Annotated in this window: 51 protein-coding genes and 1 pseudogene (2 of these 52 cut by a window edge); 36 read left to right on the plus strand and 16 right to left on the minus strand. The window is 60.8% G+C overall.

From position 1 onward, the window contains the following. The 6 genes from adk to FHK92_RS17475 form a co-directional block, all read left to right on the plus strand. On the plus strand, positions 1-159 hold the end of the coding sequence (gene adk / locus FHK92_RS17450) for an adenylate kinase (protein ID WP_030139520.1). Its footprint begins 489 nt before the window's first position; only the last 159 of its 648 coding nucleotides appear in the window; its start codon lies beyond the left edge, outside the window; the stop codon is at positions 157-159. 94 nt (positions 160-253) lie between these two features. Next, positions 254-931: a tRNA (adenosine(37)-N6)-threonylcarbamoyltransferase complex dimerization subunit type 1 TsaB gene (gene tsaB, locus FHK92_RS17455; RefSeq protein WP_181289148.1), complete on the plus strand. Its 678-nt coding sequence runs from the start codon at positions 254-256 to the stop codon at positions 929-931. A gap of 339 nt (positions 932-1,270) precedes the next feature. Then, positions 1,271-1,579, plus strand: a complete 309-nt coding sequence (locus FHK92_RS17460) for a hypothetical protein (RefSeq protein WP_181289149.1) — start codon at positions 1,271-1,273, stop codon at positions 1,577-1,579. Continuing rightward, the gene (locus FHK92_RS17465; protein ID WP_181289150.1) at positions 1,579-2,439 is read left to right on the plus strand and encodes a DUF72 domain-containing protein; all 861 of its coding nucleotides are present in this window, start codon (positions 1,579-1,581) and stop codon (positions 2,437-2,439) included. Before FHK92_RS17460 ends, FHK92_RS17465 begins: the two co-directional genes overlap by 1 nt. 33 nt (positions 2,440-2,472) lie before the next feature. Further along, positions 2,473-3,294 (plus strand): isocitrate lyase/PEP mutase family protein, encoded by an 822-nt coding sequence (locus FHK92_RS17470; RefSeq protein ID WP_181289151.1) that lies wholly within the window; start codon positions 2,473-2,475, stop codon positions 3,292-3,294. A 16-nt stretch (positions 3,295-3,310) separates the two neighbouring features. Next, entirely contained in the window at positions 3,311-4,009 is a 699-nt protein-coding gene (locus tag FHK92_RS17475) for an extensin-like domain-containing protein (protein ID WP_181289152.1), read from the plus strand. A 3-nt stretch (positions 4,010-4,012) separates the two neighbouring features. On the opposite strand, the gene FHK92_RS17480 is transcribed toward FHK92_RS17475, so the two are convergent. Beyond that, positions 4,013-4,633: an energy transducer TonB gene (locus FHK92_RS17480; RefSeq protein WP_181289153.1), complete on the minus strand. Its 621-nt coding sequence runs from the start codon at positions 4,631-4,633 to the stop codon at positions 4,013-4,015. 91 nt (positions 4,634-4,724) lie between these two features. Here FHK92_RS17480 and FHK92_RS17485 point away from each other — a divergent pair, with 91 nt between their 5' ends. Beyond that, positions 4,725-5,507: a class I SAM-dependent methyltransferase gene (locus FHK92_RS17485; protein ID WP_219916088.1), complete on the plus strand. Its 783-nt coding sequence runs from the start codon at positions 4,725-4,727 to the stop codon at positions 5,505-5,507. 144 nt (positions 5,508-5,651) lie between these two features. On the opposite strand, the gene FHK92_RS17490 is transcribed toward FHK92_RS17485, so the two are convergent. Continuing rightward, the gene (locus FHK92_RS17490; protein ID WP_181289154.1) at positions 5,652-6,287 is read right to left on the minus strand and encodes a TetR/AcrR family transcriptional regulator; all 636 of its coding nucleotides are present in this window, start codon (positions 6,285-6,287) and stop codon (positions 5,652-5,654) included. A 93-nt stretch (positions 6,288-6,380) separates the two neighbouring features. Between FHK92_RS17490 and FHK92_RS17495 the strand changes: the two genes are divergently transcribed. Together FHK92_RS17495 and FHK92_RS17500 are read left to right on the plus strand one after the other, a co-directional pair. Beyond that, positions 6,381-7,481, plus strand: coding sequence for an efflux RND transporter periplasmic adaptor subunit (locus tag FHK92_RS17495; protein WP_181289155.1), 1,101 nt, complete (start codon positions 6,381-6,383; stop codon positions 7,479-7,481). 6 nt (positions 7,482-7,487) lie between these two features. Then, positions 7,488-10,553, plus strand: a complete 3,066-nt coding sequence (locus tag FHK92_RS17500; protein ID WP_181289156.1) for an efflux RND transporter permease subunit — start codon at positions 7,488-7,490, stop codon at positions 10,551-10,553. Between the two features lie 131 nt (positions 10,554-10,684). On the opposite strand, the gene FHK92_RS17505 is transcribed toward FHK92_RS17500, so the two are convergent. The 3 genes from FHK92_RS17505 to plsB are packed head-to-tail and all read right to left on the minus strand — an operon-like array spanning position 10,685 to position 14,355. Next, a complete protein-coding gene (locus FHK92_RS17505; RefSeq protein WP_181289157.1) occupies positions 10,685-11,374 on the minus strand; it encodes a DUF4197 domain-containing protein in 690 nt (229 codons plus the stop codon). 28 nt (positions 11,375-11,402) lie between these two features. After that, complete coding sequence (locus FHK92_RS17510; protein WP_181289158.1) at positions 11,403-11,801, minus strand: YbaY family lipoprotein; 399 nt, start codon at positions 11,799-11,801, stop codon at positions 11,403-11,405. 52 nt (positions 11,802-11,853) lie between these two features. Continuing rightward, on the minus strand, positions 11,854-14,355 hold the full coding sequence (gene plsB, locus FHK92_RS17515; RefSeq protein WP_181289159.1) for a glycerol-3-phosphate 1-O-acyltransferase PlsB: 2,502 nt from the start codon (positions 14,353-14,355) through the stop codon (positions 11,854-11,856). Positions 14,356-14,595: 240 nt separating this feature from the next. On the opposite strand from plsB, the gene FHK92_RS17520 reads away from it, so the two are divergent. After that, positions 14,596-14,805 (plus strand): cold-shock protein, encoded by a 210-nt coding sequence (locus tag FHK92_RS17520; protein ID WP_003184959.1) that lies wholly within the window; start codon positions 14,596-14,598, stop codon positions 14,803-14,805. Positions 14,806-14,951: 146 nt separating this feature from the next. Here FHK92_RS17520 and FHK92_RS17525 read toward each other — a convergent pair whose 3' ends face one another. From FHK92_RS17525 to dapE, 3 genes are all read right to left on the minus strand, one after another. Beyond that, the gene (locus tag FHK92_RS17525) at positions 14,952-15,329 is read right to left on the minus strand and encodes a hypothetical protein (RefSeq protein ID WP_181289160.1); all 378 of its coding nucleotides are present in this window, start codon (positions 15,327-15,329) and stop codon (positions 14,952-14,954) included. 78 nt (positions 15,330-15,407) lie between these two features. Then, the gene (locus FHK92_RS17530) at positions 15,408-16,217 is read right to left on the minus strand and encodes a putative RNA methyltransferase (protein WP_181289161.1); all 810 of its coding nucleotides are present in this window, start codon (positions 16,215-16,217) and stop codon (positions 15,408-15,410) included. Further along, positions 16,217-17,368 carry a succinyl-diaminopimelate desuccinylase gene (gene dapE / locus FHK92_RS17535; protein WP_181289162.1) on the minus strand — a complete coding sequence of 384 codons (1,152 nt, stop codon included), beginning with the start codon at positions 17,366-17,368 and terminating at the stop codon, positions 16,217-16,219. Before dapE ends, FHK92_RS17530 begins: the two co-directional genes overlap by 1 nt. Positions 17,369-17,698: 330 nt before the next feature. Here dapE and tcdA point away from each other — a divergent pair, with 330 nt between their 5' ends. Next, positions 17,699-18,517, plus strand: coding sequence for a tRNA cyclic N6-threonylcarbamoyladenosine(37) synthase TcdA (tcdA, locus tag FHK92_RS17540; protein ID WP_181289163.1), 819 nt, complete (start codon positions 17,699-17,701; stop codon positions 18,515-18,517). Between the two features lie 115 nt (positions 18,518-18,632). On the opposite strand, the gene FHK92_RS17545 is transcribed toward tcdA, so the two are convergent. The 4 genes from FHK92_RS17545 to FHK92_RS17560 form a co-directional block, all read right to left on the minus strand. Next, complete coding sequence (locus FHK92_RS17545) at positions 18,633-19,037, minus strand: SufE family protein (protein ID WP_181289164.1); 405 nt, start codon at positions 19,035-19,037, stop codon at positions 18,633-18,635. After that, positions 19,034-20,239, minus strand: a complete 1,206-nt coding sequence (locus FHK92_RS17550; protein ID WP_181289165.1) for an aminotransferase class V-fold PLP-dependent enzyme — start codon at positions 20,237-20,239, stop codon at positions 19,034-19,036. Before FHK92_RS17550 ends, FHK92_RS17545 begins: the two co-directional genes overlap by 4 nt. A 176-nt stretch (positions 20,240-20,415) precedes the next feature. Further along, the gene (gene dapD / locus FHK92_RS17555) at positions 20,416-21,450 is read right to left on the minus strand and encodes a 2,3,4,5-tetrahydropyridine-2,6-dicarboxylate N-succinyltransferase (RefSeq protein ID WP_181289166.1); all 1,035 of its coding nucleotides are present in this window, start codon (positions 21,448-21,450) and stop codon (positions 20,416-20,418) included. A gap of 32 nt (positions 21,451-21,482) precedes the next feature. Then, a complete protein-coding gene (locus FHK92_RS17560) occupies positions 21,483-21,845 on the minus strand; it encodes an ArsC family reductase (protein WP_123342552.1) in 363 nt (120 codons plus the stop codon). A 293-nt stretch (positions 21,846-22,138) separates the two neighbouring features. Between FHK92_RS17560 and FHK92_RS17565 the strand changes: the two genes are divergently transcribed. Both FHK92_RS17565 and FHK92_RS17570 read left to right on the plus strand, forming a co-directional pair. After that, positions 22,139-23,785 (plus strand): Na+/H+ antiporter, encoded by a 1,647-nt coding sequence (locus FHK92_RS17565; protein ID WP_181289167.1) that lies wholly within the window; start codon positions 22,139-22,141, stop codon positions 23,783-23,785. A gap of 125 nt (positions 23,786-23,910) precedes the next feature. Further along, positions 23,911-24,345 (plus strand): GNAT family N-acetyltransferase, encoded by a 435-nt coding sequence (locus tag FHK92_RS17570; RefSeq protein ID WP_258232679.1) that lies wholly within the window; start codon positions 23,911-23,913, stop codon positions 24,343-24,345. Between the two features lie 167 nt (positions 24,346-24,512). Here FHK92_RS17570 and FHK92_RS17575 read toward each other — a convergent pair whose 3' ends face one another. Then, positions 24,513-24,908, minus strand: a complete 396-nt coding sequence (locus FHK92_RS17575) for a type II toxin-antitoxin system PemK/MazF family toxin (protein ID WP_181289169.1) — start codon at positions 24,906-24,908, stop codon at positions 24,513-24,515. 484 nt (positions 24,909-25,392) lie between these two features. Between FHK92_RS17575 and FHK92_RS17580 the strand changes: the two genes are divergently transcribed. Further along, positions 25,393-25,755, plus strand: coding sequence for a DUF6124 family protein (locus tag FHK92_RS17580; protein ID WP_181289170.1), 363 nt, complete (start codon positions 25,393-25,395; stop codon positions 25,753-25,755). A 214-nt stretch (positions 25,756-25,969) separates the two neighbouring features. Here FHK92_RS17580 and dapC read toward each other — a convergent pair whose 3' ends face one another. From dapC to map, 3 genes are all read right to left on the minus strand, one after another. Next, positions 25,970-27,169 (minus strand): succinyldiaminopimelate transaminase, encoded by a 1,200-nt coding sequence (dapC, locus tag FHK92_RS17585; protein ID WP_181289171.1) that lies wholly within the window; start codon positions 27,167-27,169, stop codon positions 25,970-25,972. A gap of 135 nt (positions 27,170-27,304) precedes the next feature. After that, a complete protein-coding gene (locus FHK92_RS17590; RefSeq protein ID WP_181289172.1) occupies positions 27,305-30,007 on the minus strand; it encodes a [protein-PII] uridylyltransferase in 2,703 nt (900 codons plus the stop codon). Between the two features lie 48 nt (positions 30,008-30,055). After that, positions 30,056-30,838, minus strand: coding sequence for a type I methionyl aminopeptidase (gene map, locus FHK92_RS17595; protein WP_030139491.1), 783 nt, complete (start codon positions 30,836-30,838; stop codon positions 30,056-30,058). A 375-nt stretch (positions 30,839-31,213) separates the two neighbouring features. On the opposite strand from map, the gene rpsB reads away from it, so the two are divergent. The 22 genes and pseudogenes from rpsB to ftsB form a co-directional block, all read left to right on the plus strand. Continuing rightward, the gene (gene rpsB, locus FHK92_RS17600; protein ID WP_003198231.1) at positions 31,214-31,951 is read left to right on the plus strand and encodes a 30S ribosomal protein S2; all 738 of its coding nucleotides are present in this window, start codon (positions 31,214-31,216) and stop codon (positions 31,949-31,951) included. 194 nt (positions 31,952-32,145) lie between these two features. Next, positions 32,146-33,012 carry a translation elongation factor Ts gene (gene tsf / locus FHK92_RS17605; RefSeq protein WP_030139490.1) on the plus strand — a complete coding sequence of 289 codons (867 nt, stop codon included), beginning with the start codon at positions 32,146-32,148 and terminating at the stop codon, positions 33,010-33,012. A 215-nt stretch (positions 33,013-33,227) separates the two neighbouring features. Further along, positions 33,228-33,971: a UMP kinase gene (pyrH, locus tag FHK92_RS17610; RefSeq protein WP_003198235.1), complete on the plus strand. Its 744-nt coding sequence runs from the start codon at positions 33,228-33,230 to the stop codon at positions 33,969-33,971. Then, positions 33,968-34,525, plus strand: a complete 558-nt coding sequence (gene frr / locus FHK92_RS17615; protein ID WP_181289173.1) for a ribosome recycling factor — start codon at positions 33,968-33,970, stop codon at positions 34,523-34,525. The genes pyrH and frr overlap by 4 nt, the downstream gene beginning before the upstream one ends. A 13-nt stretch (positions 34,526-34,538) precedes the next feature. Next, positions 34,539-35,294: a polyprenyl diphosphate synthase gene (uppS, locus tag FHK92_RS17620; RefSeq protein WP_181289174.1), complete on the plus strand. Its 756-nt coding sequence runs from the start codon at positions 34,539-34,541 to the stop codon at positions 35,292-35,294. Beyond that, positions 35,294-36,100, plus strand: coding sequence for a phosphatidate cytidylyltransferase (locus tag FHK92_RS17625; RefSeq protein WP_181289175.1), 807 nt, complete (start codon positions 35,294-35,296; stop codon positions 36,098-36,100). The genes uppS and FHK92_RS17625 overlap by 1 nt, the downstream gene beginning before the upstream one ends. After that, on the plus strand, positions 36,097-37,287 hold the full coding sequence (gene ispC, locus FHK92_RS17630; RefSeq protein WP_181289176.1) for a 1-deoxy-D-xylulose-5-phosphate reductoisomerase: 1,191 nt from the start codon (positions 36,097-36,099) through the stop codon (positions 37,285-37,287). The genes FHK92_RS17625 and ispC overlap by 4 nt, the downstream gene beginning before the upstream one ends. A gap of 52 nt (positions 37,288-37,339) precedes the next feature. Next, a complete protein-coding gene (rseP, locus tag FHK92_RS17635; RefSeq protein ID WP_181289177.1) occupies positions 37,340-38,692 on the plus strand; it encodes an RIP metalloprotease RseP in 1,353 nt (450 codons plus the stop codon). A gap of 74 nt (positions 38,693-38,766) precedes the next feature. Then, positions 38,767-41,142, plus strand: a complete 2,376-nt coding sequence (bamA, locus tag FHK92_RS17640; protein ID WP_181289178.1) for an outer membrane protein assembly factor BamA — start codon at positions 38,767-38,769, stop codon at positions 41,140-41,142. Between the two features lie 45 nt (positions 41,143-41,187). After that, a complete protein-coding gene (locus FHK92_RS17645) occupies positions 41,188-41,685 on the plus strand; it encodes an OmpH family outer membrane protein (protein WP_181289179.1) in 498 nt (165 codons plus the stop codon). Between the two features lie 8 nt (positions 41,686-41,693). Continuing rightward, the gene (gene lpxD, locus FHK92_RS17650; protein ID WP_181289180.1) at positions 41,694-42,749 is read left to right on the plus strand and encodes a UDP-3-O-(3-hydroxymyristoyl)glucosamine N-acyltransferase; all 1,056 of its coding nucleotides are present in this window, start codon (positions 41,694-41,696) and stop codon (positions 42,747-42,749) included. 105 nt (positions 42,750-42,854) lie between these two features. Then, positions 42,855-43,295 (plus strand): 3-hydroxyacyl-ACP dehydratase FabZ, encoded by a 441-nt coding sequence (gene fabZ / locus FHK92_RS17655; RefSeq protein WP_003184897.1) that lies wholly within the window; start codon positions 42,855-42,857, stop codon positions 43,293-43,295. Further along, entirely contained in the window at positions 43,292-44,068 is a 777-nt protein-coding gene (gene lpxA, locus FHK92_RS17660) for an acyl-ACP--UDP-N-acetylglucosamine O-acyltransferase (RefSeq protein WP_181289181.1), read from the plus strand. The genes fabZ and lpxA overlap by 4 nt, the downstream gene beginning before the upstream one ends. A 2-nt stretch (positions 44,069-44,070) precedes the next feature. Then, positions 44,071-45,201: a lipid-A-disaccharide synthase gene (gene lpxB / locus FHK92_RS17665; protein ID WP_181289182.1), complete on the plus strand. Its 1,131-nt coding sequence runs from the start codon at positions 44,071-44,073 to the stop codon at positions 45,199-45,201. Beyond that, positions 45,198-45,857, plus strand: coding sequence for a ribonuclease HII (gene rnhB, locus FHK92_RS17670; RefSeq protein WP_181289183.1), 660 nt, complete (start codon positions 45,198-45,200; stop codon positions 45,855-45,857). The genes lpxB and rnhB overlap by 4 nt, the downstream gene beginning before the upstream one ends. Before the next feature lie 236 nt (positions 45,858-46,093). Continuing rightward, positions 46,094-49,615, plus strand: a complete 3,522-nt coding sequence (gene dnaE / locus FHK92_RS17675; RefSeq protein ID WP_181289184.1) for a DNA polymerase III subunit alpha — start codon at positions 46,094-46,096, stop codon at positions 49,613-49,615. A 150-nt stretch (positions 49,616-49,765) separates the two neighbouring features. Then, positions 49,766-50,713 carry an acetyl-CoA carboxylase carboxyltransferase subunit alpha gene (locus FHK92_RS17680; protein WP_181289185.1) on the plus strand — a complete coding sequence of 316 codons (948 nt, stop codon included), beginning with the start codon at positions 49,766-49,768 and terminating at the stop codon, positions 50,711-50,713. Between the two features lie 134 nt (positions 50,714-50,847). Next, a pseudogene (gene tilS / locus FHK92_RS17685) lies at positions 50,848-52,177 on the plus strand (tRNA lysidine(34) synthetase TilS). A gap of 274 nt (positions 52,178-52,451) precedes the next feature. Continuing rightward, positions 52,452-54,083 carry a CTP synthase gene (locus FHK92_RS17690; protein WP_030139477.1) on the plus strand — a complete coding sequence of 544 codons (1,632 nt, stop codon included), beginning with the start codon at positions 52,452-52,454 and terminating at the stop codon, positions 54,081-54,083. Between the two features lie 4 nt (positions 54,084-54,087). Beyond that, complete coding sequence (gene kdsA, locus FHK92_RS17695) at positions 54,088-54,933, plus strand: 3-deoxy-8-phosphooctulonate synthase (RefSeq protein ID WP_030139476.1); 846 nt, start codon at positions 54,088-54,090, stop codon at positions 54,931-54,933. A 153-nt stretch (positions 54,934-55,086) separates the two neighbouring features. Next, a complete protein-coding gene (gene eno / locus FHK92_RS17700) occupies positions 55,087-56,376 on the plus strand; it encodes a phosphopyruvate hydratase (RefSeq protein WP_045155188.1) in 1,290 nt (429 codons plus the stop codon). Positions 56,377-56,547: 171 nt separating this feature from the next. Beyond that, on the plus strand, positions 56,548-56,726 hold the 5' portion of the coding sequence (gene ftsB, locus FHK92_RS17705; RefSeq protein ID WP_030139474.1) for a cell division protein FtsB. Its footprint extends 100 nt past the window's final position; the window shows 179 of its 279 coding nt (coding positions 1-179); the start codon lies at positions 56,548-56,550; the stop codon falls past the right edge of the window.

The raw sequence follows: 56,726 nt of genomic DNA on the forward strand, positions 1-56,726 counted from the left end.
GTGCGTCATCGCCTGTCGGTCTACCATTCCCAGACCAAGCCGCTGGTGGACTTCTACCAGAAGCTGTCCGCTGCCCAGGGCAAGCCGAAGTACAGCCACATCCCGGGCGTTGGCTCGGTCGATGCGATCACCGGCAAAGTGCTTGAAGCGCTGAGCTGAAAAGCCTGATCAGTTGCAACAAACACGGCCCGCTTGCGGGCCGTAGTTGTTTATACTGGCGCACTTTTTTTCCACCTGATTTACGGACACATCGATGAGCACCTTGCTGGCCCTGGACACCGCGACTGAAGCTTGCTCCGTTGCCTTGCTGCACGACGGCAAGGTCACGAGCCATTACGAGGTGATCCCACGCCTGCACGCGCAGAAATTACTGCCGATGATCCAGCAATTGTTGAGCGACGCCGGGACGACCTTGCAAGCGGTTGACGCGATTGCCTTTGGCCGTGGGCCCGGGGCGTTCACCGGCGTGCGGATCGCCATTGGCGTCGTGCAGGGCTTGGCCTTTGCCCTGGAGCGCCCGGTATTGCCAGTGTCGAACCTGGCGGTGCTGGCCCAGCGGGCCTTGCGCGAACACGGCGCGCGCCAGGTGGCGGCGGCTATCGATGCGCGTATGGACGAGGTGTACTGGGGCTGCTACCGCGAAACCGATGGCGAGATGCGTCTGGTGGGCCGTGAAGCGGTATTGCCACCTGAGTCGGCGGCGTTGCCGGATGAGGCGAGTGGTGATTGGTTTGGTGCTGGTACAGGCTGGGGCTATGGCGAGCGGATCGGCGCCAGCGTTGTCGGCCAGGACGCCTCGACGCTGCCCCATGCCGAAGACCTGCTGGCACTCGCACGCTTCGCCTGGGAACGCGGCGAGGCCATCGCGGCGGACGATGCGCAGCCGGTTTACCTGCGGGACAAGGTCGCAACGCCGAAGTCCGAGCGCTAACGAGCATTGCCCATCCGAAGGCGAGCACAGTTGTGGCGAGGGGATTTATCCCCGCTCGAGTGCGCAGCACTCGCCAGGTCAATGGCTGATAAAACAATGTCGGGGGCGCTGCGCGCCCAGCGGGGATAAATCCCCTCGCCACGAGGCATTTTTCAGCACTTGGACTTCCCGCCAAAAAGTCATTTCCCGATCCAAAAGTCACACCCAATCTTGCCGGTCGTCACTTTTTCACCCCGTTTTTAAACCTTTTTGACTTTATGTGTTCTAGTTATCACTTGCGCATTTGCGCGGCTGCGAATGTGCCGCTAAATTGCCATCATTGATACCGAGCATTCTGTTATGCGTATAGACGGCGTTTCCTCACAGTCCTATCCCATCAAGCGTCGGCCTCGTGCGGGTAAAGCCGCTGAGCCCGAAACTTTCGATGACATCGATGGCGACCTGGAACTTCCGTCCGAAGAGCAACTGGCCGCCCGTGCCGCCAAAGCCTCCGCGCAGCGCCTGAGCAATCTCCCCGCCCGCCAGCAAGACATGCTGTATCACCGCGCCATGAGCCACAGTGTTTCCGCCGCGCTCGCCAGCTATTTGAGCACTGCCGGTTTTGTCGACTGGGATATGGAAGTGCTGGGGCTTGACCTCTACATCTGATGCGGTTGCCTTATTACCTCGGCTGCCCGTCCTGGAGTGAAAACGCCTGGCGCGATTATCTTTATCCCCAGGACGCCAAAAGCTCCGACTTCCTGAATCTCTATAGCCAAGTATTCAACGCCGTGGAAGGCAACACGACCTTCTATGCGAGCCCGTCCGCGGCCACCGTCCAGCGCTGGGCGGACATCATGCCCGAGGACTTTCGCTTCACCGCCAAGATCCCCGGTGACATCAGCCATGGCGGTGATTTGCGCGAACACCTGACCGCCACGGAAACCTTCGTTCAATTGCTCAGCCCGCTGGGCGAGCGGGTTTCACCGTTCTGGCTGCAACTGTCCAAGGCATTCACGCCCAATCGGTTGCACGAGCTGGCGGCCTTCATCGACGCGTTCCCACGCCAGTTGGCGGTCGAGGTCCGTCATGATGAGTTCTTCGCCAAGGGCGATGCCGAGCGCCAGCTCAATCGCCTGTTGCTCGATCGCGGCGTGGAACGTATCTGCCTCGATCCGCGAGGTTTGTTCAGCTGTGCCTCGACCGATCCCTCAGTGATCCATGCCCAATACAAAAAACCACGGGTCCCGACGCGGCCAGCGGCTTTCACTCAATGCCCGCAGGTACGCTTCGTTGGCCATCCCGTGGTGGAAGCCAACGAGCCGTTCCTGGCACCTTGGGTAGAGAAAATCGCCGAGTGGATCGAAGAAGGGCGTACGCCTTACATGTTCCTGCACACCGCCGATAACCTGCTTGCGGCGAAACTGGCGATGCACTTTCACAACCGCTTGATGAACCGTTTGCCTGGCTTGCCGGCCCTGCCTGAGCTATATAGAGAACCCGCCGCCGAGCAACTGGGTTTGCTCTGAGGCGATCTCTTCCCCAGTTCAGGAGCGACTTTCATGGATGCACAAACCCGACGAGCCCAGGCGTTCAAGGCCTTGCACGAGCGCGAAGGGGCGTTTGTCATTCCCAATCCGTGGGATGCCGGTTCGGCCAAGATGCTCGCCAGCCTTGGCTTCGAAGCCTTGGCGACCACCAGCGCCGGCCATGCTTTTTCCATGGCGCGACCCGATGGTGGGTTGGGCCTGGATGACACGCTGGCTAACGTGCGAGCGATCGTGGCGGCCACGGATTTGCCGGTGGCGGTCGACCTGGAGAATGGCTTTGCCGATGCCCCCGAAGAGTGTGCCCGCAGCCTGTTGCGTGCGGCAGAAGCTGGCGCAGTAGGGGGCTCGATCGAAGATGCCACCGGGCGCCCGGACAGTCCGATCTATTGCTTCGAGCACGCCGTGGCGCGAGTCAAGGCCGCGGCCGACGCGGTGCGCAGCCTGCCGTTCCCGTTTCTGCTGACCGCCCGGGCGGAGAACTTCCTGCACGGCAAACCCGACCTGGACGATACGATCCGGCGTCTGAAGGCGTTCGCCGACGCTGGCGCCGACGTGCTCTATGCACCGGGGCTGAGCAGCGCCGAACAGGTCCTCGCAGTGGTCCAGGCCGTGGCGCCCAAACCAGTGAACGTGCTGATGTCCGGCGCCCTGGACCTCACCGTGGCGCAATTGAGCGAACTGGGCGTCAAGCGCATTAGCGTCGGATCGGCCCTGGCGTTGGCGGCCTATGGCGAATTCTTCCGTGCCGCCGAGGAAATCCAGCAGCAGGGCACGTTCACCTTCACTCGTCGTTCGATGCCGTTCAGTCAGGCCAATCAATTATTCAAGGCTTGATGCCCGAGGCGTTGTCGTGCGGTTTTTCAAAGTGTTGATGGTGTTGGCGCTGGCTGTGGGTGTCGCAGTGTTCAGCGTTTGGCGCGGCTGGTTGTCGGTGCCGCCGCAGTGGAATCCTTGGGCGCCGCTGGACGTCAACGTCCCGCCCAACCTGCTGACCCGCTACAAACTGATGGCCCTGCGCAACGACCCGCAACTGTGCGACCAGGCGCTCGCCACGTCAGGGCTTCGGACCGCTCGCCAGGCGGACAGCGGCGCCAACACGACGTGTCCGTTGACCAATGTGTTGCGGGTACAGGGCGGCGAGGTGGCGCTGAGCAGTAGCTTTCTGGCCAGTTGTCCGCTGGCCGTGGCTTTTGCGTTGTTCGAGCGCCATGCGCTGCAGCCGGCGGCAACGGCGGTCTATGGGCAGAAGGTCACGCGCGTCGATCATCTGGGCAGCTTTGCCTGTCGCAATATGTACGGTCGTGAGAGCGGCGCGCGCAGCCAGCATGCCACGGCCAGCGCGATCGACATCGCCGGGTTTCGCCTGGCCGATGGACGTGCGGTCAGCGTGCTCAGGGACTGGCCGAAGGACAATACCGATGCGCAATTCCTGCGGCAGGTTCGCGACGGCGCCTGCGACATGTTCAGTGTGGTGTTGAGTCCGGACTACAACGCAGCGCACCGCAACCACTTCCATCTGGATGTCGGACCGTGGTGGATTTGCAGGTAAGAATCAGGCGGCGATGCGCAGGTTCTGCAGCACGATCGGCCGTGCCCAGCGGGTATCGAAATCGAGTTGTTTCTGTTGCGCCACCAATTCCTCTTCCGGGAACGGCGGGAATGGCTTGTCCAGCAGGTCGAGTTCGAACTCGGCAATCGGCAGGTGCAATGGACGCGGTTGTGGTGCCGGGCCCGGTTCTGGCAGGGGCTGGCCAGCAGCGAGAACGATTGGGCGAACCCAGTTGCTTTCAAAAGTCTGCTGCTTTTGCTGGGCGACGATTTCTTCCGGTGGGAAGGGTGGGAACGGTTTGTCCAGCAGGTCGAGTTCGAATTCGGCGATTGGCAGGAACAAAGGCTCGGGCGGCTTGACCTGGGTCTCCGTCACTTCACAGGTGCGCTGGCTGACGATGTGGTCCAGCAGCTCGGCGCCGAGGGTCGGTTCAACCGCTTCATCGAGGGCGACTGGCTGGTAGCTGCCAGGCGCCGGTGCGTTTTCACCCAACTGATCGGCCAGGGCCCGGGCGAAAAAATCCTGCCACAGGTGACTGACGCCGCTCAGGGCTTGGGTGTTACGCAGGCTGTAATCGCCGTAAGGGGAGATAACGCCTATCGATGTGGATTGAATGTCTGACATTTTTCTCGGTCGACGCTCAGCTCTGGCAAAATGCCGTTCACCGTTGTTATCGGCCGTTTTTGCCGATCCTTAATTTTTTGAGCGTGTTTTCATGATTGAGCAACCCGCGGCCTGCCGCATCCACGTCGAGGCCCTGGCCCCGGCCTTCCAGGCGCAAGCCGAGCAATGGGCCGAGCGGCTTGGCCTGCCGTTGCAAGTGGACGATGGCGAGTTTGCCTTGCAGGTTGGCGAGCAGGGTTTGCAATTGCAGCAACTGGGTCCGGACGCGCCGGGACCGGTGCGGGTGGACTTCGTCGAGGGTGGCGCGGCCCATCGTCGGCTGTACGGCGGCGGCAGCGGCCAGATGATCGCCAAGGCCGTCGGTGTCGCCCAAGGTGTGCGTCCTCGGGTACTCGACGCCACGGCTGGGCTGGGCAAGGACGCGTTCGTGCTGGCGAGCCTGGGCTGCGAAATGAGCCTGATCGAGCGCCAGCCGTTGATTGGCGCCTTGCTGGAAGATGGCCTGGCCCGTGGCGCGGAAGATTTCGACGTAGCGCCGATCGTGGCGCGCATGCGTTTGCTCAAGGGCAACTCGATCGAGGTGATGCGCAACTGGGAGGGCGAGCCGCCCCAGGTGATCTACCTGGACCCGATGTTCCCCCATCGGGAGAAAACTGCCCTGGTGAAAAAAGAGATGCGCCTGTTCCGGCCGCTGGTGGGTGATGACAATGACGCCCCGGCGCTGTTGGCCGCGGCGCTGGCGCTGGCGACCCACCGGGTGGTGGTCAAGCGCCCGCGCAAGGCGCCTTGCATCGAAGGGCCGAAGCCGAGCCATGGGCTTGAGGGCAAGTCCAGTCGCTACGACATCTACCCGAAGAAAGCGCTCAAGGCTTGAGACCGAGGTGCCTGCATCGCGAGCAAGCTCGCTCCCACAGGGGGCGGTGGTGAACACAGAAATCTGTGAACACCCTCGATCAACTGTGGGAGCGAGCTTGCTCGCGATGAGGCCCTGACGGCCAGCGCAAGGCTGCCGGTCCAGCTAAGGCCGATAAGCCCGCACAAACAACCCCACCACTTCCTGCACATGAGCCTCCGCCGCTTCGGCGTCCTGTGGCCCATCGCAGCCGTACAGCAACCGGAAATTCGCCGCGCCCTTGATCAGGCAGAAGAAATGCTCGGCGGCGTTGCGGGGTCTGTCGATGCTCAAGGCGCCGCTCTGGTTGACCTTGGTCAGTAACCGCTCCATGCCTGAGAGCATGCGTTGCGGGCCGGCCTCGTAGAAAATCGTCGAAAGTTTCGGATCCTGGCTGCCCAAGGCAATCATCAACCGATGCAGGTTGACCGATTCGTCGCTGTTGATCAGTTGATTGAAACCACGGGCGATGTTCAGCAACACGTGCTCAATGGGAACGCCATCAGGCCATTCGAAAAAAAGCGTCGGAACCTGCTCCTCGCACTTGGCAATCACCGCGGCGGCAAACAGGGTTTCTTTGTCGTTGAAGTGACTGTAGACCGTCAGCTTCGACACGCCGGCCTCGGTCGCCACGGCATCCATGCTGGTACTGGCGTAACCCAGGTCCAAGAACAGACGTTTCGCCGCGTCGAGAATGGCTTGGCGCTTGGCCAGATCCTTTGGACGGCCAGGGCCGCTGGGAGGGAGAGGATTGTTCGACATTATTCGCTTTTAATACTGGACTGGTGAGTTTGCTATTAATAACATACTCGCCAGTATAATTATTCCAAGCACCATTAGCGAAAGGTCATCACCATGTTCCGCTATGTCCTGCCCCTCGCCCTGCCAGTCAGCCTGGCTTTTTTATTGTCTGCGTGTGGCCACGATGAACCGGTCGCCGCTGTCGTTCGCCCCGCCATGGTGGTCAAGCCAGAGCCTTCGGCCTTGGCGATGGACAGTTATCCCGGCGAAGTACGGGCACGGTTCGAACCGGACCTGGCGTTTCGCATTGGTGGCAAAGTGAGCCGACGGCTGGTCGAGGAGGGGCAGCGGGTCAAGGCCAATCAACCCTTGGCTGAACTCGATCCCGAAGACGTGCGCCTGCAACTCGAAGCGAGCCGGGCCCAGGTCGCCGCCGCCGAGGCCAACCTGAGCCTGGTGCGCGCCGAGCGCGACCGCTACAAGACCCTGATGGAGCGGCAGATGGTCAGCCGCTCCCAATACGACAACGCGGAGAATCTCTATCGCTCCGGGGCAGCGCGGCTCAAGCAGATCAAGGCTGAATTCGACGTCGCCAGCAACCAGGCCAGCTATTCGATTTTGCGCGCGCCCCAGGATGGCGTCGTGGCCCGGCGTTCGGTGGAAGTCGGTCAGGTGGTGTCGGCCGGGCAAACAGTCTTCACTCTGGCCACCGACGGCGAGCGTGAGGTGCTGATCAGTTTGCCGGAACAGAGTTTCGGCCGGTTCAAGATCGGCCAGCCGGTTTCGGTGGAGTTGTGGAGCCAGCCCGACCAGCGTTTCAGCGGACACATCCGCGAACTCTCGCCCGCCGCCGACCCGAAATCCCGCACCTTCGCCGCCCGTGTTGCCTTCGCCGCCGGCAGCGTCCCGGCGGAGCTGGGCCAGAGCGCCCGGGTGTTTATCCAATCCGCAGACAAGGTCTCGTTGTCCGTACCGCTGTCGGCCCTCACCGCCGAGAACGGCGCGACTTACGTCTGGGTGGTCAACTCCAACAACACCCTCAAGAAAGTCCCGGTCCGTGTCGGAGCCTTCGGCGAAAAAACCGTGCCGGTGCTTGAAGGCCTGAGCGCCAATGACTGGGTGGTGGCTGCGGGCGTGCATGTGCTCCTCGATGGCCAGCAGGTCCGGCCAGTGGATCGCTCCAACCGCGTGGTCAACCTGGCGGCCAAGGAGTAATTCCCGATGGGTTTCAATCTTTCCGAATGGGCGTTGCGTAACCGCCAGATCGTACTGTTCCTGATGCTGTTGCTGGCAATCGTCGGGGCACTTTCCTACACCAAGCTCGGCCAGAGCGAAGACCCGCCGTTCACCTTCAAGGCCATGGTCATTCGCACGGTTTGGCCGGGAGCGACGGCCGAGGAAGTGTCGCGCCAGGTCACCGAGCGTATCGAAAAGAAGCTGATGGAAACCGGCGATTACGAAAAGATCGTCTCGTTTTCCCGCCCAGGTGAATCCCAGGTGACTTTTGCGGCACGCGATTCCCTGCACTCAAAGCAGATTCCCGAGCTGTGGTATCAGATTCGCAAGAAGATCGGCGATATCCGCCAGACCTTGCCGCCGGGAATCCAGGGACCGTTCTTCAACGATGAGTTCGGCACGACCTTCGGCAATATCTACGCGCTCACCGGGGACGGCTTCGATTACGCCGTGCTCAAGGACTATGCCGACCGTATCCAGATCCAGCTGCAGCGGGTCAAGGACGTGGGCAAGGTCGAGCTGGTCGGCCTGCAGGACGAGAAAATCTGGGTCGAACTGTCGAACGTGAAACTGGCGACCCTTGGCCTGCCGCTGGCAGCGGTCCAGCAAGCCTTGGAGGCGCAGAACGCGGTGTCCACCGCCGGGTTCTTCGAGACCGGCAGCGAGCGATTGCAGCTAAGGGTTTCGGGTAATTTCCAGACGGTGGAAGAGATCCGCAATTTTCCGATCCGCGTGGCTGATCGCACCTTCCGCATTGGCGACGTGGCGGATGTTCGTCGCGGCTTTAACGATCCCCCCGCGCCGCGCATGCGCTTCATGGGGGAAGATGCCATTGGCCTGGCCGTCGCAATGAAGGAGGGCGGCGACATCCTGATCCTGGGCAAGGCCCTCGAGGTCGACTTTGCCCGGATCCAGAACACCCTGCCGGCCGGCATGCAGTTGCGCAAGGTTTCGGACCAGCCGGCGGCGGTGAAAACCGGCGTCGGTGAGTTTGTCCAGGTGCTGGTGGAAGCGCTGACGATCGTGTTGCTGGTGAGCTTCTTCTCCTTGGGGCTGCGCACCGGGATGGTAGTGGCGCTGGCGATTCCTCTGGTGCTGGCGATGACCTTCGCGGCGATGTATTACTTGGGCATCGGCCTGCACAAGATTTCCCTTGGCGCGCTGGTCTTGGCGTTGGGGTTGCTGGTGGACGACGCGATCATTGCGGTAGAGATGATGGCGATCAAGATGGAGCAGGGCTTCGACCGGATCAAGGCGGCCAGCTTCGCCTGGACCAGCACGGCGTTTCCGATGCTCACTGGCACCTTGATCACAGCGGCGGGTTTCCTGCCCATCGCCACCGCCCAATCGGGCACGGGGGAATACACCCGTTCGATTTTCCAGGTGGTGACCCTTGCACTGTTGGCGTCCTGGGTCGCTGCGGTGGTGTTCGTGCCTTATCTGGGGGAGAAATTCCTGCCGGACCTGGCGAAGATTCACGCAGCCAAGCATGGCACCGTTGACGGCCAGCCTGACCCTTACGGCACGCCGTTCTATCAGCGTGTGCGGCGTTTGGTGGAATGGTGCGTGCGTCGGCGCAAGACCGTCATCGCATTGACCGTGCTGTTGTTCGTGGGCTCGGTGGTGCTGTTCCGTTTTGTCCCGCAGCAGTTTTTCCCGGCGTCGGGACGCCTGGAGTTGATGGTCGACCTGAAACTGGCCGAAGGCGCTTCGCTGGTCAACACCGCCGAGCAGGTCAAGCGCCTTGAAGCACTGCTCAAGGATCACGCCGGCATCGACAATTACGTCGCCTACGTCGGCACCGGTTCACCGCGTTTCTACTTGCCGCTGGATCAGCAACTGCCGGCGCCGAGCTTCGCCCAATTCGTGGTGCTGGCCAAGACCATCGAAGACCGCGAGCCGTTGCGCAGTTGGTTGATCAGCACCCTGAACGAGCAGTTCCCGACGTTGCGCTCGCGGGTGACGCGCCTGGAAAACGGTCCGCCGGTGGGCTACCCGGTGCAGTTTCGCGTGACGGGCGAGCACATCGAGGAGGTCAGGGCCCTGGCGCGGAAAGTGGCGACAAAGGTTCGCGAAAACCCCTACGTCGTCAATGTGCATCTGGACTGGGAAGAGCCGAGCAAAGTGGTGTACCTGAATATCGACCAGGACCGCGCCCGGGCCTTGGGGGTGACCACCGCCAATCTGTCGAGCTTCCTGCAAAGTTCCCTCACCGGGTCCAGCGTCAGCCAGTACCGGGAAGACAACGAACTGATCGAGATCCTGCTGCGCGGCACCGTGCATGAGCGCACCGAGCTTTCGCGGCTGCCGAGCCTGGCGGTGCCCACCGACAACGGTGCGAGTGTGGCGCTGTCACAGATCGCAACGCTGGAGTATGGCTTTGAAGAGGGCGTGATCTGGCACCGCAACCGTCTGCCGAGCGTGACCGTTCGGGCCGACATTTATGGCAAGGAACAGCCCGCGACCCTGGTGCAGCAGATCTTCCCGACCCTGGACCCGATTCGCGCGGAACTGCCTGACGGCTATCTACTTGAAGTGGGTGGGACGGTGGAGGATTCGGCCCGAGGCCAGAAATCAGTGAACGCCGGCGTACCGCTGTTCATCGTGGTGGTGCTGACGTTGTTGATGCTGCAACTGCGCAGCTTTTCCCGCGCGGCCATGGTGTTCCTCACTGCGCCGCTGGGGTTGATCGGTGTCACGCTGTTTCTGTTGGTGTTCCGCCAGCCGTTCGGTTTCGTCGCCATGCTCGGGACCATCGCCTTGTCCGGCATGATCATGCGCAACTCGGTGATTCTGGTGGATCAGATCGAACAGGACATCAAGGCCGGGCTTGCCCCGTGGCAAGCAATCATCGAAGCGACAGTGCGACGATTCCGCCCGATCGTGCTCACCGCGCTGGCGGCGGTGCTGGCGATGATCCCGCTGTCGCGAAGCCTGTTCTTCGGCCCGATGGCGGTGGCGATCATGGGGGGACTGATTGTGGCGACGGCGTTGACGCTGCTGTTCCTGCCGGCGCTGTATGCAGCGTGGTTCAGGGTCAAGAAGACCTGATCATCCGGTGCACACCGGACCTTGTGGCGAGGGAGCTTGCTCCCGCTCGGTTGCGCAGCAGCCGCAAAAAGCTTGGGGCCGCTGCGCAGCCCAGCGGGAGCGAGCTCCCTCGCCACAGGTGTCGTGTCCGCTTAGAGCGTACCGAATACTTTTTTAGCCAAACTGGTCGCCGCAGCCGCCGGGTTCTTGCGAATGGTGGCTTCCTGCTTGCCGATCATCTCGAACAAACCGTCCAGCGCCTGCTCGGTCACGTAGTTCTCGATATTGGCGCTCTTGGCGTCCACCACGCCCAGCGTCGCGGCCTGGCCGGCAAAGGCGTTGTACTTCTGGGCCAGGCCGACCTTGTCGGTGGCTTGCTTGACGATAGGCAGGAACTTGGCGCGAATCTGTTCGCGGCTGCTCTTGTTCAGGTATTGCGTGGCCGAATCGTTGCCACCGCTCAAAATGCCCTTGGCATCGCTCACGCTCATGTTCTTCACGGCATCGACCAGGATCGGCTGTGCCTGCACCACGGCGGTTTCGGCCGCCTGGTTCATGCTGGTTTCCAGTTGATCCACTTGGTCACCCATGCCGAAGGCTTTCATCTTGCTGGCGACTTTGCCGAGCTTGCCTGGCAACTCGATCTTCACGTCCGGGTTGTTGCTGAAACCGCCCGGCGTGCCCAGCTGCTTGACGGCGATCTGGGCGCCTTGGGTCAGTGCATCCTTGAGGCCACCCGTGGCGTCCTTCTGGGACAGATCGCCCAGGGACAAGGCCATGGCGTTGGCGCAGATCAACAGGCCGGCACACAGGCCGGTGAAACGGAGGGTAGAGCGGAGCATGGCAGCTTCCTTGAGGAGTGGAACAGAATCAGCGTGCAGCGTTGACGCGAATCTTCAACGGCTGCGGATCTTTGCCATCGAGCTGCACGGTGTGCTGTTCAGTTGTGATGAACATCAACTCGCCGTCCACTTCGATGCGGGCGCTCACGGCATAACGATGACCGGGCTTGACCTGCGTCGGATCATAACTGAGGTGGAACGGCAAAGGGACCTGGCCCTTGACCGGGCCCCGCTGCTCATCGATCACGACGGCTGGCGCGTCGGCCAGGGAAACGTCCTGCAGGCTCACGGTCAACGTAGCAGTGGGCGGCAGGGCGATGCGTTGCAGATAGAACACTTCGCCGCCGAGGCTGGTCTTGCCGGCCAGCGGCGCGCTGGAGCAGGCGCTCAGCAGCGTGGCTGCGGCGACGAGAAGAAGCTTTTTCATTAAGCCATTTCCATATTGAGGGCCCCGGCCAAAGGCTGGGGCCTGTGGAAAATCAATCCTGGATTACCGGCGCGTTCGAATCCGTGAGCTCCTCACTGCGATGCAACGCCACCTGGCGGATCGACAAACGAATCTCCGCCGGCAGCACGCGCTTGGCCGCACCTTCGGCCAGTTCACCGAGCAGCTCGTGGTAGCTTAGCTTGCCTGCTTCATCGCGGCGCAGTACGTCGAGGTCGAGCATCGTCTGGATGAAGTGGCGGAACAGGCTCTTGTCGAAGAACTCCGGCGCGTTCAGCCCGTGCAGGATCGACAGGCGCTGGGCCATGACGGTGCAGAGGTCTTCCAGCTCTTCGGCGCTGATGCTGTTCTGGCCGCTGTTGAGCAGCAGCGAAACGGTCATGTAGAAGCGCTGCAAGGTCTGGGCGATGCTCTTCGATAGCAGCGTCAGCAGCACGAAATGCCGTGAACTTGGCGCAGGACGCAGAAACAGATTCTTCTCGAAACGCAGCAGGCCCTGCTCGACGAACGCTTCGAGCCATTGGTCGACCACGTCGTCCAGTTCTTCCAGCGACCAGCGAATGAACAATTCTGATTGCAGGTACGGGTACAAGGCCCGGGTATAACGCAGGATCTGCTCGCGGCTCATGCGCGAGCTGCTCTGGAAGAAGCTCGCCAGCAACGCCGGCAGGGCGAAGATGTGTAGCACGTTGTTGCGGTAGTAGGTCATCAGCACCGCATTCTGCTCGTCCAGGTACAAGATCTTGCCCAAGGCATCGCTCTGTTCCGACAGCAAGTCCATGCCTTTGACATGCTCGATCAACGCCCGACCGTCACCCTCAGGCAAGGTGGTATGGGGCGAATACGGCACTTTGCGCAGCAAGGCGAGGTACAAGTCCAGCACGCGGGCCATGGCCTGGTCGTCCAGGGCTAGACGGCTGGTGGACAGCAATGCCAGGGCGACAAGGTTGACTGGGTTGATGGCCGCGGCTTCGTTCAGGTGCCGCGCCACGCGTTCGCCGAGGCGGTTGGTGGTCGCGTTGAGCCAGGCTGGTTTGAATTGCGGTCCCAGTTCCTGTTGGCGCCAATCGGGCTGTTCGCCGTCGAGGAATTCCGCCAGCTTGATCGGCTCGCCGAAGTTCACCGCCACTTGGCCGAAGCGCTGCTTGAGGGCGCCGATCACCTTGAAGATATCGAAGATCGACTCTTTCTTCTTGCTCGCGCCGCGCAGTTCGCCCAGGTAGGTGCGGCCTTCCAGCACGCGTTCATAACCGATGTACACCGGCACGAACACGATCGGCATGCGCGACGAGCGCAGGAAGCTGCGCAAGGTGATGGCGAGCATGCCGGTCTTGGGTTGCAGCATGCGCCCGGTGCGCGAACGGCCGCCTTCGACGAAATACTCCACCGGGAAGCCCTTGGTGAACAGCGTGTGCAGGTATTCGTTGAAAACGGCGGTGTAGAGCGGGTTGCCCTTGAACGTGCGGCGCATGAAGAACGCCCCGCCACGGCGCAACAGGCTGCCAATCACCGGCATGTTGAGGTTGATGCCGGCGGCGATGTGCGGTGGTGTCAGTCCGTTGCGAAACAGCAGGTACGACAGCAGCAGATAGTCGATGTGGCTGCGGTGGCACGGTACGTAAATGACTTCGTGGCCCTGAGCAACGTTCTGCACGCCTTCGATGTGGTTGACCTTGATGCCATCGTAGATCTTGTTCCAGAACCAGCTCAGCACGACTTCCAGGAAGCGGATCGCGGTGTAGGTGTAGTCCGAGGCGATCTCGTTGCCGTAGCGCAGGGCTTGGGCCTTGGCTTTTTCCGGGGAAATCTTTTCCCGCTCGGCTTCTTCGGCAATGGCCTGCTTGACCAGCGGTTGGTTCAATAGCCCCTTGACCAGGTTGCGTCGATGGGAAATGTCGGGACCGATGACCGCCGCTTTCAGGTTGCGGAAGTGTACCCGCAGGATCCGCTGGGCCATGCGCACGGTACGTTCGTGGCCCTTGTCGTGCTCGATCAGTTCGCGCAGGTGGATCGGCGCGGAAAACTGCACGCGGGTCTTGCGCCCGAGAATCATGATGCTCAACAGGCGGCGCAGGCGCCCGGTGACGGCCCAACTGTCGGCGAACAGCAATTTCCATGGGCTGGATTCGCTGTCGGGCGACTGGCCCCAGAACACACTGACCGGAATGATTTGCGCGTCTTCGGCAGCGTTGTGGGTCAGCACGTCGACCAGCCGCGTCAGCGTGGGCGGCGCTCCTCGCTTGTCCTGGCGTCCGAGCCAGTCCGGCGCCGGCGTCAGGTAGAAGAACGCTGCCGGCTCAAGCAGGTTGCCCACCGAGACCGGCAGCACCGGACGCGGCAGGCCGGCCTTGGTGCACTCGGTGTCGAGCACCGCGAGGTCGGTGAGCGAAGGATCTTGCAGGACGTAGAACACGGGACGACTGCGGTCGAGGTTGAGAGTGAACGACGACTGGTTGATCGTCTCGGAGCGAACCCAGAGATACAACAGTCGGCGCAAGGTGCCAAACACAAGACGGCGGAACGGGGAGCGGGTCATACGGCTTCTGCATGAGTGAATGGAGTGGTGCGGGCGCCAGTGTGCCGGATTCGTCGAAAATCGGCAAAAAAGCACCGAAGTAAAGTCAGTTGAGAGTTTTTCCGGGTGTCATATACTCGGCCAGTTACTGCCCCGGGCGTTCCCATGGACGTCTGGACGGTGGCTTAAGTTCGTACGGCTTTGCCTTTGCGGTTGGGCGGGAAAAGTCGACTCAAAAAAATAAAAATGGGAGTGAGCATCATGGCAGCACGGGAAACCGGCAATGTGAAGTGGTTCAACGACGCCAAGGGTTATGGCTTCATCCAGCGTGAAGGCGGCGCGGATGTGTTCGTGCATTACCGCGCGATCCGCGGCGAAGGCCACCGTTCCCTGACCGAAGGCCAGCAGGTCGAGTATGCGGTCGTGGAAGGGCAGAAGGGCTTGCAGGCTGAGGATGTGGTGGGGTTGTAACCCGCATTCACTGCCTACACAAAAACATTGTGGGAGCGAGCTTGCTCGCGATAGCGGTGTGTCAGTCACTTCTAATCTGGCTGATCTACCGCTATCGCGAGCAAGCTCGCTCCCACATTGGCTCCTCGGTGGGCTGGAAGTCAGCGTCACGCCGTCTTCCAGGTAATCTCTTCTTCCCCATCGGTGCTGATGCGAATCCAGCGGTCCGCCGATTCTTCGCCTTCTTCTTCCACCCAGGAGCCAGGCGCGCAGCGCACTTCGACGTTCAGTGCGGCGAAAGCGGCGCGGGCGCAGGCGATGTCGTCTTCCCACGGCGTTTGATCACTTTCCAGATACAGGCTGTTCCATTTTCCTACGGCCTTGGGCAACCAAGTCACCGGAATGCCGCCGGCCTTGCACTTGTAGGTCTGGCCTTTCTGTACCCAGTCGCTGCACGGACCCAGGGCCTGGCCGAGCCAATGGGCGATGGCCTTGTGGTCGACGTCGGCGTCCTTCAGGTAAATCTCGATATCGGGTTGGCGCATGGATGTCCTCGCTGCGGTCTTGAAAAATCCATTCGCGGATTTAACTGGCCCCAGGCATTTGCCCGGGGCCCAAGGTAGTTATTGAAGAATGAAATAATCGTAGCGCATCGACACGGTGACTTCGAACGGCTCGACCTGTTCGATCACGCTGGCGCGGCGTTCGGCGCTGGCGCGCCAGCCATGGGGCGTCATCGCCAGCAGGTTGGCGCGGTCCTGGCCGTGGTCGAGTGTCAGCTTGAATTCGAGGGTTTCGCTGTGATCCAGTACCATGCCCGACGGCACCAGGGCCAAGTGCTTGTCATCGGTGTACTCGCGCACTTCGTCGTAAAGCCGTTCGCGCAGTTCCATCAGATGGCCGCTGGTTGGGCCAACCTTCATCAAGCCGCCGCCGGGGCTGAGCAAGCGCTTGGCCTCCTGCCAATCCAGCGGGCTGAACACGCTGGCCAGGAATTGGCAGCAGCCGTCCGCCAGTGGGACCCGAGCCATGCTGGCGATCAACCAGGTCAGTTGCGGGTTGCGCTTGCAGGCCCGTTTGACGGCTTCGCGAGAGATGTCGAGGGCGTAGCCGTCGGCGTCGGGCAGGGCGTCGGCGATCTGCGCAGTGTAATAGCCTTCACCGCAACCGATGTCGAGCCAACGCCCGGGCGCTCGTTCGGCGGCCAGTTCGGCCAGGCGCCGGGCGACCGGGGCGTAGTGCCCGGCGTTGAGAAAGTCGCGGCGGGCTTCGACCATCGCCTGGTTGTCGCCAGGGTCGCGGCTGTTCTTGTGCTGCACCGGCAGCAGGTTCAAATAACCCTGCCGCGCACGGTCGAACCGATGCCCGGCGGGACACGCCACGCCGTTATCCACCGCATTCAGCGGTTCACTGCAGATTGGGCAGGCGAGCATCAGGCGAGCAACTTGATCAGCGTCTTGTAGTAGATCTCGGTCAGCACATCGAGATCAGCCGCCAGGACGCGTTCGTTGACCTGGTGGATGGTCGCGTTGACCGGCCCCAGCTCCACGACCTGCGTGCCCATGGTGGCGATGAAGCGACCATCTGAAGTGCCGCCGCTGGTGGAGGCTTTGGTCTCGCGGCCCGTCACGTCCTTGATGCTCGACGACACGGCGTCCAGCAAGGCACCCGGTTCGGTGAGAAACGGCAGGCCGGACAAGGCCCAGTCGATGTGCCAGTCCAGTTGATGCTTGTCGAGGATGGCGGCGACGCGCTGTTGCAGGCCTTCGACGGTGGATTCGGTGGAGAAGCGGAAGTTGAACACCGCCTCCAGGTCGCCGGGGATCACGTTGGTCGCGCCGGTGCCGGAATTGAGGTTGGAAATCTGGAAGCTGGTCGGCGGGAAGAAGTCGTTGCCATGGTCCCAATGCTCGGCGGCCAATTCGGCCAAGGCCGGCGCGGCGAGGTGGATCGGGTTCTTCGCCAGGTGTGGATAAGCCACGTGACCTTGCTTGCCGCGCACGGTCAGCTTCGCACCAAGGGAACCACGACGACCATTCTTGACCACATCGCCCACCAGCGTGGTGCTCGACGGCTCGCCGACGATGCACCAGTCCAAGCGCTCCTGGCGGGCCTTGAGGCGTTCGACCACGGCCTTGGTGCCATGGTGGGCCGGGCCTTCTTCATCGCTGGTGATCAGGAAGGTCAGCGAGCCCTTGTGGTCCGGGTAGTCGGCGACAAAGCGTTCGGCCGCGACGACCATCGCCGCCAGGCTGCCTTTCATATCCGCCGCGCCACGCCCGCAGAGCATGCCATGTTCGTCGATGACTGCATCGAACGGGTCGAGCTGCCAAGCCTGCACCGGACCGGTCGGGACCACGTCGGTGTGACCGGCGAAGCACAACACCGGGCCGTCCTGCTTGCCATGGCTGGCCCAGAAGTTATCCACATCCTCGATGCGCATCGGCTCGAGCTTGAAACCGGCGTCGCCCAGGCGCTGCATCATCAGTTTCTGGCAATCGGCATCGGCCGGCGTCACGGACGGGCGGCGGATCAGGTCGCAGGCGAGTTGCAGGGTCGGCGAGAGGTCGGCGTGGGCCGTCATGGAAAACTCCGGAAAGCTGAAAAGGAGATCACAGTCCCTGTGGGAGCGGGCTTGAGTTCGACCATTGGATGGTATTCGGTCGAGGATTACAAAATGGCGGTTATCTTATAGCAAAACGACCCGCATGGGCCCTCGGTGCGGGTCAGTTGGAACACAAATCCTGTGGGAGCGAGCCTGCTCGCGAAAGCGTTGTATCAGCAGAATCGATTTAACTGAGACATCGCCTTCGCGAGCAGGCTCGCTCCCACAGGGGAAATTGGTGGGATTCATTTGGCAACCGGCTCGAATTGCTGCTGCAAAGCCCTATAATGCGCGCCGGTTTTTGGGGTAATGGTCATGAGTACAGAAGATCCACGGTTTGCCGGCATCGCCCGTTTGTATGGCATCGAAGGCCTGGAGCGCCTACGGGCGGCCCATGTGGCGATTGTCGGCGTTGGCGGCGTCGGATCCTGGGCGGCGGAAGCCATCGCCCGTTGCGGCGCGGGCGAGATTTCGCTGTTCGACCTGGACGACGTCTGCGTCAGCAACGCCAACCGCCAGTTGCACGCCCTGGACAGCACCGTCGGCAAGCCCAAGGTCGAGGTCATGGCCGAGCGGCTGCGCGGGATCAACCCCGATTGCATCGTGCACGCGGTGGCCGACTTCGTCACCCGCGACACCATGGCCGAGTACATCACGCCGAACATCGACTGCGTGATCGACTGCATCGACAGCGTCAACGCCAAGGCCGCGCTGATCGCCTGGTGCAAGCGCCGCAAGATCCAGATCATCACCACCGGCGGCGCGGGCGGACAGATCGACCCGACGCTGATTCAGGTCTGCGACTTGAACCGTACGTTCAACGATCCGCTGGCCTCCAAGGTGCGCTCGACCTTGCGTCGCGACTACGGCTTCTCGCGCACCGTGACCCGCCACTACAGCGTGCCTTGCGTGTTCTCCACCGAACAACTGCGCTACCCGAAACCCGATGGCAGCATTTGCCTGCAGAAGAGCTTTGTCGGCGACGGCGTCAAGCTCGACTGCGCCGGCGGGTTTGGCGCGGTGATGATGGTGACTGCGACGTTCGGCATGGTCGCGGCGACCAAGGCTGTGGATAAGATCGTCGCGGGCGTGCGGCGGCCGGCGGATCGGGCCAAGTCTCAGGATTGACTGTCGGGCTGATGGCCTCATCGCGAGCAAGCTCGCTCCCACATTGGATCGAGTTGGATACAGCATCTGCGTACACCCAGATCCCCTGTGGGAGCGAGCTTGCTCGCGATGGGGCTTACCGAGTCAACTCGAACATCCGCTTCAACACCGCATTCAACCCATTGCTGCGCGACGGCGATAGCTGCCGGGACAACCCCAACTGGTTAAACCAATCCGGCAAATCCACCTGCTTCAACGCTTCGGCGGACAAACCGTTGACCCGCGCCAACAGCAACGCCACCAGACCGCGGATCAGCCGCGCATCGCTGCTGGCTGAAAACTGCCAGTGGCCGTCATGCAACTGACCCACCAACCAGACCTGGCTTTCACAGCCGCTGACAAGGTTGGCGTCGCATTTGTCTGCATCGCTCAATGGCGCCAGGCGTTCACCCCACTGCATCAGCAGCCGGGCGCGTTGTTCCCAACCGGAGGCATCCTGGAAAATCTGCAGCGCGGCGACGGCATCGTCAGGCAGGTTCATCGCAACATCTCCAAGGCCTGGTCCAGCGCCTCGAAGAAACGCTCGATATCGGCGGAATCGTTGTACAACGCCAGCGAAACCCGTATCGCCCCGGACAGCTTCAGATGCTTGAACAATGGCATCGCGCAATGATGCCCGGCGCGCACGGCGATGCCTTGCTCGGTCAACAGGTGCGCCAGGTCGGCGTTGTGGATACCTTCAACCACGAAGCTGACCAGCGCCAGTTGCGGATTGCCCACCAGGCGCACGCCGTTGCGCGCCTGCAGGCCGTGAAGCAGATAGTCGTGCAGGGCGGTTTCATGATCGATGACCGCCTGCCCGTCGAGACCGGACAGGTAATCCAGCGTCGCCCCCAGGCCGATCACACTGGCGATAGGCGGCGTGCCGGCCTCGAAACCCAGCGGCGCGGGACGGAAGGTGGCGCTGTGGTAATCGGCCTGCTGCACCATTTCGCCGCCAAATTGCCAGTGACGCAGTTGACTGAGCGCTTCGGTGCGACCGAACAGCGCCCCCAGGCCTTCGGGACCGTAGAGCTTGTGGCTGGAGAACACGTAGAAGTCGCAGCCCAGCGCCTCCACATCATGACGGCCGTGGACCACGCCTTGGGCGCCATCGATGACGGTCAGCGCGCCCTGCGCCTTGGCCATCGCCAACAACGCCGGTAACGGTTGCCAGGTGCCGAGGACGTTGGACAACTGGCTCACCGCCAACAGGCGCGTGCGCGGGCCGATCAGCTCGGCGGCCGCATTCGTATCGATCACCCCATCGGCATCCAGCGGCAGCACCACCAGCGTCAACGCGCGGCGCTCGGCCAGTTGTTGCCATGGCAACAGGTTGGCGTGATGTTCCAGGGCGCTGACGACAATTTCATCGCCCGGGTTGAACAGGTGTTCCAGCCCATAGGCGAGCAGGTTCAACGCCGACGTGGCGCCATGGGTGAAAACGATTTGCCCGCAGTCACCCGCGTTGAGCCATTGCGAAACCTTGAGGCGACTGTCTTCGAATGCCTGGGTGGCCAGGGCCCCGGGCAAATGTTGCGCCCGGTGCACGTTGGCCGCGCCGTTGGCGTAGTAATGCGCCAGCGCGTCGAGCAACGCTTGGGGTTTTTGCGTGGTGGCGGCGTTGTCCAGGTAGGTCTGGCCTTGCCGTTGCAGGGCGGCGATGGCCGGGAAATCGGCACGCCAGGGGGATTGGATCAACATGCTTTCGGGCCCTGCTGGAGTTACGCCGGACCCTGTGGGAGCTGGCTTTTTTTGTGGGAGCCGAGCTTGCTCGCGATGAACGATGACGCGGTCTTGCAGCAAAACCGTGTCGCTGCCATCGCGAGCAAGCTCGGCTCCCACAGAGGCCCGCTCCCACAGGCGAGTGTGAAAACGGTTTAGTTATGCGCGTGCAGTGCTTCGTTCAGCTCGATGGCCGACTTGTGGGTCTTGCATTCCACCGCGCCGGTTTCGGAGTTGCGGCGGAACAACAGGTCGGGCTGGCCGGCCAGGTCGCGGGCCTTGACCACTTTTACCAATTGGTTGTTCTCATCCAGCAGAGCGACCTTGGTGCCGGCGGTCACGTACAGGCCCGACTCCACGGTGTTGCGGTCGCCCAAAGGAATGCCGATGCCGGCGTTCGCGCCGATCAGGCAGCCTTCGCCGACCTTGATCACGATGTTGCCACCGCCCGACAGGGTGCCCATGGTCGAGCAGCCGCCGCCCAGGTCCGAGCCCTTGCCGACGAACACGCCCGCCGAGACACGGCCTTCGATCATGCCCGGGCCTTCGGTGCCAGCGTTGAAGTTGACGAAACCTTCGTGCATGACCGTGGTGCCTTCGCCCACATAGGCGCCCAGGCGCAGACGCGCGGCATCGGCGATGCGCACACCGGCCGGGACCACGTAGTCGGTCATTTTCGGGAACTTATCCACCGAGAACACTTCCAGCAACTCGCCACGCAGGCGGGCTTCGAGCTGGTGCTCGGCCAGTTCGGCCAGGTCGATCGCGCCTTGGCTGGTCCAGGCCACGTTCGGCAGCAGAGGGAAGATGCCGGCCAGGTTCAGGCCATGGGGCTTGACCAGGCGATGGGACAGCAGGTGCAGCTTGAGGTACGCCTCGGGGGTGGAGCTCAGTTGGGCATCTTCGGCCAGCAGGGTCGCAACCAGTGGTTTGTGGCTTTCGGCCAGGCGGGTCAACAACGCGGCTTGGGCGGCGTCGACGTTGCGCAGTGCTTCAGCCAGTTGGGAAGCCTGGGCGGTGGTGAACGTGATGGCCTGGTTGCCTTCGCTGTAGCCCAGGATCGGGGCGATGGCCGCGACGATCTCTGCCGATGGCTTGAGCATTGGCTGTGCATAGAAAACTTCGAGCCAGGCGCCTTCACGGTTTTGGGTGCCGACGCCGAAGGCCAGGCTGAACAGGGTAGTGGACATGAAATTACCTCTACAAAATGGACTGGGCAGGCTTACTTGATTTCTGCCGCATAAATATCTGGCTTGAAGCCAATCAGGGTTCGGTCACCGAGATCGAGCACCGGGCGCTTGATCATCGAGGGTTGGGCGAGCATCAGTTCGATGGCTTTCGTCTGGTCGAGATCGGCTTTGCGTTCGTCGTCGAGTTTGCGAAAGGTCGTACCGGCACGGTTCAACACCACTTGCCAGCCATGCTCGTTGCACCACTGGGTCAGGTGCTCACGGTCGATGCCGGCAGTTTTGTAATCGTGAAAGTCATAGCGCACCGCGTGCTCATCGAGCCAGGTACGGGCTTTTTTCATCGTATCGCAGGCTTTGATGCCGAAAAGGTGCAACGTTTTGCTTGAATCGGTCAAGGAACTGCCCCCTTTGCAGGTGCTGGAAATAAAAGGTGAAGGATTATGCCATGACCGGACGGTTTCGCGGCGGCCCAGGTTAATGCGCTGCAAAACCTGTGGGAGCTTGCTCGCGATGGCGATCGCATATCTGACATTGATGCTGACTGATACACCGCCATCGTGAGCAAGCTCGCTGCCACAAAGGCGGCCTGCGACATAGGTGTAACGGCCAAGCTGATGTTAGGCGGTTAATATGGCACTTCAACGGCAAGCTGTTGCCGGATATATGTCGCCGCAAGTGGAAAGCCGTCATGCAAAGCGCCTATACCGTCCTGATCCTGTTGATGCTGGTGGGCGTGTCGCGCCTGATCGGACGGCTGGTCCCGCTGCCGTTGCCCCTGGTGCAGATCGGCGCCGGCGCCGTGCTGGCCTGGCCCTCGTTGGGGCTGCATGTGGCGCTTGATCCCGAGTTGTTCCTGTTTCTGTTCCTGCCACCGCTGCTGTTCTCCGACGGTTGGCGCATGCCCAAGCGCGAACTCTGGCGCCTGCGTGGGCCGGTCCTGACGCTGGCGGTGGGGCTGGTTCTGTTCACGGTGGTGTTGGCGGGTTATTTCATTCATTGGTTGCTGCCCGATATCCCGTTGCCGGTAGCCTTCGCCTTGGCGGCTGTCCTATCGCCGACCGACGCGGTGGCGGTCTCGGCAATTGCCCGGGATCGCTTGCCCGCACCGTTGATGCACATGCTCCAGGGCGAAGCGTTGATGAACGATGCGTCGGGCCTGGTGACCTTCAAGTTCGCCCTGGCAGCGGCGATCACCGGCGTGTTTTCCCTGGCGGGGGCGAGCCTGGCCTTCATCCTAGTGGCGGTCGGCGGCCTGTTGGTGGGCGTGGCGCTGAGTTGGCTGATGGGCCGCTTGCGGGCGTGGATGATCGCCCGTGGCTGGGACGATCCGGCGACCCACGTGGTGTTCATGTTGTTACTGCCGTTTGCCGCCTATGTGCTGGCTGAACGCTTGGGTGCCTCGGGGATTCTCTCGGCGGTGGCGGCGGGGATGATGCAGAGCTGGCTCGATCTGCTGCCGCGCCAGACGGGCACGCGGCTGCTCAATCGCAGTGTCTGGGCGTTGCTGGAATTCGCCTTCAACGGCCTGATCTTCCTGCTGCTGGGCTTGCAATTGCCGGACATTATCAAGGCGGTGACCAGCCACGAGGCGACGTTGTGGCCAACACTGTTTTATCGCTGCCTGGACGTGGTAGCGATTTTCCTGGTGTTGCTGGTGCTGCGGTTTATCTGGGTGCAAAGCATCTGGCGCGTGTCCGGGCTGGTGCGCCGCTCGCGCGGCAACGGCGAGCTGACCCTGGTGCCGACGGCGCGTTCCTGCTGGTTGTTGACCTTCGGCGGGGTGCGCGGGGCGGTGACGCTGGCGGGCGTGCTGTCGGTGCCGTTGCTGCTTGGGGCGGGGGAGGCGTTTCCCGAGCGAGACTTGCTGATCTTCATCGCTGCGGGGGTGATTCTGTTGTCGCTGATTGCAGCGTGCATCGCCCTGCCGTTGCTGCTGCGAGGTATCGAGAAAAGCCCCGACGACAAACGCCGCAACGAAGTTCGCGAGGCTTGGCGCAAAACCGCTGAAGCGGCGATTCATGCGTTGGAAGTGGAGGAGCCTGCCGAGTTGCCCAGCACACCGGATGCGGCCCAGGCGGCACTGGCGACAGAGGTCAAGGCGCGGTTGATGTCCGAATATCGTCACCAGCTCCAGGTGTTCAACGACTCCGCCGAAGCCCAGGCGCTGGCGTTCGAGATGGATTTGCTGGAGCGTCGGCTGCGGTTAAAGGCTTATCGGGCACAGCGGTTGGAGTTGTATCGCCTCAGTCGTGAGCACCAGATTGGCGATGATGTGTTGCGGGAGGTATTGGGGGAGTTGGATTTGGCGGAGGCGAATTTGGGGTTGGGGAAATAAATATCTGCGTCATCGCCCGAATAGCCTCGGGTCGATCACAGGCTCTATGAAGATACCTGGCTTGCGATGGGTTAAGTCAAATACGAATGGTGGGCGATCCTGTGCAATACCCAGTTGAGAACAATATGAAAGTTCGAAAAGCCTTACTGACCGATGCGGAATCGGTATCCAAACTCCTGAACCAGTTAGGCTACCCAGCCTCGCCGAAACTAATACGAGATAAGCTTGAGGCTTTAAAACTTAGCGCTTGCGATACCGTGCTGCTGGCACAAGACGGTCAGAATATTATCGGTGTCATAAGCTTGCATGTGCTTGAGCTGTTTCATCAGCCGGGTAGGCTCGGACGCATTACCTCCCTTGTCGTTGATGATGACTTCCGAGGACAAGGAGTAGGGACAATGCTGGTTTGCGCTGCTGACGCGTTTTTTGCAGAGCAACTTTGCGTCCGGGCTGAGGTTACCAGTAGTGACCACCGAGTACAGGCTCATGCTTTTTATCAGCAACAAGGTTACGTGGTCGACGAGCGTCGGTTTGTCAAACGGTACAGGATGCCTACATAAGGTTTGGAGCTAGGAATAAGCGGTATGACAGCGCGAATCACCGTTCAGACTTGCAATTCCAAATCCTCTAAACACGGATCTACCAGATTGGATTATGGAGTGGGTAAGTGTCGACTGAATTGGCCTCGACGGGAGGCCATATTCTCGGAGGTAAGTAGCGGAAGAAGTCAAAGCGGTAGGTAGGCCTTTACACCGGCAATTACACCTTGCATATCTTCAGAGCCCAGGCGAGGAACGAAGTACTCTCGACCTTTGGATCGGGTCTTTCTATGCAGCTTGTCCAGACGTTCAAAACTCACCGTATAAATCATGTCGCACTTCACCCAAAGTTCTTTGTAACCATCGGACTGGAGAGGGTTGGTGTGGAGCAGATGATGCCAGTCCTGCTGCGTCTGTGGTGTTGTGGAGGAAATCGGCACCACGGTACAGAGCTTGCGACTGTGTGTGGCAGTAGGGGAGATCACCACCACCTTGCGGATCTTCAGCATTTCAGGCGCAACAAAGCCCCGCGTGAAGTCGCAAAGAAGAACATCACCTTGCTTGGGATGGTAATAAAGAGGCATTCCTTATCCTCATGAAAAAGCAAAGCCGCCCGAAGGCGGCTTCAATCGACACGCAGTTGAGCTTGCTTCGCCCCTTCTGCGCCGCTGGGTCAACCCCGAGAGGGACCCAGACTCCTGCCAGCTCTCGCTGGTGACGGGGTGGATTATGGCTATCGGCAATAGCGAATTCAAGCCAGCTTGAACCCTCGTCACAGGGGTGACTGAGATCTGTTGGTATACAAAGTAAGCGAAATCAAAGGCTTGGCGTTCGCGGTGCGTTTTATGTCTTTTCTTGTCTGAGCAGACAGATCGTGGTCTGTCAGACGCGCCGAAGTTTCCGACAAGTTTTTAAGGTTGTCCGTCGGAAGCGGGGGCTCTAGCCTCTGGGTGTCGCTGCCAATTCAGCGACCGGACGTGAGAATCCGAACGACACCTCTAGGAGCACGGGCTTCTGCGCTATCCAAGCGCGGGGCTTTACATACTTCAGCTCTAGGGAGCAATTTTGATGGATAAGAAAGAGACTCAAAACGCACCAAAGCCGGCATCCACTTTCCCCTACGGTGACTACGCCCCCGAAAAGCTGCAAGAAGCCGCTGATCGGGCGCTGGATCATTACCTCAAACCTGACGATAGCAAGTCAGAACCCAAGCCCTCTGTACAGTTATTCACTGTGGCTGACGGTATCGACACCGAAGTGTTGCTGGCCAACCTCAGCGAAACCCTGGCTTCGGCCAATGCGATGCTCAATGACCTTGCCTTCGATCAGGACGGCTCGCGACGACATGTCGCATTGGGAGTGGCCCAGATGATTGAGTTGGGGATGTTGTTGGCGAACAAGTGCCTGGATCGGGTAGAACTTCGGACTTGATGTAATAAGTGCCGGCCTCATCGCGAGCAAGCTCGCTCCCACAGGAGGTTGGTGTCGATCACGCGTTCTGTGATCAACACCCATCCACTGTGGGAGCGAGCTTGCTCGCGATAAATTGAAAGACAACCACAAAATCCCGACAGAACACTGAACCTGTGGCGAGGGAGCAAGCTCCCTCGCCACGACAGCGGTCCGCTTCAGCGTGGTACAGCCATCAACCCCGACGCTGGATAAACGCGCGAATCCGCTCCGCCGCTTCCACGCATTCAGCCAACGGCGCAACCAGGGCCATGCGCACGCGGCCGGCGCCTGGGTTGACGCCGTCTACGTCGCGGGACAGGTACGAACCTGGCACGACGGTCACGTGTTCCTGTTCGAACAGGTCACGGCAGAACGCTGCATCATCGCCCGCCACGTTCGGCCACAGGTAGAAGCTGCCATCAGGGCGTTGCACGTCCAGCACTGGGCTGAGGATTTCTAGCACGGCGTCGAACTTTTCCCGGTACAGCGCACGGTTGGCTCGTACGTGCACTTCGTCGTTCCACGCGGCAATACTCGCCAGTTGGGTCTGAACCGGCATCGCGCAGCCGTGATAGGTGCGGTACAGCAGGAAGCCCTTGAGGATGTCCGCGTCGCCCGCCACGAAACCGGAGCGCAGGCCCGGCAGGTTGGAGCGCTTGGAGAGGCTGTGGAACACCACGCAGCGTTTGAAGTCCTTGCGGCCCAGTTCGACGCAGGCAGTCAGCAGGCCTGGCGGCGGGGTCTGTTCGTCGAAGTAGAGTTCGCTGTAGCACTCGTCCGAGGCGATGACGAAGTCATATTCATCCGCCAGGGCGATGAGCTTTTTCAGGACATCCACCGGAATCAGCGCGCCGGTCGGGTTGCCCGGAGAGCACAGGAACAGAATCTGGCAGCGTTTCCAGACGTCTGGCGAGACGGCATCGAAATCCGGATTGAAGCCGTTGGCGTCCAGGCAGGGCAGGTAATGCGGCTTGGCGCCGGCCAGGAACGCCGCGCCTTCGTAGATCTGGTAGAACGGGTTCGGGCTGACCACCAAGGCGTCGTCGCCCCGGTTGACCACGGTCTGGGTGAAGGCGAACAGGGCTTCGCGGGTGCCATTGACCGGCAGCACATGGCGCGCCGGGTCGAGCCAGCCGTTCGGCACATTGAAGCGACGCTCGCACCAACCGGTGATGGCTTCACGCAGTTCCGGGATGCCCAGGGTGGTCGGGTACACCGCCATTTTTTCCAGGTTGCTGGCCAGCGCCTCGGCCACGAAGCTCGGCGAACGGTGCTTTGGTTCGCCGATGGACAGCGCGATCGGGCGCTTGTCGGGGTTGGGCGTGACGCTGCCGAGCAGGGCGCGGAGTTTCTCGAACGGGTAGGGCTGGAGCTGGTTCAGAGCGTTGTTCATCGGGGGCCTCGTTCAATGTGGGCACTGCCCCTGTGGGAGCGAGCTTGCTCGCGAATACGGTGTGTCAGTCGAAAAAACCATTGACTGACCCGCCGCTTTCGCGAGCAGGCTCGCTCCCACAGGGGATTTGTTCGTTCAGATGCTGATGCGTGTCAGGTGGGCATCGGGTTCCTGGTTGACGCTCAAATGCTGGACGATCGCTTCCTGCAAGCGGCTGCACAGTTGCGGATCGGACAGCGGGTGGTTGTGGGCGTCGGTAATGAAGAACACGTCTTCCACCCGTTCACCAAGCGTGGCGATCTTGGCGTTCTGCAGCGACAGGTCGAATTCCAGGAAGATATGGCCGACGCGCGCCAACAGCCCCGGGCGGTCCGGCGCGCTGAGTTCCAGTACGGTGACCTGGCGCTGGGCGTCGTTGTGGATCGTCACTTGTGGCGCAAAGGCGAAATGCTTGAGCTGGCGCGGCACCCGGCGCTGGATGATGGTCGGGTAATCCGCCGGGTTGCGCAGGGCCTCGGTGAGACCATCGCGAATCTGCTTGATCCGCGCCGGGTTGTCGCCGATCGAATCGCCGTCGGTGTCGAGCACGATGTAGGTGTCGAGGGTGAACTGGCTCGTGGACGTAATAACCCGGGCGTCATGGATGTTGAGGTTGAGCTGGTCCATCGCCGCCACGGTCACGGCGAAGAAATCGTGCTGGTCCGGGGCGTAGATGAAGATCTGCGTGCCGCCCTCGAATTCGCGCTGGGTGGTTTCCTTGATCAATACCAGCGGTCCGCCGTCGGCCGGCTGCTGCAGGATCGCGTCGCTGTGCCAGGCCACGTCGCCGGCGGTGTGGCGCAGGAAATAGTCATCGCCCAGTTGCGACCAGAGTTGCTCGACATCGTCCGGATCGGTGCCGCCGCGCACCAGGATGTCCAGTGCCGCGCTTTGGGTGCGACGGATCTGTTCTTCGCGGTCCACCGGGTTTTCCAGGCCGCGACGCAGGGCCCGCTTGGTCTCGGTGTACAACTGGCGCAACAGGCTGGCGCGCCATGAGTTCCACAGGGTTGGATTGGTGGCGTTGATATCGGCCACGGTCAGCACGTAGAGGTAATCCAGGCGAGTTTCATCGCCGACAGTCTGGGCGAAATCGTGGATTACCTGCGGGTCGGACAAGTCCTTGCGCTGGGCGGTCGTCGACATCATCAGATGGTTTTGCACCAGCCAGACGATCAGCCGGCTGTCCCATACCGGCAGTTGGTGCCGCTGGCAGAACGCCTCGGCGTCCACCGCGCCAATCTCGGAATGGTCGCCCTGGCGGCCTTTGCCGATGTCGTGGTACAGCCCCGCCATGTAGATCAGCTCGGGCTTGGGCAGCTTGGCCATGAGCTTGCTGGCCAGCGGGAATTTCTCCGAGACCTGAGTGTATTGCAGCTTACGCAGGTGCTTGATCAGGTTCAGCGTGTGGGCATCGACCGTATAGATGTGGAACAGGTCGTGCTGCATCTGCCCGACGATATGGCCGAACTCCGGCAGGTAGCGACCGAGAATCCCGTAGCGGTTCATGCGCCGCAGGTTGCGGTGCACGCCGATCTTGCACTTGAACAGCTCGATGAACAGGCTGGTGTTGCGAATGTCGTTGCGGAAGTCGTCATCGATCAGGTGACGGTTTTCCCGCAGCAGGCGAATGGTGTCGGCGCGCACGCCTTTGATTTCCGGCTGTTGGGCCATGAGCACGAAAATTTCGAGCATGGCGAACGGTGTGCGGCGGAACACGTTGGCGTTGCGCGCCTCGATGTAGCCGTCATGCAGCTGGAATCGCGAATTGATCGGCTGCGGCGGCGCTTCATCCTCGGAGGCGAGGATGACCTCTTCGAAGTGCTGGATGATCAGTTCGCTGAGCTGGGCAATGCTCATCACCACGCGGTAATACTGCTGCATGAAGTTTTCGATAGACTGCTTGGCGTCCTGGCCTTCGAAACCCAGCAGGCCGGCGATGGAGCGCTGGTGGTCGAACAGCAGTCGATCCTCGGCGCGCCCGGCGAGCATGTGCAGGGCGTAGCGGACCTTCCACAGGAATTCCTGGGACGAGGCGAGCAGGGCGTTCTCGCTCTCCACCAGGAAACCCTCTCCGGCCAGGGCCCGCAGATTGAGCGTGCCGTATTGCCGACGGGCAACCCACAGGATCGTCTGGATATCCCGCAACCCGCCGGGCGAGCCTTTGACGTTGGGTTCCAGGTTGTATTCGGTGTCGTTGTACTTGTGGTGGCGGGCCTTCTGTTCGGCGCGCTTGGCCAGGAAGAAGTCCTTGCTCGGCCACATGTGCGCCGTGCTGGTGACGTCGAGCATGCGCTGGCGCAGTCGCTCGGGGCCGGCAACGGTGCGGCTTTCCATCAGGTTGGTGATCACTGTCAGGTCGGCGCGGGCCTCGTCGGCACATTCCTGCACCGAACGCACGCTTTGGCCGACTTCCAGGCCGATGTCCCACAACAGCGTCAGGAAGCGCTCGATGGAATCGCGGAAAATCTCATGATCGGCGCTGTCCAGCAGGATCAGCAGGTCGATGTCGGAATAAGGATGCAGTTCACCGCGCCCGTAGCCGCCCACCGCCACCAGGGCGATGTCGGCGTCCTCGCTCCAGTTGAACTGCTCCCAGGCCTTTTGCAGGATGTTGTCGACGAACCAGGCGCGGTCCTCGATCAGCCGACGGATATCCCGGCCGCTGCGAAAGCGCTGGTCGAGCACTTCGTGGGCCTGGCGGATCGCTTTCTTGAACGCCGAGATGGGGCTTGCCTTCAGGGCCAGTTCAGCCTGGAACTGGCCGCGGTCGAAGAGTTCGGGATCCACCTGCGGCATCGAATGGCTTTCCTTTCTGTCTATCTATAGCTAAAGGCTGGGTTTGGGTCAGGCGGAAACGCGAGGGATGGTGTCATCGCTGCGCAGGGTAAAGATCTCGTAGCCCGTCTCGGTCACCAGCAGGGTGTGCTCCCATTGGGCCGACAGCTTGCGGTCCTTGGTGATGGCGGTCCAGCCGTCGCCCAATACCTTGGTGTCGGCGCGGCCCTGGTTGATCATCGGCTCGATGGTGAAGGTCATGCCTGCCTGCAGCTCCATGCCAGTGCCGGCGCGGCCGTAATGCAGGATCTGCGGTTCTTCGTGGAACACCTTGCCAATGCCGTGGCCGCAAAACTCCCGCACCACCGAGAAACCGTTTTTCTGCGCGTGCTTCTGGATCACTTCGCCGATGTCACCCAGGCGGCAGCCCGGCTTCACCAGTTCGATGGCCATGTACATGCATTCCTGGGTGACCTTGGACAGGCGCTCGGCCCACTCCGGCACGTTGCCAACGTGGAACATGCGGCTGGTATCGCCGTGGTAGCCGTCCTTGATGACGGTGACGTCGATGTTCAGCGTGTCGCCGTCCTTCAACGGTTTTTCGTTGGGAATGCCATGGCAGACCACGTGGTTGATCGAGGTGCAGATCGACTTCGGGAAGCCTTTGTAGTTGAGCGGGGCGGGGATGGCTTTCTGCTCGTTGACGATGTAGTCGTGGCAAATGCGGTCCAGCTCTTCGGTGGTCACGCCCGGCTTGACGTAATCGGCGATCATTTCCAGCACTTCGGCGGCGAGTTTGCCGGCGACACGCATTTTGGCGATGTCTTCGGGAGTCTTGAGGGTGACGGTCATACAGGCTCTCTCTGCGCCCGACGGCGCTGTTCAAAACGAAATGGGCGGCGGATGATGACTCGCGTGGCCCTGAAAGAGGCGATTCTAACAGACGATCAGCGCAAATCCGCGTCCACATGCATCGCTTCTCTCTATAAGGGCGCGCGTTCATGGCCCATTGGAGGGCTGTGGCAGGGGGGCTTTACCGGGATTTCAGAATCCGTGTTCCGTTTTCGCCCTTGCTGTGGTATAAAATGCGCCGCTTTCCGGGGATGACCCCGTAAGCTTAAATCCACACACGTGTCGACACGATGACCTGGGTGCCTTCGGCTTATATAGCTGCTGGTTGGTCATTGGGATACGTGGAGGCCAAACCCGACTTATCAAGGAACTATCATGTCCCAAGTCAACATGCGCGATATGCTGAAGGCCGGTGTGCACTTCGGTCACCAGACCCGTTACTGGAACCCGAAAATGGGCAAGTACATTTTCGGCGCGCGTAACAAGATCCACATCATCAACCTTGAAAAAACCCTGCCGATGTTCAACGAAGCACTGACCTTCGTAGAGCGCCTGGCCCAGGGCAAAAACAAGATTCTGTTCGTCGGCACCAAGCGTTCCGCTGGCAAGATCGTTGCTGAAGAAGCAGCACGTTGCGGTTCGCCGTACGTCGATCACCGCTGGTTGGGCGGCATGCTGACCAACTTCAAGACCATCCGCGCTTCCATCAAGCGTCTGCGTGACCTTGAAGTCCAGTCCGAAGACGGTACTTTCGCCAAGCTGACCAAGAAAGAAGCGCTGATGCGCACTCGTGATCTTGAGAAGCTGGACCGCTCCCTGGGCGGTATCAAGGACATGGGCGGTCTGCCTGACGCGCTGTTCGTGATCGACGTTGACCACGAGCGCATCGCGATCACCGAAGCCAACAAGCTGGGTATCCCGGTCATCGGCGTTGTCGATACCAACAGCAGCCCGGAAGGCGTTGACTACATCATCCCAGGCAACGATGACGCCATTCGCGCCATCCAGCTGTACATGGGTTCGATGGCTGACGCTGTGATCCGTGGTCGCAACAATGTTAACGGCGGCACCGAAGTCTTCGCTGAAGAAGCTCCGGCAGCAGCCGCTGAGTAATTGACGCCCTGGCGTTGACTCAGTAAGCAAAAAGGGGGCTTGGCCCCCTTTTTGCCACCTCGAAAACCACTTGTCGCCAGCACAGCTACCTGTTTGTAACCTGTCGCGGTCTATAAGCAGTGGTTTTCCAGGAAGAATTGATCGCCCGTTCGGTCGGGTGGAATGGTTGAAAACCTATCCAAGAGGATTTTGAAATGGCAGAGATTACTGCAGCGTTGGTCAAAGAACTGCGCGAGCGTACCGGCGAAGGCATGATGGACTGCAAGAAAGCCTTGACCAAGGCTGGCGGCGACATCGAGAAAGCCATTGATGACATGCGTGCTTCGGGCGCCATCAAGGCTGCCAAGAAAGCTGGCAACGTTGCCGCTGAAGGCGCCATCGCCATCAAGGACGACGGTAAGGCCGCCGTTCTGCTGGAAGTCAACTCCCAGACCGACTTCCTAGCTCTGCAGGACGACTTCAAGGCATTCGTTGCTGCCAGCGTCGACAAAGCTTTCGCTGACAAACTGACCGACGCAGCTCCGCTGATCGAAGCTCAGGAAGAAGCGCGCCTGGTCCTGGTTGGCAAGACCGGCGAGAACGTCAACATCCGTCGCCTGGTTCGCGTTGAAGGTGACGTGGTTGGTACCTACCTGCACGGCAACAAGATCGGTGTTGCAGTTGTCCTGAAGGGCGGCGATACCGAACTGGCGAAAGACATCGCCATGCACGTAGCTGCAACCAACCCTGAGTTCCTGCTGCCGTCCGACGTTTCTGCCGAAGCGATCGAGCGCGAGAAGGGCGTTTTCCTGCAGCTGAACGAAGAGAAGCTGAAAGGCAAGCCTGCCGAAATCGCCGAGAAAATGGTCAGCGGCCGTATCTCCAAGTTCCTGGCCGAAGCCAGCCTGGTTGAGCAGGCTTTCGTCAAGAACCCGGAAATCAAGGTCGGCGACCTGGCGAAGAAAGCCGGCGCTGAAATCGTTTCCTTTACCTACTTCAAAGTGGGCGAAGGCATCGAGAAGCCGGTCGACAACTTCGCTGAAGAAGTTGCTGCCCAGGTAGCTGCTGCCAGCAAGCAATAAGACGGTTTCCATAACGTCGCCCAGAAGAGGCTGCCCGCTTAACGCGCGCAGCCTCTTTTCGGATGGGGATACCGATTTTAATTGGTTTCCTGTCGGAACTGGCTTACAAAGCCGTGTTCCGATGGCGCTGTGTCAGTGCCAAGCTAGAGTGAACGCAGGCTGAAAACAGTCCGCAAAGAATTTTTTGAAAAAATACGCCGCAGGAGAGATTCGCAATGGCTCAGCAGGGCAGTGGTTATCAGGCTCGCTATAAACGCATTCTACTCAAGCTTAGCGGCGAGGCCCTGATGGGCTCGGAAGAGTTCGGGATCGATCCGAAAGTGCTGGATCGCATGGCCCTGGAAGTTGGCCAATTGGTCGGGATCGGCGTTCAGGTCGGCCTGGTCATCGGCGGCGGCAACCTGTTCCGTGGTGCGGCGCTCAGCGCGGCCGGCATGGATCGGGTCACGGGCGACCACATGGGCATGCTGGCCACTGTGATGAACGCCCTGGCTATGCGCGACGCGCTTGAGCGTGCCAATATCTCGGCCATCGTGATGTCGGCCATTTCCATGGTCGGCGTGACCGATCACTACGACCGCCGCAAAGCCATGCGCCACCTCAACTCCAAGGAAGTGGTGATTTTTGCCGCCGGTACCGGTAATCCGTTCTTCACCACGGATTCGGCCGCGTGCTTACGAGCGATCGAAATCGATGCCGATGTCGTGCTCAAGGCAACCAAGGTGGATGGTGTGTACACCGCCGACCCGTTCAAAGACCCGCATGCCGAGAAGTTCGATCATCTGACCTACGATGAAGTGCTGGATCGCAAGCTGGGTGTCATGGACCTGACGGCTATCTGCCTGTGCCGCGACCACAAGATGCCGTTGCGCGTTTTCAACATGAACAAGCCTGGCGCCCTGCTGAACATTGTCCATGGCGGCGCCGAAGGAACACTGATCGAGGAAGTTCAACAATGATCAATGAAATCAAAAAAGACGCTCAAGAGCGCATGCAGAAATCCCTGGACTCCCTGAGCCACGCATTCGGCCAGATTCGCACCGGCAAGGCTCACCCGAGCATCCTGGGCAGCGTCATGGTGCCTTACTACGGTACTGACACACCGCTGAGCAGCGTTGCCAACGTCACCGTAAAAGACTCGCGCACCCTGCAGGTCGTGGCTTTCGAGCGCAACATGCTCGCTGCTGTAGACAAGGCCATCCAGAGCGCCGGTCTGAACCTCAACCCGACCAACCTGGGTGAGCTGCTGCTGATCCCGATGCCGGCCCTTACCGAGGAAACGCGCAAAGGCTTCACCAAACAGGCTCGTAGCGCAGCGGAAGACGCGCGTGTTGCTGTGCGCAATATCCGTCGTGACGCGTTGGGTGAGCTGAAGAAGCTGGTCAAGGATAAGGCAATCAGCGAAGACGAAGAGCGTCGTGCCATTGCTGATATCGATAAGTTGACCAAGGACTCCGAGGCCCAGATCACCAAGGCCACGGACGAGAAAGAAAAAGACCTGATGGCCGTATAAGGGTCTCGTTTTCATGGATAAGACCAAGCAGGCCGTGCCGTTCGCGGTGCCGCGCCACGTGGCAATCATCATGGACGGCAATAACCGCTGGGCCAAGAAACGCTTTATGCCTGGCGTCGCCGGGCACAAGGCTGGGGTTGATGCGGTTCGTGCTGTCATCGAGGTGTGCGCCGAGGCCGGGGTCGAGGTGCTTACCCTGTTCGCCTTTTCCAGCGAAAACTGGCAACGTCCGGCCGATGAGGTCAGCGCCTTGATGGACCTGTTCCTCAAGGCGTTGCGCCGTGAGGCCAAACGTCTGGATGAGAACAAGATCAGCCTGCGGATCATTGGCGATCGCTCGCGTTTTCATCCGGAACTTCAAGCTGCCATGCGTGAAGCCGAGTCCGCCACGGCTGGCGCCGATCGGTTTGTCCTGCAAATCGCCGCCAACTATGGTGGGCAATGGGATATCGCCCAAGCGGCCCAGCGGCTGGCGCGGGAAGTCCAGGCCGGTCATCTGCGCCCTGAGGACATTACGCCCGAGCTGCTGCAAACCTGCCTGGCGACCGGCGACTTGCCGTTGCCGGACTTGTGCATCCGCACCGGTGGCGAACACCGCATCAGTAATTTCCTGCTCTGGCAGCTGGCTTACGCCGAGCTGTATTTCTCCGACCTGTTCTGGCCGGACTTCAAACACGAAGCCATGCGCACCGCGCTGGCCGATTTCGCTTCCCGTCAGCGTCGTTTCGGTAAAACGAGCGAGCAGATCGAAGCTGGAGCCCGGGTTTAATGCTCAAACAACGAATCATCACTGCCCTGATCCTGCTGCCCATCGCCTTGGGCGGCTTTTTCCTGCTCGAGGGTGGCAGTTTTGCGCTGTTCATCGGCACGGTCGTGACCTTGGGGGCGTGGGAATGGGCCCGGCTGGCGGGTTTCCCTGCGCAGTCGGCGCGCGTGGCGTATGCGGCGGCCGTGGCGGCCATGCTGTTCATCATGTACGTGGTGCCTGGCCTTGCGCCTTGGGTGCTGGGTGCCGCGGTGCTGTGGTGGGCGATGGCGACTTTCCTGGTCCTGACCTACCCGCGGACGACGCACCATTGGGCCAACGCGGCGACCAAGTTGGTGATCGGCCTGTTGATCCTGCTGCCGGCTTGGCAGGGGCTGATCTGGATCAAGCAGGGGCCGCTGGGCAACTGGCAGATCATGGCCGTGATGGTGTTGGTCTGGGGGGCGGATGTCGGCGCCTATTTTTCCGGCAAGGCCTTCGGCAAGCGCAAGCTCGCGCCAAAAGTCAGTCCTGGCAAAAGCTGGGAAGGCGTCTACGGCGGCCTTGCCTTGAGCCTGGTCATCACCGCGGTGGTGGGTTTCGTGCGGGATTGGACCGTCGCGCAATTGCTGATGGGCCTGATCGGCGCCGCCCTGATCGTGTTTGTATCCGTGGTCGGCGACCTGACTGAAAGCATGTTCAAGCGCCAGTCCGGCATCAAGGACAGCAGTAATCTGTTGCCTGGTCATGGCGGTGTGCTGGATCGCATCGACAGCCTGACCGCCGCGATCCCGATCTTCGCCGTGCTGTTGTGGATGGCGGCATCGTGAGTCGTCCCCAGCAGATTACCGTCCTGGGAGCCACCGGTTCGATAGGCCTCAGTACGCTGGATGTGATTGGCCGGCACCCGGAGCGCTATCAGGTGTTCGCCCTCAGCGGCTTTACTCGTCTCAGCGAGCTGCTGGCCCTATGCATTCGCCATACGCCACGGTTTGCCGTGGTGCCCGAGGCTGGCGTGGCTCGGGCATTGCAGGATGACCTGAGTGCGGCCGGTTTGCAGACGCGCGTCCTGGTGGGGGAGGAGGGCTTGTGTCAGGTGGCCTCCGATCCAGAAGTCGATGCCGTAATGGCGGCGATTGTCGGCGCGGCGGGTTTGCGTCCGACGCTGGCGGCGGTGGAGGCTGGCAAGAAAATCTTGCTGGCCAACAAGGAAGCGCTGGTGATGTCGGGTGCGCTGTTCATGCAGGCAGTGCGCAAGAGTGGCTCGGTACTGCTGCCTATCGACAGCGAACACAACGCGATTTTTCAATGCATGCCCCGGGATTTTTCCCGTGGCCTGGGTGCGGTCGGTGTCAGGAGGATTCTTCTGACAGCCTCTGGTGGTCCCTTCCGGCAGACACCGTTGGAAGAATTGGTGCATGTTTCACCCGACCAGGCTTGCGCTCATCCGAACTGGTCCATGGGGCGCAAGATTTCCGTGGATTCGGCCAGCATGATGAACAAAGGGTTGGAACTGATCGAGGCCTGCTGGCTGTTCGATGCAAAGCCAGCCCAGGTCGAGGTGGTTATCCATCCGCAAAGCGTTATCCACTCCCTTGTGGACTATGTGGATGGCTCGGTGTTGGCCCAGTTGGGCAATCCGGACATGCGCACGCCTATTGCCAATGCGTTGGCCTGGCCAGAGCGGATTGATTCAGGTGTGGCACCATTGGACCTGTTTGCCATTGCCCGCCTGGACTTCCAGGCGCCCGACGAGCAGCGTTTTCCCTGCCTGCGCCTGGCGCGACAGGCGGCCGAAGCGGGCAACAGCGCACCGGCCATGCTTAACGCCGCCAACGAGGTGGCGGTTGCAGCGTTTCTCGATGGACGTGTCCGTTACCTCGAGATCGCGAGTATCATCGAAGAGGTCTTGAATCTCGAAACCGTGGTTTCGCTCGATGATCTCGATGCGGTATTCACGGCAGATGCCAGGGCTCGTGAGCTGGCGGGCCAGTGGTTGAAGCGCTACGGGCGCTGAGGCTGCGGTACGTTAGCCAGGGTTGTCCCAGGCAGGATTGTGGAGAAAACAGATGAGCGCGCTCTATATGATTGTCGGCACCCTGGTTGCACTCGGGGTGTTGGTCACTTTTCACGAATTCGGCCACTTCTGGGTCGCGCGTCGCTGTGGCGTCAAGGTTCTGCGCTTTTCCGTCGGTTTCGGCATGCCGTTGTTGCGCTGGCACGACAAGAAAGGCACCGAGTTTGTCGTAGCAGCCATTCCGCTGGGCGGCTACGTCAAGATGCTCGATGAGCGCGAAGGCGAAGTACCGGCCGATCAGCTTGATCAGTCATTCAATCGCAAGACCGTCCGTCAGCGCATCGCCATCGTCGCGGCGGGCCCGATTGCCAACTTCCTGCTGGCCATGGTGTTTTTCTGGGCGCTGGCCATGCTGGGCAGTGAGCAGGTACGGCCTGTCATTGGCGCGGTCGAGGCAGGCAGCGTTGCGGCTCGGGCCGGGTTGGGCGCGGGCCAGGAAATCGTTGCCATCGACGGCGAGCCGACATCGGGTTGGGCTGCGGTCAACTTGCAGTTGGTGCGTCGTCTGGGTGAAAGCGGTTCGCTGCAACTGATGGTGCGTGAACAGGGCTCGACGGCCGACTCGCCTCGGGAGCTGGTCCTCGACAACTGGCTCAAGGGAGCCGATGAGCCCGACCCGATCCGCTCCCTGGGGATCCGCCCGTGGCGTCCCGCGTTGCCGCCCGTGCTTGCCGAGCTTGATCCGAAAGGCCCGGCTACCGCTGCTGGCCTGAAAGCGGGCGACCGTTTGTTGGCATTCGACGGCCAGCCTGTCAGTGACTGGCAACAGGTAGTCGACTCGGTTCGTGTTCGCCCTGATACCAAAATCATGCTGCGTGTCGAGCGCGATGGTGCTTCAATCGACGTGCCTGTCGCCTTGGCTGCCCGCGGCGAGAGCAAGGCGCCGACCGGTTACCTGGGCGCTGGCGTCAAGGCGGTCGACTGGCCACCGGAAATGATCCGGGAGGTCAGCTTCGGTCCCGTCGCGGCAATCGGCGAGGGTGTACGGCGCACTTGGACCATGAGTGTCCTGACCCTCGACTCGCTGAAGAAAATGTTGTTCGGCGAGCTCTCGGTAAAAAACTTGAGTGGACCGATAACCATTGCTAAAGTGGCGGGCGCTTCTGCCCAGTCGGGCATTGCTGATTTCCTGAATTTCCTTGCTTATCTGAGCATTAGCCTGGGGGTTCTGAATTTGCTGCCCATCCCGGTACTGGATGGGGGGCATCTGCTGTTTTATCTGATCGAGTGGGCGCGTGGTCGTCCCTTGTCGGATCGGGTGCAAGGTTGGGGGATACAGATCGGTATCAGCTTGGTGGTCGGGGTGATGTTGCTTGCCTTGGTCAACGATCTGGGTCGTCTGTAACGCTTCGCTGAATTGCGAATCTGCCGCATTTTGCGGCAGTTTGTTTATTGCCAGTTGGAATAAGAAAGGACTTCATGAAACGTCTGCTGCTAACTGCGGTTCTCACCGTATTGATGATCGCCGAAGTTCACGCCGAGTCCTTCACTATCTCTGATATTCGCGTCAACGGCCTCCAGCGGGTTTCCGCGGGTAGCGTCTTTGGTGCCTTGCCGCTGAACGTCGGCGAGCAGGCGGATGATCGGCGCCTGGTGGAATCCACTCGTGCGTTGTTCAAGACCGGGTTCTTTCAAGATATCCAGCTGGGCCGCGACGGCAATGTCCTGGTCATCACGGTAGTCGAGCGCCCATCGGTCGCCAGTATCGAGATCGAGGGCAACAAGGCGATCTCTACCGAAGACCTGATGAAAGGCCTCAAGCAATCCGGCCTGGCCGAAGGCGAGATCTTCCAGCGCGCCACTCTTGAAGGTGTCCGTAACGAGTTGCAACGCCAATACGTTGCCCAGGGCCGCTACTCGGCCACCGTTGACACCGAAGTCGTGCCGCAACCGCGTAACCGCGTGGGCCTGAAGGTGAACATCAACGAAGGCACCGTTGCCGCGATCCAGCACATCAACGTGGTAGGCAATACGGTTTTCCCAGACGAAGACCTGATCGACCTGTTCGAACTCAAGACCACCAACTGGTTGTCGTTCTTCAAGAACGACGACAAGTACGCCCGTGAAAAACTCTCTGGTGACTTGGAACGCCTGCGTTCCTACTACCTGGACCGCGGCTACATCAACATGGACATCGCTTCGACCCAGGTGTCGATCACCCCGGACAAGAAGCACGTCTATATCACCGTCAACGTCAACGAAGGCGAGAAGTACACCGTTCGTGACGTCAAGCTCAGCGGCGACCTGAAGGTTCCAGAAGACCAGGTCAAGTCGCTTCTGCTGGTGCAGAAGGGCCAGGTTTTCTCGCGCAAGCTGATGACCACCACGTCCGAGCTGATCACCCGTCGCCTGGGTAACGAAGGTTATACCTTCGCCAACGTCAACGGCGTGCCGCAGCCACACGATGAAGACCATACCGTTGACATCACCTTTGCCGTGGACCCGGGCAAGCGCGCCTACGTCAACCGCATCAACTTCCGTGGCAACACCAAGTCCGAGGACGAAGTGCTGCGCCGTGAAATGCGCCAGATGGAAGGTGGCTGGGCTTCGACCTACCTGATCGACCAATCCAAGACCCGCCTGGAGCGCCTGGGCTTCTTCAAGGAAGTCAACGTCGAGACCCCGGCCGTACCGGGCGTCGATGACCAGGTTGACGTGAACTACAGCGTCGAGGAACAGGCTTCCGGTTCGATCACCGCGAGCGTCGGTTTCGCCCAGAGCGCAGGCCTGATCCTGGGCGGTTCGATCACCCAGAACAACTTCCTGGGTACCGGTAACAAGGTCAGCATCGGCCTGACCCGTAGCGAATACCAGACCCGCTACAACTTTGGCTACGTGGACCCCTACTGGACTGCCGACGGCGTGAGCCTGGGCTACAACGCCTTCTATCGCACCACTGACTACGACGAGCTCGATTCGGACATTTCCAGCTATGCGGTGGACAGCCTGGGTGCCGGCGTCAACGTGGGCTATCCGATCAGCGAGACCTCGCGCCTGACGTTCGGCCTCACCGCCCAGCAGGACAAGATCAACACCGGTCGTTACACCGTTGATGAAATCTTCGACTTCGTTAACAAGGAAGGCGATAACTACCTGAACTTCAAGGCTTCTGCCGGTTGGTCCGAGTCGACCCTGAACAAGGGCGTATTGGCGACACGTGGTCACTCTCAGAGCCTGGTTCTTGAGTCGACCATCCCGGGCAGCGACCTGTCGTTCTTCAAGCTCGATTATCGTGGCCAACTGTTCCAGCCGCTGACCGATAACTACACCATGCGCCTGCACACCGAGCTGGGTTATGGCGATGGCTACGGTTCGACTGATGGCCTGCCGTTCTACGAGAACTACTATGCCGGTGGTTTCAACTCGGTACGTGGCTTCAAGGACAGCACTCTGGGCCCACGCAGCACGCCGAGCCGTGGCACGAACCCGGGCACGATTGCAGACCCGGACCAGGATCCGCTGCCGTTCGGTGGCAACGTGCTCATCCAGGGCGGCGCCGAGATCCTGTTCCCGATGCCGTTCGTCAAGGATCAACGTTCCTTGCGTACCTCGGTCTTCTGGGACGTGGGTAACGTATTCGATTCCAGTTGCGATAACACCACTAACGCCAACGGTACGAGTTCCAACACCAAGTGCAACGACATCAGCCTGAGCAACATGGCCAGTTCCGTCGGCGTGGGCGTGACCTGGGTCACCGCGCTGGGCCCGTTGAGTTTCGCGCTGGCGATGCCGATCAAGAAACCGGATGACGCTGAAACCCAAGTGTTCCAATTTTCCCTCGGCCAGACGTTCTAATTGTCCGGCCCAAGATAACGACAATGGATTTTGTAGGAGTACATCGTGCGTAAGTTGACTCAATTGGTTCTCCTGGCGACCGTCCTGGTCGCAGGCCCGGCTTTTGCCGACATGAAGATCGCCGTGCTGAATTATCAGATGGCCTTGCTGGAGTCCGATGCGGCGAAGAAATACGCCGTGGACGCCGAGAAGAAATTCGGCCCGCAACTGACCAAGCTCAAGGGCCTGGAAAGCAGCGCCAAGGGTATCCAGGACCGTCTGGTCGCCGGCGGTGACAAAATGGCCCAGGGCGAGCGCGAGCGTCTTGAGCTGGAATTCAAGCAGAAGGCCCGCGACTTCCAGTTCCAATCCAAGGAGCTGAACGAAGCGAAAGCCGTGGCTGACCGTGAAATGCTCAAGCAGCTCAAGCCGAAACTCGACAGCGCCGTGGAAGAAGTCATCAAGAAAGGTGGTTTCGACCTGGTGTTCGAGCGCGGCGCAGTGATTGATGTCAAACCTCAATACGACATCACGCGCCAGGTCATCGAGCGCATGAATCAGTGAAGTAATCCATGACAGCGACTATCAAGCTCGGCCAACTGGCTGAGTTCCTCGGCGCCACCCTGCGTGGCGACCCGGAGAAGGCAATTACTGGGCTAGCCACTTTGCAAGAGGCTGGCCCAGCTCAGTTGAGCTTTCTGGCAAATCCCCAATATCGCAAATACCTGGCAGACAGCCGGGCCGCAGCATTGTTGCTGAAGGCCGATGATGCCGAAGGGTTTGCCGGCGATGCGCTGATCGTGGCCGATCCTTACCTGGCGTATGCGCGGATTTCCCATCTGTTCGACCCCAAGCCAAAATCGCCTGCGGGCATTCATCCCAGCGCGGTAATCGCGGCGGATGCGATCGTCGACTCCACGGCCAGCATCGGGCCTTTCGTGGTCATTGAAAGCGCGGCCCGGATTGGCGCTGGCGTGACGCTGGGAGCCCATTGCTTTGTCGGCGCGCGCAGCGAGATCGGCGAGGGTGGTTGGCTGGCTCCGCGCGTCACCCTGTATCACGACGTGCGCATCGGCAAGCGGGTGGTGATTCAGTCTGGCGCGGTACTCGGTGGTGAAGGGTTTGGTTTTGCCAACGAGAAAGGCGTCTGGCAGAAGATCGCCCAGATCGGTGGCGTCACCGTTGGCGATGATGTGGAGATCGGCGTCAATACCGCGATCGACCGTGGTGCGCTGGCCGACACCGTCATCGGTAATGGCGTCAAGCTCGACAACCAGATCCAGATCGCTCACAACGTTCAGGTCGGCGACCATACCGCCATGGCCGCTTGCGTGGGCATTTCCGGCAGTACCAAGATCGGCAGGCATTGCATGCTGGCCGGTGGCGTAGGGCTGGTAGGCCACATCGAAATCTGTGACAACGTTTTCCTGACTGGCATGACCATGGTCACCCACTCGATTACCGAGCCGGGCGCCTATTCATCCGGTACAGCCATGCAGCCGGCAGCCGAATGGCGCAAGAGCGCGGCGCGTATCCGCCAGCTCGACGATATCGCGAGGCGCCTCAAGCAGGTGGAAAAGCGTGTAGGGGACGTGACCCCTGGCGGTAATGCTTCATCAGATGGCTGATACCATTTCCATATCAAGTGTGCACAGCCGTTAGGGCATCTTGATTTGCTAGCGGAGTGCGCGTCACTCGTGCGCTCCCAATCTTTACATAGGCTTCCCCCCGAAATGATGGACATCAACGAGATTCGCGAATACCTGCCTCACCGTTACCCGTTCCTGCTGGTGGATCGGGTCGTGGACCTGGATGTTGAAGGCAAGCGCATTCGCGCCTACAAGAATGTCAGCATCAACGAACCGTTCTTCAATGGCCACTTCCCCGCGCATCCAATCATGCCGGGTGTGTTGATCATCGAAGCGATGGCTCAGGCTGCCGGGATCCTTGGTTTCAAAATGCTCGACGTGAAGCCTGCCGATGGCACGCTCTACTACTTCGTCGGCTCCGACAAACTGCGCTTTCGCCAGCCAGTGACCCCGGGCGATCAGTTGATCCTCGAGGCCAAGTTCATCAGCTGCAAGCGCCAGATCTGGAAGTTCGAATGCCAGGCTTCGGTCGATGGCAAGCCGGTCTGCTCCGCTGAAATCATCTGCGCGGAACGCAAACTATGAGTTTGATTGACCCTCGCGCAATCATCGATCCGTCGGCCGTGCTGGCCGCCGATGTCGAGGTTGGCCCTTGGTCGATCATCGGCGCAGGTGTGGAAATCGGCGAGGGCACGGTGATCGGCCCCCACGTAATTCTCAAGGGCCCGACCCGAATCGGCCGGCACAATCGCATCTACCAGTTTTCATCGGTAGGCGAGGACACGCCCGATCTGAAATACAAAGGTGAAGAAACCCGGCTGGTCATTGGCGATCACAACGTGATCCGCGAAGGTGTGACGATTCACCGTGGCACCGTCCAGGACCGTTCCGAAACGACCCTGGGCGACCACAACCTGATCATGGCTTATGCCCATATCGGTCACGACAGCGTCATCGGCAACCATTGCATCCTGGTCAACAACACCGCATTGGCCGGCCATGTGCACGTGGATGACTGGGCGATCCTGTCCGGCTTCACCCTGGTTCACCAGTATTGCCATATCGGCGCCCACAGTTTCTCTGGCATGGGCACCGCCATCGGCAAGGACGTTCCCGCATACGTCACCGTGTTCGGTAACCCGGCCGAAGCCCGCAGCATGAACTTCGAGGGCATGCGTCGTCGTGGTTTCAGCGAAGACGCGATTACGGCGCTGCGCCGCGCCTACAAGGTTGTCTATCGCCAGGGGCTGACAGTCGAGCAGGCGCTCGCCGAATTGGCCGAAGCGTCGACGCAGTTCCCGGAAGTCGCGATATTCCGTGACTCCATCCAGTCGTCGACCCGCGGCATCACCCGCTGACCATGGCCAATCTGCGTATTGCGCTGGTGGCGGGGGAGGCTTCCGGTGACATCCTGGGTGCCGGTCTGATGCGTGCGCTCAAGGCGCAGCATCCCGAAGTCGAATTCATCGGGGTTGGTGGGCCATTGATGCAGGCCGAAGGGCTGGAGTCCTACTTCCCCATGGAGCGCCTGTCAGTCATGGGCCTGGTGGAAGTGCTGGGTCGCTTGCGGGAGTTGCTGGCCCGACGCAAGAAGCTGATCCAGACGCTGATCGAAGAAAAACCGGATGTGTTCATCGGTATCGATGCGCCGGATTTCACCCTCAATATCGAACTCAAATTGCGCCAGGCCGGCATCAAGACCGTGCACTACGTCAGCCCGTCGGTATGGGCCTGGCGGCAGAAGCGTGTGCTGAAGATCCGCGAAGGTTGCGACCTGATGCTCACGCTGCTGCCGTTCGAAGCCCGTTTCTATGAAGAAAAAGGCGTGCCGGTGCGGTTCGTCGGGCACACCTTGGCCGATACCATTCCCCTGGAGTCGGACCGCACGGCCGCCCGCCAGGCGTTGAACCTGCCTGAAGGACCGCTGGTGGCGTTGATGCCCGGCAGTCGCGGCGGCGAGGTCAGTCGCCTGGGCGGCCTGTTCTTCGACGCCGCTGAGCGCCTGCGGGCGATGCGGCCCGGTGTACGTTTTGTTCTGCCGTGTGCCAGTCCGCAGCGGCGAATCCAGCTCGAAGCGTTGTTGGCCGGGCGCGATTTGCCGGTTACCTTGCTCGACGGCCAATCCCATCAAGCACTGGCCGGTTGTGATGCGGTGTTGATTGCGTCAGGCACTGCTACCCTTGAAGCGTTGTTGTACAAACGGCCAATGGTGGTTGCCTATCGCCTAGCGCCGCTGACGTTCTGGATTCTCAAGCGCATGGTCAAGAGCCCTTACGTTTCCTTGCCCAATCTCCTGGCCCAGCGCCTGCTGGTCCCGGAACTGCTGCAAGACGACGCGACCGCCGAAGCGCTAGCCTCCACGCTGTCGCCCTTGATTGACGGCGGCGAAGAGCAGACCCGGGGTTTTGACGAAATTCACCGTACCCTGCGTCGCGATGCCTCCAACCAGGCGGCTGACGCGGTGCTGACTCTGATTGGCGCAAAATCATGAGCAACGTAAAGCAGCAGATGGGCCTGGACTTCGACCTGGTCGCTGAAGTCGAAGAGCTCGTCGCCGGTGTCGATGAAGTCGGGCGCGGACCTTTGTGCGGTGCGGTGGTGACGGCTGCGGTGATCCTTGATCCGGACCGGCCGATCCTGGGGCTGGATGATTCCAAGAAGCTCACCGAGGCCCGTCGCGAGAAGCTCTACGACGAAATTTGCGAAAAGGCCCTGAGCTGGTGCATCGCCCGGGCCGAAGTCGAAGAAATCGATGAGCTCAATATCCTGCACGCCACCATGCTTGCCATGCAGCGCGCGGTGCAGGGGCTGCATATCACGCCGAAGCTGGCGATGATCGATGGCAACCGCTGCCCGAAACTGTCGATGCGCGCCGAAGCGGTCATCCAGGGCGACGGCAAGGTGCCGGCCATCGCGGCGGCTTCGATCCTGGCCAAAGTCAGTCGCGACCGGGAGATGGCCGCGTTCGAACTGATCTATCCGGGCTACGGCATCGGCAGCCACAAGGGTTATCCGACGCCGGTGCATCTGGAAGCCTTGGCGCGCCTTGGGCCGACGCCCATTCATCGGCGTTCGTTTGCGCCGGTGCGGCTGGCTTATGAAGCGCGTGATGGGTTGATCGTGAGTCATCAGACTACGGTTTCTTGATGCAGGCTTTTGTGGCGAGGGGATTTATCCCCGCTGGGGCGCGAAGCGGCTCTCAAGCCTGACAACCCGGTGTGTCTGATGGACTTTGGGGCTGCTTCGCAGCCCAGCGGGGATAAATCCCCTCGCCACAAAAGTAATGTGCACATTCGCTTGGCAGGATGCTCATGGCTGATGTTTTACCCAAGGCCCGGTACAATCCGGGCCTTGTTGTTTTCATGACTTAACGCAGGATCACTATGCCGGCTTCATTCGTCCATCTACGCCTGCACACTGAATATTCCCTGGTCGACGGTCTGGTGCGGATCAAGCCCCTGGTCAAGACGCTGGTGGGCATGAACATGCCTGCCGTGGCCGTTACCGACCAGAACAATATGTGTTCGCTGGTCAAGTTCTACAAGAACGCCATGGGCGCCGGGATCAAGCCGATCTGCGGTGCCGACCTGTGGCTGGCGAACAAGGACCCGGACGCGCCGCTGAGCCGGATCAGCCTGCTGGTGATGAACGCCATGGGCTATCGCAACCTCACCGAGCTGATTTCCCGCGGCTTTATCGACGGCCAGCGCAACGGCTCGATCATCATCGAGCGCGAATGGGTGGCCGAGGCCAGCGAAGGGCTGATCATGCTGTCGGCGGCCAAGGAAGGTGAAATCGGCCAGGCCCTGCTCAGTGGCAATGTCGAGGAAGCCGAGCAGTTGGCCCGCGACTGGATGGCCGTGTTTCCGGATCGCTTCTACATCGAAGTGCAGCGCACCAACCGTCCCAATGACGAAGAACACCTGCACGCTGCCGTGGCCCTGGCCGACAAGCTCGGTGCGCCGCTGGTGGCGACCAACGACGTGCGGTTCATCAAGCAGGAAGATTTCGAGGCCCACGAGACCCGCGTCTGCATCGGTGAGGGCCGTGCCCTCGATGACCCGCGTCGGCCTAAAAACTACAGCGACCAGCAATACCTCAAAAGCGCCGAGGAAATGGCGGAGCTGTTCAGCGACCTGCCCGAAGCGCTGGAAAACACCGTCGAGATCGCCAAGCGCTGCAACATCGAAGTGAAGCTGGGCAAGCACTTCCTGCCCAACTTCCCGATTCCCGATGGCATGACCATCGATGAATATTTCCGCAAGGTCTCGTTCGACGGCCTCGAAGAGCGCCTCAGCGTCCTGCTGCCCAAGGACACCACCGAAGATTACGAAGCCAAGCGCCAGGTCTATGTCGATCGGTTGAATTTCGAGCTGGATATCATTATCCAGATGGGCTTCCCCGGCTACTTCCTGATCGTGATGGACTTTATCCAGTGGGCCAAGAGCAACGGCGTGCCCGTTGGTCCTGGCCGGGGGTCGGGTGCCGGGTCGCTGGTGGCCTACGTGCAGAAGATCACCGACCTCGACCCGCTGGAATATGACCTGCTGTTCGAACGTTTCCTCAACCCGGAACGGGTGTCCATGCCCGACTTCGACGTCGACTTCTGCATGGATGGTCGCGACCGGGTGATCGACTACGTGGCCGAGAAATACGGCCGCAACGCGGTGAGCCAGATCATCACCTTCGGTTCCATGGCTGCCAAGGCTGTGGTGCGCGACGTGGCGCGGGTGCAGGGCAAGTCCTACGGCCTGGCGGATCGCCTGTCGAAGATGATTCCGTTCGAAGTCGGCATGACCCTGGAAAAAGCCTACGAGCAGGAAGAAATCCTGCGGGACTTCATCAAGGTCGATGAAGAGGCTGCGGAAATCTGGGAGATGGCCCGCAAGCTTGAAGGCGTGGTGCGTAACGTCGGCAAGCACGCCGGTGGCGTGGTCATCGCGCCGACCAAGCTGACTGACTTCTCGCCGATCTATTGCGATGAAGAGGGCGACGGCCTGGTCACCCAGTTCGACAAGGATGACGTCGAGGCGGCGGGCCTGGTGAAGTTCGACTTCCTCGGCCTGCGGACCCTGACCATCATCGATTGGGCGCTGAAGACCATCAACCGCGACCGAGCCAAGGTCGGTGAAGAACCGCTGGACATCGCCTTCATTCCGCTGGACGACAAGCCGACCTACAGCCTGTTGCAGAAAGCTGAAACCACGGCTGTGTTTCAGCTTGAATCCCGGGGGATGAAGGAGCTCATCAAGAAGCTCAAGCCCGACTGCCTGGAAGACTTGATCGCACTGGTGGCCCTGTTCCGTCCGGGCCCGCTGCAATCGGGCATGGTGGATGACTTCATCAACCGCAAGCACGGTCGCGCCGAGCTGGCGTACCCGCACCCCGATTACCAGTACGAGGGCTTGAAGCCAGTACTGGCGCCGACCTACGGCATCATCCTGTACCAGGAACAGGTGATGCAGATTGCCCAGGTGATGGCCGGCTACACCCTCGGCGGCGCGGACATGCTGCGTCGTGCCATGGGTAAGAAAAAACCCGAAGAGATGGCCAAGCAGCGCGGTGGCTTCATCGAAGGTTGTGCGAACAACGGCATCGATGCGGACCTGGCGGGCAACATTTTCGACCTGGTGGAAAAGTTCGCCGGCTACGGCTTCAACAAATCCCACTCCGCCGCCTATGGCCTGGTCTCGTACCAGACCGCATGGCTGAAGGCACATTACCCGGCGCCGTTCATGGCGGCGGTACTCTCGGCGGATATGCACAACACCGACAAGGTCGTGACCTTGATCGAAGAAGTGCGGACCATGAAGCTGCGCCTCGACGCACCGGACGTGAACGCTTCGGAGTTCAAGTTCACGGTGAACGACGAAGGCCGCATCATCTATGGCCTCGGCGCGATCAAGGGCGTGGGCGAAGGGCCGGTGGAGGCGATTACCGAAGCGCGCCAGGACGGGCCGTTCAAGGATCTGTTCGATTTCTGCGCCCGGGTCGATCTCAAGCGCATCAACAAGCGCACCCTCGACGGTTTGATCCGCAGCGGCGCGCTGGATCGCCTGGGGCCTTACTTCCACGATGAGCCGAAGGCCTACCAGGCCAATATCGACCGCAACCGCGCGGTCTTGCTGGCGGCGATGGAAGAGGCGATCAAGGCCGCCGAACAGACTGCCCGCACCCACGACAGCGGCCACGCCGACCTGTTTGGCGGGCTGTTCGTCGAGGAGGACGCCGACGTCTACGGCAACCATCGCAAGGCCAAGGAGCTGACCCTCAAGGAACGCCTCAAGGGTGAGAAAGACACCTTGGGCCTCTACCTGACCGGTCACCCGATCGACGAATACGAAGGCGAGATCCGCCGCTTCGCCCGTCAGCGCATCATTGACCTCAAGCCGGCTCGTGACACGCAAACGGTCGCCGGCATGATCATCGCCCTGCGGGTGATGAAAAACAAAAAGGGCGACAAGATGGGTTTCATCACCCTCGACGACCGCTCCGGGCGCATCGAGGCGTCGTTGTTCGCCGATGCGTTCCATTCCGCGCAGTCGTTGTTGCAGACGGATGCGATGGTCGTCGTGGAAGGAGAGGTGAGTAACGACGACTTTTCCGGTGGCCTGCGGCTGCGGGTCAAGCGCGTGATGAGCATGGAGGATGCCCGTACCAACCTGGCCGAGAGCCTGCGCCTGAAGTTGCAAACCCAGGATCTGAAAGGCGATCAGCTACGCTGGCTGGGCGAGTTGTTCAAGCGCCATCGCGGTGCTTGCCCGATCACCATGGAGTATGTACGACCCGACGCCAAGGCCGTGCTGCAGTTCGGCGAAGGTTGGCGGATCGATCCGGCGGATGCGTTGATTCAAGCCTTGCGTGACCAGTTCGGCAAAGACAACGTCTTCCTCCAATACCGTTGACGGCCAGGGGCCACTTCCGTATTCGGAGCGCCCCTGACCTCGACTCGAATTTTTAATCTCGACCTGAACGCGCCTCTCCCTTAAGGTAGGGCGCGAATAGACAACCGGCCGGCCCAAGCTCTCTTGGACGTCGACCCAAGACGGACGCCTATGAACCCGAATTTTCTAGATTTCGAACAGCCGATCGCCGACCTTCAAGCCAAGATCGAAGAGTTGCGCTTGGTCGGTAACGACAATTCGCTGAATATCGGCGATGAAATCTCTCGGCTGCAGGACAAGAGCCGCACGCTGACCGAAGACATCTTCGGCAAGCTGACCAGTTGGCAGATCGCGCGTCTGGCGCGTCATCCGCGTCGTCCCTACACCCTGGACTACATCGACCACATCTTCACCGAGTTCGATGAGCTGCACGGCGACCGTCACTTCTCCGACGACGCGGCGATTGTCGGCGGCGTTGCCCGCCTGGACGACCAGCCAGTGATGGTCATCGGTCACCAGAAGGGGCGCGAAGTGCGCGAGAAGGTGCGTCGCAACTTCGGCATGCCGCGTCCGGAAGGCTACCGCAAGGCCTGCCGCCTGATGGAAATGGCCGAACGTTTCAAGATGCCGATCCTGACCTTCATCGACACCCCGGGCGCCTACCCTGGCATCGACGCCGAAGAGCGCAACCAGAGCGAAGCGATCGCCTGGAACCTGCGCGTCATGGCCCGCCTGAAAACCCCGATCATCGCCACCGTGATCGGCGAAGGCGGTTCGGGCGGTGCGTTGGCCATCGGTGTCTGCGACCAACTGAACATGCTGCAATATTCGACCTACGCGGTGATCTCGCCGGAAGGTTGCGCCTCGATCCTCTGGAAAACCGCCGAGAAGGCGCCGGATGCCGCTGAAGCCATGGGCATCACCGCCGAGCGTCTCAAAGGCCTGGGCATCGTTGATAAAGTGATCAATGAGCCAGTGGGCGGCGCCCATCGTGACCCGGCTGCAGCCGCTGCGCTGATTCGCGCCGAGCTGAGTTCGCAGCTGTCGATGCTCAAGAAATTCGACAACGAAGCGCTGCTGACCCGTCGCTACGAGCGGTTGATGAGCTACGGTCTCTGATCCAAGCGTTGTACCCTGTGTGGGAGCGAGCTTGCTCGCGATAACGGTTTAACATTCAACCAATAAGTTGACTGATACACCGCCATCGCGAGCAAGCTCGCTCCCACATTTGATTGGTGTGAAGGCCAGTTTCCATGAATCAGCCCAGGATTGATCTGCCAACCCGGCTCCTCACACAGCTATCTCCCTGGCGCAACGCCGCCACCTGGCGCATCGCCTTCTCCGGTGGCCTCGATTCCACCGTCCTGCTGCACCTGCTCGCCTCCCTGGCAAAAACCCAAGCCCTGCCACCGCTCAGCGCAATCCATGTCCATCACGGTCTCCAGGCCGCGGCCGAGGCGTGGCCAGAACATTGTCGCCGGGTCTGCGAGGCCCTTGGGGTGCCGCTTGAAGTGGTCGGCGTTGAGGTCCGACCCGGTGCCAGTGTCGAGCGGTCGGCCCGCGATGCCCGTTACGGCGCTTTCATCGCCGCGACACAAGACAACGAAGTGCTGCTCACCGCCCAACACCGGGACGACCAAGCCGAGACCCTGCTGTTTCGCCTGTTGCGCGGCGCGGGGGCGCGGGGCTTGGCGGCAATGCCGAGGCAGCGACCGTTGGGCCGGGGACATTTGCTGCGACCGTTGCTCGATGTATCCCGCAAAGAGCTGGAGGCCTATGCCAGCCGGCATGGCTTGAGCTGGGTCGAGGATCCATCAAACGATGATCATCGCTACGCGCGTAATTTCCTGCGCCAACGGGTCTTTCCGGTCTTGGCCGAACAGTGGCCCCAGGCGTCCACGACCCTCGCCCGCAGCGCCGCGCACCTGAGCGAGGCGCAAGGCTTGCTGGACGAGCTGGCGCAGATCGATCTGGCGCTTGCCATGAGCGCCAGCGCGTTCGACTGGCTCGGGTTGCGGTCTCTTGAGCTGGCGCCGTTGCGGGCTTTGTCTGCGGGCCGCCAGCGCAACGCATTGAGTCATTGGCTGGCTCCGGTGACGAAGCTTCCCGACAGCGACCATTGGGTGGGTTGGGACTCGTTGCGTGATGCCCGGGACGATGGTCATCCGGTCTGGCGGCTGGCGGACGGAGAATTGCACCGGACGGGCGGACGCATCTGGTGGTTATCCGACCGCTGGCTGCGGCCGGTCTCGGGGCCGATTGAATGGCTTGAGGTCGATCAGCCGTTGTTGCTGCCGGGCAATGGTCGGGTGATTCTTCGCGGCGCAGCCCCCTCGGGAGCGCTTTGCATCCGCTATCGCCAGGGCAGTGAAATCATGGAATTGCCGGGGCGTGGGCACCGGGATCTCAAGCGTTTGCTCAACGAAAACGGCGTGCCGGCGTTCGTCCGCGGCCGTTTGCCGCTCCTGTATCGGGGCGAGCAATTGCTGGGGTTGGCCAACCTGCCGGGGCTGGACAGCGACCCTAATGGCACTTGGCAATTGAGCTGGCAGCCATGAAAGCCAAGATCTGGGTTTGAGCTGAAAGGGGCTTTCCGGTAGACTACGCTCCCTTCTTGATACAACTTCTGTGGATTCGCCTGAATTGCAGGAGTTGCCGATTACCAAGCAGTCTTTGCTGGGCGATTCCAAAAAATGTGTAGCGAACAACGTACCGGTGATTTCACCTCCGGTCTGTCCCGACGCGGCGGTTTTTTTGAAAGGTGCACTGTGATTAATGCAGGTGATCGGGGGCTTCGGCCTTCCTTCGCTTTCCCCGGCGGCTCTGACCGCTTTAACGCAGACTTCTAGGGTTTTTCATGACGCGCTACATATTCGTCACGGGCGGTGTTGTTTCTTCATTGGGGAAAGGCATTGCCTCGGCTTCATTGGCGGCCATCCTGGAGGCGCGGGGACTTAAGGTCACCATGCTCAAGCTGGACCCGTACATCAACGTCGACCCGGGCACCATGAGCCCGTTCCAGCACGGTGAAGTGTTCGTCACCCACGACGGCGCCGAGACCGACCTGGACCTGGGCCACTACGAGCGGTTCATCCGCACGACCATGACCCAGAACAACAACTTCACCACCGGCCGTGTCTACGAGCACGTCCTGCGCAAGGAGCGTCGTGGTGACTACCTGGGCGCGACCATCCAGGTCATCCCGCACATCACCGACGAAATCAAGCGCCGCATCATCAAGGGTGCCGGCGACGCCGACGTGGCGATGGTCGAGATCGGCGGCACCGTGGGCGACATCGAGTCCCAGCCGTTCCTTGAAGCCATCCGCCAGTTGCGTTTCGAAATCGGCGCCAAGCGCGCGATGCTGATGCACCTGACCCTGGTGCCATACATCGCCACTGCCGGCGAGACCAAGACCAAGCCAACCCAGCACTCGGTCAAGGAACTGCGTTCCATCGGCCTGCAGCCGGACGTGCTGATCTGCCGCTCCGATCACCCGATCGACATCTCCTCGCGTCGCAAGATCGCCCAGTTCACCAACGTGGAAGAGCGTGCGGTCATCGGCCTGGAAGACGCCGACACCATCTACAAGATCCCGGGCATCCTGCACTCCCAGGGCCTCGATGACTTCGTCGTCGAGCGCTTCGGCCTGCAATGCGCCAGCGCCGACCTGTCCGAGTGGGACGCCGTGGTCGATGCCAAGCTCAATCCAGAGCACGAAGTCACCATCGCCATGGTCGGCAAGTACATGGAGCTGCTGGACGCCTACAAGTCGCTGATCGAAGCGATGAGTCATGCCGGCATCAGCAACCGCACCAAGGTCAACCTGCGCTACATCGATTCCGAAGATATCGAGAACCAGGGCACCGGCCTGCTCGAAGGCGCCGATGCGATCCTCGTGCCGGGCGGCTTCGGCCTGCGCGGCGTGGAAGGCAAGATCACCGCGGTGCAATACGCCCGCGAAAACAAGGTGCCATACCTGGGCATCTGCCTCGGGATGCAAGTCGCGGTCATCGAGTTCGCCCGTAACGTGATGGGTTGGAAAGACGCCAACTCTACCGAGTTCGATCGCGCCAGCGGCCACCCGGTCGTCGGCCTGATCACCGAATGGGAAGACGCCACCGGCGCCGTCGAAGTGCGTACCGAAAGCTCGGACCTGGGCGGCACCATGCGCCTCGGTGCCCAGGAGTGCCTGCTCGAAGCCGGCTCCAAGGTGCACGATTGCTACGCCAAGGACGTGATCGTCGAGCGTCATCGCCACCGCTACGAGGTGAACAACAACCTGCTGCCACAACTGATCGAAGCCGGCCTGAAGATCTCCGGCCGTTCCGGTGACGGTGCGCTGGTTGAGGTGGTCGAGGCTGCTGACCATCCATGGTTCGTCGCTTGCCAGTTCCACCCGGAGTTCACCTCGACACCGCGCGACGGTCATCCGTTGTTCAGTGGTTTCGTGAAAGCCGCTTTGGCTCAACACCAGAAAAAGGCATAAGACGATGGCCCAGAAGATCATCCGCGTCGGCGACATCGAGATTGCCAACGACAAGCCCATGGTGCTGTTCGGCGGCATGAACGTGCTGGAAAGCCGCGACATGGCGATGCAGGTCTGCGAAGAGTACGTGAAGGTTACCCAGAAATTGGGTATCCCTTACGTCTTCAAGGCCAGCTTCGACAAGGCCAACCGTTCGTCGGTCACTTCTTACCGTGGCCCAGGCCTGGAAGAGGGGATGCGGATTTTCCAGGACATCAAGCAAGCCTTCGGCGTGCCGATCATCACCGACGTCCACGAGCCTGACCAGGCCGCGGTCGTCGCCGAGGTCTGCGACATCATCCAATTGCCGGCCTTCCTGTCGCGCCAGACCGACCTGGTGGTCGCGATGGCCAAGACTGGGGCGGTGATCAACATCAAGAAAGCCCAGTTCCTCGCGCCTCAGGAAATGAAACACATCCTGAGCAAATGCGAAGAGGCTGGAAATGACCAGTTGATCCTTTGCGAGCGGGGTTCGAGCTTCGGCTACAACAACCTCGTGGTGGACATGCTCGGCTTCGGCATCATGAAGCAGTTCGAGTACCCGGTGTTCTTCGACGTGACCCACGCGCTGCAAATGCCTGGCGGTCGCTCCGATTCCGCGGGTGGTCGTCGCGCCCAGGTCACCGACCTGGCCAAGGCCGGCATGAGCCAGTCCCTGGCAGGCCTGTTCCTCGAAGCCCACCCAGACCCAGACAACGCCAAGTGCGACGGCCCTTGTGCCTTGCGCTTGAACAAGCTGGAACCTTTCCTGTCTCAGCTCAAGTCGCTGGATGAGCTGGTCAAGGGTTTTCCGACGATAGAAACCGCGTAACACGGTTTTCTCCGGTAAAGTACCGCTCGATAAACGCTCTGGCCTGCGGGCCGGGCGTTATCGTCGGCGAGCCTGCCCGCTGCTCTATCCCGCCGACGGTAAAAGATTTCCTCTCGCTGCGTCGTTTTCGTCAACTTTGGAGTGTTTACAACAATGGCAAAAATCGTCGACATCAAAGGTCGTGAAGTTCTCGACTCCCGTGGCAACCCCACTGTCGAAGCGGACGTGCTTCTCGACAACGGCATCATCGGCAGCGCTTGTGCGCCGTCCGGTGCTTCCACTGGCTCGCGCGAAGCGCTGGAGCTGCGTGATGGCGACAAGAGCCGTTACCTGGGCAAGGGCGTGCTGAAGGCCGTCGCCAACATCAACGGTCCGATCCGTGACCTGTTGCTGGGCAAGGACCCTGCCGACCAGAAAGCCCTCGATCAGGCGATGATCAAGCTCGACGGTACCGAAAACAAAGCCACCCTGGGCGCCAACGCGATCCTCGCCGTGTCCCTGGCCGCTGCCAAGGCCGCTGCCCAGGACCAGGACCTGCCGTTGTACGCGCACATCGCCAACCTCAACGGGACGCCGGGCGTGTACTCGATGCCGGTACCGATGATGAACATCATCAACGGTGGCGAGCATGCCGATAACAACGTCGACATCCAGGAGTTCATGGTGCAGCCGGTTGGCGCCAAGACCTTCTCCGAAGGCCTGCGCATGGGCACCGAGATTTTCCATCACCTCAAGGCCGTGCTGAAGGCCCGTGGCCTGAGCACTGCCGTTGGCGACGAAGGCGGTTTCGCACCGAACCTGGCGTCCAACGAAGATGCACTGAAAGTGATCTCCGAAGCCGTGGCCAACGCTGGCTACAAGCTGGGCACCGATGTGACCCTGGCTCTGGACTGCGCCGCCAGTGAGTTCTTCGAAGACGGCAAGTACAACTTGTCCGGCGAAGGCCAGGTGTTCACTGCCGAAGGTTTTGCCGATTACCTCAAGGGCCTGACCGAACGCTACCCGATCATCTCCATCGAAGACGGCCTGGACGAGTCCGACTGGGCTGGCTGGAAAATCCTCACTGACAAGATCGGCGAGAAAACCCAGCTGGTGGGCGACGACCTGTTCGTGACCAACACCAAGATCCTGAAAGAAGGCATCGACAAGAAGATCGCCAACTCGATCCTGATCAAGTTCAACCAGATCGGCACCCTGACCGAAACCCTGGAAGCCATCCAGATGGCCAAGGCCGCCGGTTACACCGCCGTGATCTCCCACCGCTCGGGTGAAACCGAAGACTCGACCATTGCCGACCTGGCTGTGGGCACCGCGGCGGGCCAGATCAAGACCGGTTCGCTGTGCCGCTCCGACCGCGTTTCCAAGTACAACCAACTGCTGCGCATCGAAGAGCAGTTGAACGGCAAGGCCAAGTACAACGGTCGCGCCGAGTTTCGCGGTTAAGCTGTAAATGATAAAAAGACAGCGGATTGCGTCGCAAAAGTCGCCAAGGTGGCGGTTTTGCCTCTAATCTGATGCCTTATCAAGCACAAGCCTGGGTCTTCCAGGCTTCGTGCTATCAGACGCTTCAAAGTTTGGCATGGCGGTCTTTTTTCACTGGATACCTGATATTCGATGCGCAGTCCCAATTGGTTGTTTCTCGTCTTGCTCTTGTTGCTGGCCGGCCTGCAGTACCGCCTTTGGGTGGGTAATGGCAGCCTGGCGCAAGTGGCCGAGCTGACTCAGCAAATTGCCGACCAGCACGCCGAAAACGAGGCGTTGCTGGAGCGTAACCGGGTAATGGACGCCGAAGT

Origin of the sequence: Pseudomonas brassicacearum subsp. neoaurantiaca, assembly GCF_013608025.1 — a bacterium.
Classification (GTDB): domain Bacteria; phylum Pseudomonadota; class Gammaproteobacteria; order Pseudomonadales; family Pseudomonadaceae; genus Aquipseudomonas.

Excerpts from the sequence above, each read along its gene's own strand:
- tsaB (WP_181289148.1), top strand. The coding sequence starts at position 254 with ATGAGCACCTTGCTGGCCCTGGACACCGCGACTGAAGCTTGCTCCGTT.
- FHK92_RS17460 (WP_181289149.1), top strand. The coding sequence starts at position 1,271 with ATGCGTATAGACGGCGTTTCCTCACAGTCCTATCCCATCAAGCGTCGG.
- FHK92_RS17465 (WP_181289150.1), top strand. The coding sequence starts at position 1,579 with ATGCGGTTGCCTTATTACCTCGGCTGCCCGTCCTGGAGTGAAAACGCC.
- FHK92_RS17470 (WP_181289151.1), top strand. The coding sequence starts at position 2,473 with ATGGATGCACAAACCCGACGAGCCCAGGCGTTCAAGGCCTTGCACGAG.
- FHK92_RS17480 (WP_181289153.1), bottom strand. The coding sequence starts at position 4,633 with ATGTCAGACATTCAATCCACATCGATAGGCGTTATCTCCCCTTACGGC.
- FHK92_RS17485 (WP_219916088.1), top strand. The coding sequence starts at position 4,725 with ATGATTGAGCAACCCGCGGCCTGCCGCATCCACGTCGAGGCCCTGGCC.
- FHK92_RS17490 (WP_181289154.1), bottom strand. The coding sequence starts at position 6,287 with ATGTCGAACAATCCTCTCCCTCCCAGCGGCCCTGGCCGTCCAAAGGAT.
- FHK92_RS17495 (WP_181289155.1), top strand. The coding sequence starts at position 6,381 with ATGTTCCGCTATGTCCTGCCCCTCGCCCTGCCAGTCAGCCTGGCTTTT.
- FHK92_RS17500 (WP_181289156.1), top strand. The coding sequence starts at position 7,488 with ATGGGTTTCAATCTTTCCGAATGGGCGTTGCGTAACCGCCAGATCGTA.
- FHK92_RS17505 (WP_181289157.1), bottom strand. The coding sequence starts at position 11,374 with ATGCTCCGCTCTACCCTCCGTTTCACCGGCCTGTGTGCCGGCCTGTTG.
- FHK92_RS17510 (WP_181289158.1), bottom strand. The coding sequence starts at position 11,801 with ATGAAAAAGCTTCTTCTCGTCGCCGCAGCCACGCTGCTGAGCGCCTGC.
- plsB (WP_181289159.1), bottom strand. The coding sequence starts at position 14,355 with ATGACCCGCTCCCCGTTCCGCCGTCTTGTGTTTGGCACCTTGCGCCGA.
- FHK92_RS17520 (WP_003184959.1), top strand. The coding sequence starts at position 14,596 with ATGGCAGCACGGGAAACCGGCAATGTGAAGTGGTTCAACGACGCCAAG.
- FHK92_RS17525 (WP_181289160.1), bottom strand. The coding sequence starts at position 15,329 with ATGCGCCAACCCGATATCGAGATTTACCTGAAGGACGCCGACGTCGAC.
- FHK92_RS17530 (WP_181289161.1), bottom strand. The coding sequence starts at position 16,217 with ATGCTCGCCTGCCCAATCTGCAGTGAACCGCTGAATGCGGTGGATAAC.
- dapE (WP_181289162.1), bottom strand. The coding sequence starts at position 17,368 with ATGACGGCCCACGCCGACCTCTCGCCGACCCTGCAACTCGCCTGCGAC.
- tcdA (WP_181289163.1), top strand. The coding sequence starts at position 17,699 with ATGGTCATGAGTACAGAAGATCCACGGTTTGCCGGCATCGCCCGTTTG.
- FHK92_RS17545 (WP_181289164.1), bottom strand. The coding sequence starts at position 19,037 with ATGAACCTGCCTGACGATGCCGTCGCCGCGCTGCAGATTTTCCAGGAT.
- FHK92_RS17550 (WP_181289165.1), bottom strand. The coding sequence starts at position 20,239 with ATGTTGATCCAATCCCCCTGGCGTGCCGATTTCCCGGCCATCGCCGCC.
- dapD (WP_181289166.1), bottom strand. The coding sequence starts at position 21,450 with ATGTCCACTACCCTGTTCAGCCTGGCCTTCGGCGTCGGCACCCAAAAC.
- FHK92_RS17565 (WP_181289167.1), top strand. The coding sequence starts at position 22,139 with ATGCAAAGCGCCTATACCGTCCTGATCCTGTTGATGCTGGTGGGCGTG.
- FHK92_RS17570 (WP_258232679.1), top strand. The coding sequence starts at position 23,911 with ATGAAAGTTCGAAAAGCCTTACTGACCGATGCGGAATCGGTATCCAAA.
- FHK92_RS17575 (WP_181289169.1), bottom strand. The coding sequence starts at position 24,908 with ATGCCTCTTTATTACCATCCCAAGCAAGGTGATGTTCTTCTTTGCGAC.
- FHK92_RS17580 (WP_181289170.1), top strand. The coding sequence starts at position 25,393 with ATGGATAAGAAAGAGACTCAAAACGCACCAAAGCCGGCATCCACTTTC.
- dapC (WP_181289171.1), bottom strand. The coding sequence starts at position 27,169 with ATGAACAACGCTCTGAACCAGCTCCAGCCCTACCCGTTCGAGAAACTC.
- FHK92_RS17590 (WP_181289172.1), bottom strand. The coding sequence starts at position 30,007 with ATGCCGCAGGTGGATCCCGAACTCTTCGACCGCGGCCAGTTCCAGGCT.
- map (WP_030139491.1), bottom strand. The coding sequence starts at position 30,838 with ATGACCGTCACCCTCAAGACTCCCGAAGACATCGCCAAAATGCGTGTC.
- rpsB (WP_003198231.1), top strand. The coding sequence starts at position 31,214 with ATGTCCCAAGTCAACATGCGCGATATGCTGAAGGCCGGTGTGCACTTC.
- tsf (WP_030139490.1), top strand. The coding sequence starts at position 32,146 with ATGGCAGAGATTACTGCAGCGTTGGTCAAAGAACTGCGCGAGCGTACC.
- pyrH (WP_003198235.1), top strand. The coding sequence starts at position 33,228 with ATGGCTCAGCAGGGCAGTGGTTATCAGGCTCGCTATAAACGCATTCTA.
- frr (WP_181289173.1), top strand. The coding sequence starts at position 33,968 with ATGATCAATGAAATCAAAAAAGACGCTCAAGAGCGCATGCAGAAATCC.
- uppS (WP_181289174.1), top strand. The coding sequence starts at position 34,539 with ATGGATAAGACCAAGCAGGCCGTGCCGTTCGCGGTGCCGCGCCACGTG.
- FHK92_RS17625 (WP_181289175.1), top strand. The coding sequence starts at position 35,294 with ATGCTCAAACAACGAATCATCACTGCCCTGATCCTGCTGCCCATCGCC.
- rseP (WP_181289177.1), top strand. The coding sequence starts at position 37,340 with ATGAGCGCGCTCTATATGATTGTCGGCACCCTGGTTGCACTCGGGGTG.
- bamA (WP_181289178.1), top strand. The coding sequence starts at position 38,767 with ATGAAACGTCTGCTGCTAACTGCGGTTCTCACCGTATTGATGATCGCC.
- lpxD (WP_181289180.1), top strand. The coding sequence starts at position 41,694 with ATGACAGCGACTATCAAGCTCGGCCAACTGGCTGAGTTCCTCGGCGCC.
- fabZ (WP_003184897.1), top strand. The coding sequence starts at position 42,855 with ATGATGGACATCAACGAGATTCGCGAATACCTGCCTCACCGTTACCCG.
- lpxA (WP_181289181.1), top strand. The coding sequence starts at position 43,292 with ATGAGTTTGATTGACCCTCGCGCAATCATCGATCCGTCGGCCGTGCTG.
- lpxB (WP_181289182.1), top strand. The coding sequence starts at position 44,071 with ATGGCCAATCTGCGTATTGCGCTGGTGGCGGGGGAGGCTTCCGGTGAC.
- rnhB (WP_181289183.1), top strand. The coding sequence starts at position 45,198 with ATGAGCAACGTAAAGCAGCAGATGGGCCTGGACTTCGACCTGGTCGCT.
- dnaE (WP_181289184.1), top strand. The coding sequence starts at position 46,094 with ATGCCGGCTTCATTCGTCCATCTACGCCTGCACACTGAATATTCCCTG.
- FHK92_RS17680 (WP_181289185.1), top strand. The coding sequence starts at position 49,766 with ATGAACCCGAATTTTCTAGATTTCGAACAGCCGATCGCCGACCTTCAA.
- FHK92_RS17690 (WP_030139477.1), top strand. The coding sequence starts at position 52,452 with ATGACGCGCTACATATTCGTCACGGGCGGTGTTGTTTCTTCATTGGGG.
- kdsA (WP_030139476.1), top strand. The coding sequence starts at position 54,088 with ATGGCCCAGAAGATCATCCGCGTCGGCGACATCGAGATTGCCAACGAC.
- eno (WP_045155188.1), top strand. The coding sequence starts at position 55,087 with ATGGCAAAAATCGTCGACATCAAAGGTCGTGAAGTTCTCGACTCCCGT.